General features: G+C 45.0%; 66 protein-coding genes and 1 pseudogene (2 of these 67 running past the window's edge). 59 read left to right on the forward strand and 8 right to left on the reverse strand.

Annotation, left to right across the window (positions count from 1 at the left end):
* The 3 genes from acdA to pyrG form a co-directional block, all read left to right on the forward strand.
* On the forward strand, positions 1-473 hold the 3' portion of the coding sequence (gene acdA, locus CVV77_RS10855) for an acyl-CoA dehydrogenase AcdA (RefSeq protein WP_100275388.1). It extends 667 nt beyond the left edge of the window; the window shows 473 of its 1,140 coding nt (coding positions 668-1,140); its start codon lies beyond the left edge, outside the window; the stop codon is at positions 471-473.
* Between the two features lie 182 nt (positions 474-655).
* Entirely contained in the window at positions 656-1,177 is a 522-nt protein-coding gene (gene rpoE / locus CVV77_RS10860) for a DNA-directed RNA polymerase subunit delta (protein WP_003235832.1), read from the forward strand.
* A gap of 241 nt (positions 1,178-1,418) precedes the next feature.
* The gene (pyrG, locus tag CVV77_RS10865; protein ID WP_100275389.1) at positions 1,419-3,026 is read left to right on the forward strand and encodes a glutamine hydrolyzing CTP synthase; all 1,608 of its coding nucleotides are present in this window, start codon (positions 1,419-1,421) and stop codon (positions 3,024-3,026) included.
* A gap of 82 nt (positions 3,027-3,108) precedes the next feature.
* Here pyrG and CVV77_RS10870 read toward each other — a convergent pair whose 3' ends face one another.
* Complete coding sequence (locus tag CVV77_RS10870; RefSeq protein WP_100275390.1) at positions 3,109-3,630, reverse strand: DUF2529 domain-containing protein; 522 nt, start codon at positions 3,628-3,630, stop codon at positions 3,109-3,111.
* Positions 3,631-3,795: 165 nt separating this feature from the next.
* On the opposite strand from CVV77_RS10870, the gene spo0F reads away from it, so the two are divergent.
* The 11 genes and pseudogenes from spo0F (at position 3,796) to CVV77_RS10920 (ending at position 14,340) form a co-directional block, all read left to right on the forward strand.
* A complete protein-coding gene (spo0F, locus tag CVV77_RS10875) occupies positions 3,796-4,170 on the forward strand; it encodes a sporulation initiation phosphotransferase Spo0F (RefSeq protein ID WP_003227621.1) in 375 nt (124 codons plus the stop codon).
* 179 nt (positions 4,171-4,349) lie between these two features.
* Positions 4,350-5,207, forward strand: coding sequence for a class II fructose-bisphosphate aldolase (locus tag CVV77_RS10880; protein ID WP_003243339.1), 858 nt, complete (start codon positions 4,350-4,352; stop codon positions 5,205-5,207).
* Between the two features lie 119 nt (positions 5,208-5,326).
* Positions 5,327-5,965, forward strand: a complete 639-nt coding sequence (fsa, locus tag CVV77_RS10885; RefSeq protein WP_003235823.1) for a fructose-6-phosphate aldolase — start codon at positions 5,327-5,329, stop codon at positions 5,963-5,965.
* Positions 5,966-6,343: 378 nt separating this feature from the next.
* On the forward strand, positions 6,344-7,633 hold the full coding sequence (locus tag CVV77_RS10890; protein WP_003235821.1) for a UDP-N-acetylglucosamine 1-carboxyvinyltransferase: 1,290 nt from the start codon (positions 6,344-6,346) through the stop codon (positions 7,631-7,633).
* A 30-nt stretch (positions 7,634-7,663) separates the two neighbouring features.
* On the forward strand, positions 7,664-8,629 hold the full coding sequence (gene glpX, locus CVV77_RS10895) for a class II fructose-bisphosphatase (protein ID WP_003235818.1): 966 nt from the start codon (positions 7,664-7,666) through the stop codon (positions 8,627-8,629).
* Positions 8,630-8,841: 212 nt separating this feature from the next.
* Positions 8,842-9,004, forward strand: a pseudogene (locus CVV77_RS22025) (hypothetical protein).
* Positions 9,005-9,034: 30 nt separating this feature from the next.
* Positions 9,035-10,318 carry a transcription termination factor Rho gene (gene rho / locus CVV77_RS10900; protein WP_003221939.1) on the forward strand — a complete coding sequence of 428 codons (1,284 nt, stop codon included), beginning with the start codon at positions 9,035-9,037 and terminating at the stop codon, positions 10,316-10,318.
* Between the two features lie 118 nt (positions 10,319-10,436).
* Entirely contained in the window at positions 10,437-10,637 is a 201-nt protein-coding gene (gene rpmE / locus CVV77_RS10905; RefSeq protein WP_003151132.1) for a 50S ribosomal protein L31, read from the forward strand.
* An 87-nt stretch (positions 10,638-10,724) separates the two neighbouring features.
* A complete protein-coding gene (locus CVV77_RS10910) occupies positions 10,725-11,312 on the forward strand; it encodes a thymidine kinase (RefSeq protein ID WP_100275391.1) in 588 nt (195 codons plus the stop codon).
* A 289-nt stretch (positions 11,313-11,601) separates the two neighbouring features.
* Entirely contained in the window at positions 11,602-13,299 is a 1,698-nt protein-coding gene (gene malS / locus CVV77_RS10915; RefSeq protein ID WP_181280840.1) for an oxaloacetate-decarboxylating malate dehydrogenase, read from the forward strand.
* 81 nt (positions 13,300-13,380) lie between these two features.
* Positions 13,381-14,340 (forward strand): AEC family transporter, encoded by a 960-nt coding sequence (locus CVV77_RS10920; protein WP_019259740.1) that lies wholly within the window; start codon positions 13,381-13,383, stop codon positions 14,338-14,340.
* 35 nt (positions 14,341-14,375) lie between these two features.
* On the opposite strand, the gene racA is transcribed toward CVV77_RS10920, so the two are convergent.
* A complete protein-coding gene (gene racA, locus CVV77_RS10925) occupies positions 14,376-14,930 on the reverse strand; it encodes a chromosome-anchoring protein RacA (RefSeq protein ID WP_100275393.1) in 555 nt (184 codons plus the stop codon).
* Between the two features lie 121 nt (positions 14,931-15,051).
* A complete protein-coding gene (gene gloA2 / locus CVV77_RS10930) occupies positions 15,052-15,438 on the reverse strand; it encodes an SMU1112c/YaeR family gloxylase I-like metalloprotein (protein WP_088111903.1) in 387 nt (128 codons plus the stop codon).
* Positions 15,439-15,563: 125 nt separating this feature from the next.
* Between gloA2 and prfA the strand changes: the two genes are divergently transcribed.
* The 3 genes from prfA (at position 15,564) to CVV77_RS10945 (ending at position 17,851) form a co-directional block, all read left to right on the forward strand.
* On the forward strand, positions 15,564-16,634 hold the full coding sequence (prfA, locus tag CVV77_RS10935; protein ID WP_003235802.1) for a peptide chain release factor 1: 1,071 nt from the start codon (positions 15,564-15,566) through the stop codon (positions 16,632-16,634).
* Position 16,635: 1 nt separating this feature from the next.
* Positions 16,636-17,502 (forward strand): peptide chain release factor N(5)-glutamine methyltransferase, encoded by an 867-nt coding sequence (prmC, locus tag CVV77_RS10940; protein WP_084991154.1) that lies wholly within the window; start codon positions 16,636-16,638, stop codon positions 17,500-17,502.
* Positions 17,503-17,563: 61 nt separating this feature from the next.
* Positions 17,564-17,851 carry a DUF5316 family protein gene (locus CVV77_RS10945; protein ID WP_019259736.1) on the forward strand — a complete coding sequence of 96 codons (288 nt, stop codon included), beginning with the start codon at positions 17,564-17,566 and terminating at the stop codon, positions 17,849-17,851.
* 16 nt (positions 17,852-17,867) lie between these two features.
* On the opposite strand, the gene CVV77_RS10950 is transcribed toward CVV77_RS10945, so the two are convergent.
* A complete protein-coding gene (locus CVV77_RS10950; protein ID WP_060399714.1) occupies positions 17,868-18,230 on the reverse strand; it encodes a UPF0715 family protein in 363 nt (120 codons plus the stop codon).
* Positions 18,231-18,370: 140 nt separating this feature from the next.
* Here CVV77_RS10950 and spoIIR point away from each other — a divergent pair, with 140 nt between their 5' ends.
* The 18 genes from spoIIR to CVV77_RS11040 all read left to right on the forward strand — a co-directional run bounded on the left by spoIIR (position 18,371) and on the right by CVV77_RS11040 (position 32,650).
* Entirely contained in the window at positions 18,371-19,045 is a 675-nt protein-coding gene (spoIIR, locus tag CVV77_RS10955) for a stage II sporulation protein R (protein WP_003235794.1), read from the forward strand.
* 66 nt (positions 19,046-19,111) lie between these two features.
* Entirely contained in the window at positions 19,112-19,561 is a 450-nt protein-coding gene (locus CVV77_RS10960) for a GNAT family N-acetyltransferase (RefSeq protein WP_032731818.1), read from the forward strand.
* A gap of 150 nt (positions 19,562-19,711) precedes the next feature.
* The gene (locus CVV77_RS10965; RefSeq protein ID WP_019259733.1) at positions 19,712-20,752 is read left to right on the forward strand and encodes an L-threonylcarbamoyladenylate synthase; all 1,041 of its coding nucleotides are present in this window, start codon (positions 19,712-19,714) and stop codon (positions 20,750-20,752) included.
* Between the two features lie 78 nt (positions 20,753-20,830).
* Positions 20,831-21,388, forward strand: coding sequence for a manganese efflux pump MntP (locus CVV77_RS10970; RefSeq protein WP_003235788.1), 558 nt, complete (start codon positions 20,831-20,833; stop codon positions 21,386-21,388).
* Positions 21,389-21,463: 75 nt separating this feature from the next.
* On the forward strand, positions 21,464-21,916 hold the full coding sequence (locus CVV77_RS10975) for a low molecular weight protein arginine phosphatase (protein WP_019259732.1): 453 nt from the start codon (positions 21,464-21,466) through the stop codon (positions 21,914-21,916).
* Positions 21,917-22,073: 157 nt separating this feature from the next.
* Positions 22,074-22,523 (forward strand): ribose 5-phosphate isomerase B, encoded by a 450-nt coding sequence (gene rpiB / locus CVV77_RS10980; protein ID WP_029316922.1) that lies wholly within the window; start codon positions 22,074-22,076, stop codon positions 22,521-22,523.
* Positions 22,524-22,535: 12 nt separating this feature from the next.
* Positions 22,536-23,078 (forward strand): TIGR01440 family protein, encoded by a 543-nt coding sequence (locus tag CVV77_RS10985; RefSeq protein WP_019259730.1) that lies wholly within the window; start codon positions 22,536-22,538, stop codon positions 23,076-23,078.
* A gap of 207 nt (positions 23,079-23,285) precedes the next feature.
* Positions 23,286-24,533, forward strand: a complete 1,248-nt coding sequence (gene glyA / locus CVV77_RS10990) for a serine hydroxymethyltransferase (protein WP_019259729.1) — start codon at positions 23,286-23,288, stop codon at positions 24,531-24,533.
* Between the two features lie 133 nt (positions 24,534-24,666).
* The gene (upp, locus tag CVV77_RS10995; protein ID WP_003227670.1) at positions 24,667-25,296 is read left to right on the forward strand and encodes a uracil phosphoribosyltransferase; all 630 of its coding nucleotides are present in this window, start codon (positions 24,667-24,669) and stop codon (positions 25,294-25,296) included.
* Positions 25,297-25,715: 419 nt separating this feature from the next.
* Positions 25,716-26,099 carry an ATP synthase subunit I gene (gene atpI / locus CVV77_RS11000; protein ID WP_003221899.1) on the forward strand — a complete coding sequence of 128 codons (384 nt, stop codon included), beginning with the start codon at positions 25,716-25,718 and terminating at the stop codon, positions 26,097-26,099.
* Between the two features lie 7 nt (positions 26,100-26,106).
* Positions 26,107-26,841, forward strand: a complete 735-nt coding sequence (gene atpB / locus CVV77_RS11005) for a F0F1 ATP synthase subunit A (protein ID WP_003235776.1) — start codon at positions 26,107-26,109, stop codon at positions 26,839-26,841.
* Between the two features lie 45 nt (positions 26,842-26,886).
* Entirely contained in the window at positions 26,887-27,099 is a 213-nt protein-coding gene (gene atpE, locus CVV77_RS11010; protein ID WP_003151167.1) for a F0F1 ATP synthase subunit C, read from the forward strand.
* 162 nt (positions 27,100-27,261) lie between these two features.
* The gene (gene atpF / locus CVV77_RS11015) at positions 27,262-27,774 is read left to right on the forward strand and encodes a F0F1 ATP synthase subunit B (protein WP_003235774.1); all 513 of its coding nucleotides are present in this window, start codon (positions 27,262-27,264) and stop codon (positions 27,772-27,774) included.
* Entirely contained in the window at positions 27,771-28,316 is a 546-nt protein-coding gene (locus CVV77_RS11020) for a F0F1 ATP synthase subunit delta (protein ID WP_019259728.1), read from the forward strand. Before atpF ends, CVV77_RS11020 begins: the two co-directional genes overlap by 4 nt.
* 16 nt (positions 28,317-28,332) lie before the next feature.
* Positions 28,333-29,841 (forward strand): F0F1 ATP synthase subunit alpha, encoded by a 1,509-nt coding sequence (gene atpA / locus CVV77_RS11025; RefSeq protein ID WP_003235768.1) that lies wholly within the window; start codon positions 28,333-28,335, stop codon positions 29,839-29,841.
* Positions 29,842-29,917: 76 nt separating this feature from the next.
* Entirely contained in the window at positions 29,918-30,781 is an 864-nt protein-coding gene (gene atpG / locus CVV77_RS11030) for an ATP synthase F1 subunit gamma (RefSeq protein WP_003235766.1), read from the forward strand.
* 25 nt (positions 30,782-30,806) lie between these two features.
* Positions 30,807-32,228 (forward strand): F0F1 ATP synthase subunit beta, encoded by a 1,422-nt coding sequence (atpD, locus tag CVV77_RS11035; RefSeq protein ID WP_003235764.1) that lies wholly within the window; start codon positions 30,807-30,809, stop codon positions 32,226-32,228.
* A 23-nt stretch (positions 32,229-32,251) separates the two neighbouring features.
* On the forward strand, positions 32,252-32,650 hold the full coding sequence (locus CVV77_RS11040) for a F0F1 ATP synthase subunit epsilon (RefSeq protein WP_100275394.1): 399 nt from the start codon (positions 32,252-32,254) through the stop codon (positions 32,648-32,650).
* Between the two features lie 35 nt (positions 32,651-32,685).
* Here the strand turns inward: CVV77_RS11040 and CVV77_RS11045 are convergent, their stop codons facing one another.
* Positions 32,686-33,159, reverse strand: a complete 474-nt coding sequence (locus CVV77_RS11045) for a hypothetical protein (RefSeq protein WP_100275395.1) — start codon at positions 33,157-33,159, stop codon at positions 32,686-32,688.
* A 177-nt stretch (positions 33,160-33,336) separates the two neighbouring features.
* On the opposite strand from CVV77_RS11045, the gene CVV77_RS11055 reads away from it, so the two are divergent.
* The 22 genes from CVV77_RS11055 (at position 33,337) to CVV77_RS11160 (ending at position 52,157) form a co-directional block, all read left to right on the forward strand.
* Positions 33,337-33,567 (forward strand): DUF1146 family protein, encoded by a 231-nt coding sequence (locus tag CVV77_RS11055; RefSeq protein ID WP_084991144.1) that lies wholly within the window; start codon positions 33,337-33,339, stop codon positions 33,565-33,567.
* 134 nt (positions 33,568-33,701) lie between these two features.
* A complete protein-coding gene (locus CVV77_RS11060; protein ID WP_019259725.1) occupies positions 33,702-34,442 on the forward strand; it encodes a YwmB family TATA-box binding protein in 741 nt (246 codons plus the stop codon).
* A 33-nt stretch (positions 34,443-34,475) separates the two neighbouring features.
* Positions 34,476-35,786 (forward strand): UDP-N-acetylglucosamine 1-carboxyvinyltransferase, encoded by a 1,311-nt coding sequence (murA, locus tag CVV77_RS11065; protein WP_003221875.1) that lies wholly within the window; start codon positions 34,476-34,478, stop codon positions 35,784-35,786.
* A gap of 195 nt (positions 35,787-35,981) precedes the next feature.
* Positions 35,982-37,013: a stage II sporulation protein D gene (gene spoIID / locus CVV77_RS11070; protein ID WP_019259724.1), complete on the forward strand. Its 1,032-nt coding sequence runs from the start codon at positions 35,982-35,984 to the stop codon at positions 37,011-37,013.
* A gap of 395 nt (positions 37,014-37,408) precedes the next feature.
* Positions 37,409-38,092, forward strand: a complete 684-nt coding sequence (locus CVV77_RS11075) for a vWA domain-containing protein (RefSeq protein WP_003235751.1) — start codon at positions 37,409-37,411, stop codon at positions 38,090-38,092.
* 319 nt (positions 38,093-38,411) lie between these two features.
* Positions 38,412-39,086 carry a vWA domain-containing protein gene (locus CVV77_RS11080; protein ID WP_003235748.1) on the forward strand — a complete coding sequence of 225 codons (675 nt, stop codon included), beginning with the start codon at positions 38,412-38,414 and terminating at the stop codon, positions 39,084-39,086.
* 92 nt (positions 39,087-39,178) lie between these two features.
* The gene (locus tag CVV77_RS11085) at positions 39,179-39,340 is read left to right on the forward strand and encodes a hypothetical protein (protein ID WP_032731674.1); all 162 of its coding nucleotides are present in this window, start codon (positions 39,179-39,181) and stop codon (positions 39,338-39,340) included.
* Positions 39,341-39,441: 101 nt separating this feature from the next.
* On the forward strand, positions 39,442-40,230 hold the full coding sequence (gene fdhD, locus CVV77_RS11090; protein ID WP_100275396.1) for a formate dehydrogenase accessory sulfurtransferase FdhD: 789 nt from the start codon (positions 39,442-39,444) through the stop codon (positions 40,228-40,230).
* A gap of 15 nt (positions 40,231-40,245) precedes the next feature.
* Positions 40,246-41,271, forward strand: a complete 1,026-nt coding sequence (gene moaA, locus CVV77_RS11095) for a GTP 3',8-cyclase MoaA (RefSeq protein WP_100275397.1) — start codon at positions 40,246-40,248, stop codon at positions 41,269-41,271.
* Positions 41,272-41,468: 197 nt separating this feature from the next.
* A complete protein-coding gene (gene rapB, locus CVV77_RS11100) occupies positions 41,469-42,602 on the forward strand; it encodes a response regulator aspartate phosphatase RapB (RefSeq protein WP_100275398.1) in 1,134 nt (377 codons plus the stop codon).
* Between the two features lie 174 nt (positions 42,603-42,776).
* Positions 42,777-43,256 (forward strand): hypothetical protein, encoded by a 480-nt coding sequence (locus CVV77_RS11105; protein ID WP_003235739.1) that lies wholly within the window; start codon positions 42,777-42,779, stop codon positions 43,254-43,256.
* 72 nt (positions 43,257-43,328) lie between these two features.
* Positions 43,329-43,517, forward strand: coding sequence for a stress response protein CsbD (gene csbD / locus CVV77_RS11110; RefSeq protein ID WP_003235737.1), 189 nt, complete (start codon positions 43,329-43,331; stop codon positions 43,515-43,517).
* 205 nt (positions 43,518-43,722) lie between these two features.
* Positions 43,723-44,979, forward strand: a complete 1,257-nt coding sequence (gene urtA / locus CVV77_RS11115; RefSeq protein WP_100275399.1) for an urea ABC transporter substrate-binding protein — start codon at positions 43,723-43,725, stop codon at positions 44,977-44,979.
* A gap of 32 nt (positions 44,980-45,011) precedes the next feature.
* Complete coding sequence (gene urtB, locus CVV77_RS11120) at positions 45,012-45,914, forward strand: urea ABC transporter permease subunit UrtB (RefSeq protein WP_088111912.1); 903 nt, start codon at positions 45,012-45,014, stop codon at positions 45,912-45,914.
* Positions 45,915-45,925: 11 nt separating this feature from the next.
* A complete protein-coding gene (urtC, locus tag CVV77_RS11125) occupies positions 45,926-46,996 on the forward strand; it encodes an urea ABC transporter permease subunit UrtC (RefSeq protein WP_100275400.1) in 1,071 nt (356 codons plus the stop codon).
* Positions 46,971-47,720 (forward strand): urea ABC transporter ATP-binding protein UrtD, encoded by a 750-nt coding sequence (gene urtD / locus CVV77_RS11130; protein WP_100275401.1) that lies wholly within the window; start codon positions 46,971-46,973, stop codon positions 47,718-47,720. Before urtC ends, urtD begins: the two co-directional genes overlap by 26 nt.
* The gene (gene urtE / locus CVV77_RS11135) at positions 47,717-48,418 is read left to right on the forward strand and encodes an urea ABC transporter ATP-binding subunit UrtE (protein WP_100275402.1); all 702 of its coding nucleotides are present in this window, start codon (positions 47,717-47,719) and stop codon (positions 48,416-48,418) included. Before urtD ends, urtE begins: the two co-directional genes overlap by 4 nt.
* A gap of 99 nt (positions 48,419-48,517) precedes the next feature.
* Positions 48,518-48,835: an urease subunit gamma gene (gene ureA, locus CVV77_RS11140; protein WP_100275403.1), complete on the forward strand. Its 318-nt coding sequence runs from the start codon at positions 48,518-48,520 to the stop codon at positions 48,833-48,835.
* Positions 48,832-49,206: an urease subunit beta gene (gene ureB / locus CVV77_RS11145; RefSeq protein WP_100275404.1), complete on the forward strand. Its 375-nt coding sequence runs from the start codon at positions 48,832-48,834 to the stop codon at positions 49,204-49,206. Before ureA ends, ureB begins: the two co-directional genes overlap by 4 nt.
* Complete coding sequence (ureC, locus tag CVV77_RS11150; protein ID WP_100275405.1) at positions 49,203-50,912, forward strand: urease subunit alpha; 1,710 nt, start codon at positions 49,203-49,205, stop codon at positions 50,910-50,912. Before ureB ends, ureC begins: the two co-directional genes overlap by 4 nt.
* 134 nt (positions 50,913-51,046) lie before the next feature.
* Entirely contained in the window at positions 51,047-51,448 is a 402-nt protein-coding gene (locus CVV77_RS11155; protein WP_003235720.1) for an Rrf2 family transcriptional regulator, read from the forward strand.
* Positions 51,449-51,515: 67 nt separating this feature from the next.
* Positions 51,516-52,157: an NAD(P)-dependent oxidoreductase gene (locus tag CVV77_RS11160; protein WP_100275406.1), complete on the forward strand. Its 642-nt coding sequence runs from the start codon at positions 51,516-51,518 to the stop codon at positions 52,155-52,157.
* Between the two features lie 35 nt (positions 52,158-52,192).
* Here the strand turns inward: CVV77_RS11160 and CVV77_RS11165 are convergent, their stop codons facing one another.
* On the reverse strand, positions 52,193-52,579 hold the full coding sequence (locus CVV77_RS11165; protein WP_019259711.1) for a DUF5362 family protein: 387 nt from the start codon (positions 52,577-52,579) through the stop codon (positions 52,193-52,195).
* A 145-nt stretch (positions 52,580-52,724) separates the two neighbouring features.
* Here CVV77_RS11165 and CVV77_RS11170 point away from each other — a divergent pair, with 145 nt between their 5' ends.
* Positions 52,725-53,498: a MerR family transcriptional regulator gene (locus CVV77_RS11170; RefSeq protein WP_100275407.1), complete on the forward strand. Its 774-nt coding sequence runs from the start codon at positions 52,725-52,727 to the stop codon at positions 53,496-53,498.
* Positions 53,499-53,519: 21 nt separating this feature from the next.
* Here CVV77_RS11170 and cls read toward each other — a convergent pair whose 3' ends face one another.
* Entirely contained in the window at positions 53,520-54,968 is a 1,449-nt protein-coding gene (cls, locus tag CVV77_RS11175; RefSeq protein WP_100275460.1) for a cardiolipin synthase, read from the reverse strand.
* Between the two features lie 243 nt (positions 54,969-55,211).
* Here cls and CVV77_RS11180 point away from each other — a divergent pair, with 243 nt between their 5' ends.
* Positions 55,212-55,649, forward strand: coding sequence for a DUF5392 family protein (locus CVV77_RS11180; RefSeq protein ID WP_100275408.1), 438 nt, complete (start codon positions 55,212-55,214; stop codon positions 55,647-55,649).
* Positions 55,650-55,776: 127 nt separating this feature from the next.
* Here CVV77_RS11180 and pseI read toward each other — a convergent pair whose 3' ends face one another.
* A protein-coding gene (gene pseI / locus CVV77_RS11185; RefSeq protein WP_019259708.1) for a pseudaminic acid synthase crosses the window boundary here: on the reverse strand, positions 55,777-56,473 show its 3' portion. The gene runs 353 nt beyond the window's last position; 697 of the gene's 1,050 nt are visible here — the last part of the coding sequence; the start codon falls outside the window, past its right edge; the stop codon is at positions 55,777-55,779.

Raw genomic sequence — 56,473 nt, forward strand, 5'->3', positions numbered from 1 at the left:
ACCGACTCGGAGAAGAAGGGGAAGGCTTCAAAATCGCGATGAAGACGCTGGACGGAGGCAGAAACGGCATTGCCGCTCAAGCTGTCGGAATCGCTCAGGGGGCGCTTGATGCGGCGCTGCAATACGCAAAAGAGAGAAAGCAATTCGGAAAATCGATCGCCGAGCAGCAGGGCATCGCTTTTAAACTCGCAGATATGGCTACAATGATAGAAGCTTCAAGGCTATTGACCTATCAGGCGGCGTGGCTTGAATCATCAGGCCTTCCATATGGAAAAGCTTCCGCCATGTCCAAACTGCTGGCGGGGGATACGGCGATGAAGGTGACGACCGAAGCCGTGCAGATTTTCGGCGGCTACGGTTATACAAAAGATTATCCGGTTGAACGCTATATGCGTGATGCAAAAATCACGCAAATCTATGAAGGCACTCAAGAAATTCAAAGACTTGTCATCTCCCGAATGCTCGCGGATTGATGCAAAACATCTATCAGTCGGATCACTCTTGTAAAATTATTTAAATTAACGCCGTTAAGGGTAGCATATTCTGTTTTATTTTGTTTATAATGAGAGGTATGGTTTGTATAAGAACGATACAAAATCGCTTTCATTATTGATAAAACAGATACATATATGTAATAGAAAGGGAGTGTCCGACCTTGGGTATCAAACAATATTCACAGGAAGAGCTAAAGGAAATGGCTTTAGTTGAAATCGCTCACGAATTATTTGAAGAACATAAAAAACCAGTTCCATTTCAGGAGCTTTTAAATGAAATCGCATCTTTGCTCGGCGTGACAAAAGAAGAGCTTGGAGACCGCATCGCTCAATTTTATACAGATTTAAACATTGACGGCCGCTTCCTGGCGCTTTCTGACCAGACTTGGGGGCTTCGCAGCTGGTATCCGTATGATCAGCTTGACGAAGAAACGCAGCCGACAGTCAAGGCGAAAAAGAAAAAAGCGAAGAAAGCAGTCGAAGAAGATCTTGATCTTGACGAGTTTGAAGAGATCGACGAAGACGACATTGATTTAGATGAAGTCGAGGAAGAACTTGATCTTGACACCGACGATTTTGACGATGAAGATCTCGATGAAGACGACGACGATCTTGAGATCGAAGAGGATATTATTGATGAAGATGATGAAGACTATGAAGAAGAAGAAGAGGATCTCAAATAGTAAAAGATTTCATCTTCAAAACGATCTTGACTTTCATAGTCGAACTATGTAGTATGTATTTTGGGCTCTTCAAAAACGAAGAGAGAACATAGTACGTTATGCTCCCTTTCAAGAAATTGAAAGGGAGCTTTCTTATTTTCACCCCTCATTTTTCTTATAAATCATTTAAAAGGCTAAATGATTTTTTATAAAATAGTACATTTTAAAAATGTAGCTAAGAGCGAAGAGAGGAGCAAACGAAATGACGAAATATATTTTTGTAACCGGGGGAGTTGTATCCTCACTAGGAAAGGGTATTGTAGCAGCTTCATTAGGACGTTTGCTGAAAAACCGCGGAATGAACGTGACGATTCAAAAATTCGATCCATACATCAACGTTGACCCGGGAACAATGAGCCCGTACCAGCACGGTGAAGTATTCGTAACGGATGATGGCGCTGAAACAGACTTGGACCTTGGTCACTATGAGCGTTTTATCGACATCAACCTGAATAAATTCAGCAACGTGACAACAGGTAAAATTTATTCAACAGTTCTTAAAAAAGAACGCCGCGGAGACTACCTTGGCGGAACCGTACAGGTCATCCCGCACATCACAAACGAACTGAAAGACCGTGTTTACCGCGCGGGGAAAGAAACAAACGCAGATGTTGTCATTACAGAAATCGGCGGTACTGTCGGAGACATCGAATCACTGCCATTCCTTGAAGCGATCCGCCAAATGAAGAGCGACATCGGCCGTGAAAACGTAATGTACATCCACTGTACGCTTGTTCCTTACATTAAAGCTGCGGGTGAATTAAAAACAAAACCGACACAGCACAGCGTAAAAGAATTGCGCAGCTTGGGTATTCAGCCAAACATCATCGTCGTTCGTACAGAAATGCCGATTTCTCAAGATATGAAAGATAAAATCGCGCTATTCTGCGACATCGATACAAAAGCGGTTATTGAGTGTGAAGATGCGGACAACCTTTACTCCATTCCGCTCGAGCTTCAAAAACAAGGGCTTGATAAGCTCGTTTGCGAGCACATGAAATTGGAATGCAAAGAGGCGGAAATGTCCGAGTGGAAAGAGCTTGTGAACAAAGTCAGCAACCTGTCTCAAACGATCACAATCGGCCTTGTCGGTAAATACGTTGAGCTTCCTGACGCTTATATTTCTGTCGTTGAATCACTCCGCCATGCGGGCTATGCGTTTGACACAGATGTAAAAGTAAAATGGATCAACGCAGAAGAAGTGACAGAAAGCAACATCGAAGAGCTCACAAGTGAAATTGGCGGCATCATCGTGCCGGGCGGATTCGGAGACCGCGGTGTTGAAGGTAAAATCGTCGCAACAAAATACGCGCGCGAAAACAAAATTCCGTTCTTGGGCATTTGCTTGGGCATGCAGGTTGCGTCTATTGAATACGCACGAAACGTACTGGGCTTAAAAGGCGCTCACTCAGCGGAAATTGATCCGTCAACCCAATACCCGATCATCGACCTTCTTCCTGAACAGAAGGATGTTGAAGATCTCGGCGGAACGCTTCGTCTCGGCCTTTACCCTTGTAAGCTTGAAGAAGGCACGAAAGCCTTTGAAGTGTATCAGGATGAAGTGGTGTATGAGCGTCACCGCCACCGTTATGAATTCAACAACGAATTCAGACAGCAAATGGAAGACCAAGGCTTCGTATTCTCAGGCACAAGCCCTGACGGACGCCTTGTTGAAATTATCGAGCTGAAAGACCACCCTTGGTTCGTGGCTTCTCAGTTCCACCCAGAGTTTAAGTCAAGACCGACAAGACCTCAGCCGTTATTCAAAGGCTTTATCGGAGCGTCTGTCGAAGCTGCAAATCAGAAGTAATAAAAAAAGACTTGCCGTTTGTCAAAAGCGGGCAAGTCTTTTTTATTTGTTTCCGGCAAGAGACAGCATGTACAATAAGATATTATGCATACTCTTGCAGAATTTCTTTTAATGTGAACGATAAAGCATGGTAGACATACAGTGCAGTCATTAAAGAGGGAAATCCGTAACGGGTGCCGTCTTCATCGGGCACAAGCGGCATTTTTAATTTAGAATCAATATGCACATCACAATATTGTTCAATTCCCGTACTGTCTTTAGCTGAAGGCGATACGCATACGACCCCCGCACCTTTTTCATAAAGCTCTTTCGCCAGCGCCTGCTCTTCGGCTGTGCCCGTCCCTGAGCAAAACATCAGCACCCTGTCGCTTTCGGTCACTTCCTCAGCGCTTCCTGGAAAGGCTTTGACGGATGGGAAGGGTTCTTTGCTTTCGGTGGCCTCATAAAAGACACCCTGAAGCTCATTAGCTCCATATAAATAAATGGAATGCCCGCTGATCACCGCTTGAGCAAGCAGCCGCGCCCCATCTTCAATCGCGTCAGATTCCTTATCCTGAATGCGGGAAAAAATACCTGTTAACTGCGTCGTAAATATTTTCAACATAAGTGAATCCTCCTTTATAACGTACAATATCAGTATACAACAAAAGAGAAAATGCTCAGAAAATGTCGTAAAGTAGACTATTATAATTAAAGGAAATAGGAAAATCAAACAGAATACATACACTACTGCTTACTTTTGACGAAAATCATAATATTGGGGTGTAAAATGATGAATGAAAAAATTTTAATCGTTGATGATCAATACGGTATACGTATTTTGCTTAACGAAGTGTTCAATAAAGAAGGCTACCAGACGTTTCAGGCTGCAAACGGCCTGCAGGCGCTTGACATCGTGACAAAAGAACGGCCCGACCTTGTGCTTCTGGACATGAAAATTCCCGGCATGGACGGAATTGAAATCTTAAAACGGATGAAGGTCATTGACGAAAACATCCGGGTGATCATCATGACGGCATACGGAGAGCTCGACATGATCCAGGAATCAAAGGAACTGGGCGCTTTGACGCACTTTGCGAAGCCGTTTGACATCGACGAAATCAGAGATGCCGTGAAAAAATATCTGCCCCTGAAGTCTAATTGACAAAAAGAAGAAACAAATGAATCATGTCATTGTGTTGCCGATTTGTCGAAAAGTTGGTATTCTAGTTATGGAGAAAAAGCGATCTGGTATTTACATATGACAGCAATAGATGGGTCATGCTAGGGTGGAAAGCTTTTTTCGCTAGAAGACAATCAGGCTACATAAGGAGGACATTCGACATGCCTTTAGTTTCTATGACGGAAATGTTGAATACAGCTAAAGAAAAAGGTTATGCTGTAGGACAATTTAACTTAAACAACCTTGAGTTTACTCAAGCGATTTTACAAGCAGCTGAAGAAGAAAAATCTCCAGTGATCCTTGGTGTTTCCGAAGGTGCGGGACGCTACATGGGCGGCTTCAAAACAGTCGTAGCTATGGTAAAAGCACTTATGGAAGAGTACAAAGTGACAGTTCCTGTTGCGATTCACTTAGACCACGGTTCAAGCTTTGAATCTTGTGCGAAAGCGATTCATGCAGGTTTCACATCTGTAATGATCGACGCTTCTCACCATCCATTTGAAGAAAACGTAGCAACAACTGCTAAAGTTGTTGAGCTTGCTCATTTCCACGGAGTATCTGTAGAAGCTGAGCTTGGAACAGTAGGCGGACAAGAAGATGACGTTATCGCTGAAGGCGTAATCTACGCTGATCCTAAAGAGTGCCAAGAGCTTGTTGAGCGCACTGGCATCGACTGCCTTGCACCTGCATTAGGTTCTGTTCACGGCCCTTACAAAGGTGAGCCAAACCTTGGCTTCAAAGAAATGGAAGAGATCGGAAAATCAACTGGTCTTCCGCTAGTTCTTCACGGCGGTACTGGAATTCCGACTGCTGACATCAAAAAATCAATCTCACTTGGTACAGCTAAAATCAACGTGAATACTGAAAACCAAATTTCTTCTGCAAAAGCTGTTCGCGAAACATTGGCAGCTAAGCCTGACGAGTACGATCCACGTAAATATCTTGGACCAGCTCGTGAAGCGATCAAAGAAACAGTTATCGGTAAAATGCGTGAATTTGGTTCTTCAAACCAAGCTTAATTCAATTGGAACGTTTATAGCCGCCTGACAGCTTGACAGGCGGTTTTCCGTCTATCTTTAGAAAGCGCAATCATTATTCACAGTTCAGAAAATTTCTTACTCAGGGAGGCTTTTTGAAAATGTTATTTTTTGTTGATACAGCTAATATCGATGAAATTAGAGAAGCGAATGAATTAGGAATTCTCGCCGGTGTAACGACGAATCCTAGTTTAGTAGCAAAAGAAGCTAACGTATCATTCCACGACCGTCTTCGCGAGATCACAGACGTCGTGAAAGGCTCTGTAAGTGCAGAGGTTATTTCTTTGAAAGCTGAGGAAATGATCGAGGAAGGAAAAGAACTGGCGAAAATCGCACCGAACATTACGGTGAAAATCCCGATGACGTCTGACGGTTTAAAAGCGGTAAGAGCACTTACTGACTTAGGCATCAAAACAAACGTCACATTGATCTTCAATGCAAACCAGGCGCTTCTTGCTGCCAGAGCAGGGGCAACGTATGTATCACCATTCCTGGGACGTTTAGATGACATCGGCCACAACGGACTTGACCTGATTTCAGACGTCAAGCAGATTTTTGACATTCACGGTCTTGAAACACAAATCATTGCGGCGTCAATCCGCCATCCGCAGCACGTGACAGAAGCCGCTCTAAGAGGGGCTCATATCGGCACAATGCCGCTGAAAGTCATTCATGCGCTCACTAAGCATCCGTTAACAGACAAAGGAATCGAACAATTCCTGGCAGACTGGAATAAATAATGCAAAGGGCGGCAAACAGCTTTATGCCTGTTTGCCGCGGCCTTTGTTTTTCACCGTCCTGATACAGCGGACCTTCAGATCCAAACGCCGCTTTACAGAGAAGGAATCATTGGGCTGCAGAAGCTGATATCGGAATGAAGGGTTTGCGTACTGCTTTTGCCGGATGACGACGATGTCTCTCGAGCCGGCGGGTCTCTGTGCAATTTTCGAAACCTGTGCCCCGCAAAGCTTCGCTATTTTCTTCCTGATATTTTACAATGTGTTGTATTCTTTCTCTTCGAATTGGCTAGATTTTGGACATGAGCTTTATTTGCAGAGACAGAATAAAATGACATTTTATTTAGCTCCGCAGCTATCTTCTTATGGAAGGAGACTATCATGGAAAAGTTGAATATTGCCGGCGGTGACTCGTTAAACGGTACAGTACATATCAGCGGCGCTAAAAACAGTGCTGTTGCATTAATACCTGCAACCATTTTGGCAAATTCCGAGGTGACAATTGAAGGGCTTCCAGAGATTTCAGATATTGAAACGCTGCGTGACCTGTTAAAGGAAATCGGCGGCAACGTGCATTTTGAGAATGGGGAAATGGTTGTTGACCCCACGTCGATGATCAGCATGCCGCTTCCTAACGGAAAAGTAAAAAAGCTTCGCGCGTCGTATTATTTAATGGGGGCGATGCTCGGCCGCTTCAAGCAGGCCGTCATCGGATTGCCCGGCGGCTGCCACTTGGGCCCCCGTCCGATTGACCAGCATATTAAAGGCTTTGAAGCACTCGGAGCTGAAGTAACCAATGAACAAGGCGCCATTTATTTGCGTGCTGAAAGGCTGAGAGGCGCACGCATTTATCTAGATGTCGTAAGCGTAGGGGCAACCATTAACATTATGCTTGCCGCTGTTTTGGCAGAAGGAAAAACGATCATCGAAAACGCTGCCAAGGAGCCTGAGATCATTGATGTCGCGACACTGCTTACAAGCATGGGCGCCAAAATCAAAGGTGCGGGAACCAATGTGATCCGAATCGATGGCGTGAAGGAACTGCACGGCTGCAAGCATACGATCATTCCGGACAGAATTGAGGCCGGGACATTTATGATTGCAGGGGCTGCAATGGGCAAGGAAGTCATTATCGATAATGTGATTCCCACTCATCTTGAGTCGTTAACGGCAAAGCTGAGAGAAATGGGTTATCATATCGAAACAAGCGACGACCAGCTTCTCATTGTCGGCGGGCAGAAGCACTTAAAGCCGGTTGATGTCAAAACCCTTGTATACCCGGGCTTTCCGACTGATTTGCAGCAGCCGATGACAGCACTCCTGACAAGGGCAAAAGGGACAAGCGTCGTCACGGACACCATTTACTCGGCAAGATTCAAGCACATTGATGAGCTGAGACGGATGGGTGCCAATATGAAAGTAGAAGGCAGATCTGCCATCATCACAGGTCCTGTCGAGCTTCAAGGCGCAAAAGTGAAGGCGAGTGATCTGCGTGCCGGAGCCTGTCTGGTCGTAGCCGGACTGATGGCTGACGGCGTCACGGAAATTACGGGCTTGGAGCATATTGACCGCGGATACAGCACCCTTGAGAAGAAGCTCGAGGGGCTAGGAGCAACAATCTGGCGTGAAAGAATGACTGATGAAGAAATAGAACAGCTTCAAAATTCATAATGGTTTCTTGTGAGAGGAGATCGTGTTGAAATGGAAAGAAGTTTATCAATGGAATTGGTACGTGTGACCGAAGCTGCGGCATTGGCATCTGCAAGATGGATGGGCCGGGGGAAAAAAGATGAGGCTGATGAAGCGGCAACAAGCGCAATGAGAGACGTTTTTGATACAGTTCCGATGAAAGGAACCGTTGTGATCGGTGAAGGAGAAATGGACGAGGCGCCGATGCTGTATATCGGGGAAAAACTCGGAAACGGGTACGGCCCGCGCGTCGATGTTGCAGTTGACCCTCTTGAAGGCACAAATATCCTAGCAAGCGGCGGCTGGAACGCGCTGACGGTTATCGCAGTCGCAGACCACGGCACGCTTCTGAACGCTCCTGACATGTATATGCAAAAAATCGCAGTCGGTCCGGAAGCGGTGGGCTGTATTGATATTGAAGCACCTGTCATTGATAACCTTAAAGCGGTGGCAAAGGCGAAAAATAAGGACGTTGAGGACGTCGTTGCCACAATCTTAAACCGTGAAAGACACGCAAAAATTATTTCCGAGCTTCGTGAGGCCGGCGCCAGAATCAAGTTGATCAATGATGGCGATGTCGCAGGCGCCATCAACACGGCTTTCGACCACACGGGCGTTGACATCCTGTTCGGATCAGGCGGAGCTCCTGAGGGTGTGCTTTCTGCTGTTGCGTTAAAAGCGCTGGGCGGAGAAATTATCGGTAAACTTCTTCCGCAAAGCGATGAAGAAATCACACGCTGCCACAAAATGGGCCTTGATTTAAGCAAAGTCCTCCGTATGGAAGACCTTGTGAAGGGTGATGACGCGATTTTTGCAGCTACCGGGGTAACTGACGGCGAGCTGTTAAAAGGCGTTCAATTCAAAGGCTCTGTCGGCACAACTGAAAGCTTAGTTATCCGTGCAAAATCAGGTACTGTCCGCTTCGTTGACGGCAGACACAGCCTGAAAAAGAAACCAAATCTTGTAATCCGTCCATAAAAAAAGAAAAAGCGGGTGTGAGCCCGCTTTTCTTTTGCAGAAAAGAGTCAACTCTATCAATTCCGTGTCAAAACCTTATTTCAGTTGAATAATTTTTTGAAATAAGGTAAAAATAAAGAGTGCTGCGATTTTTACTGCGTAATTCCTTCTTTTAAGCACTAGGAAAGTTTCAATTTCTACCGCATACAGACGATATAAGTATTGATCTTCTCATGTTTTTGTCCTCGCTTCCTTCAAAACTCATTAAGACAATCCTTTTAACAAAAGCGCCGATCATGGGTGGAAGTGTTACCGATAGAAGTTCCTTTATGTTAAAAAAAGAATGTGCTTTGGCGGATGTTGTGCAAAAGCAGCAGATTTACATGTGCAGAGTAAGATATTGACTATGAAAAGCGTGGTGTTTTTATGAAAGACGTATCTATTTCCTCTTTGGAAAATATGAAATTGAAAGAGCTTTATGAACTTGCAAGACATTATAAAATCTCCTACTACAGCAAACTGACAAAAAAAGAACTCATTTTCGCCATTCTGAAAGCGAATGCAGAACAGGAAGATCTGCTGTTTATGGAAGGCGTTCTTGAGATCATCCAGTCTGAAGGTTTCGGCTTCCTGAGACCGATCAACTACTCTCCAAGCTCAGAAGACATTTATATCTCAGCTTCACAAATCCGCCGTTTCGATTTGCGAAACGGAGACAAAGTTTCAGGCAAGGTTCGCCCGCCAAAAGAAAATGAGCGTTACTATGGACTTTTGCACGTTGAAGCAGTGAATGGAGATGATCCTGAATCAGCAAAAGAGCGTGTGCATTTCCCGGCGCTTACACCTCTTTATCCAGATCGTCAAATGGTGCTTGAAACAAAGCCGAACTTCTTGTCTACAAGAATTATGGACATGATGGCGCCGGTCGGATTTGGACAGCGCGGTTTGATTGTTGCGCCGCCAAAAGCCGGAAAAACGATGCTGCTGAAGGAAATTGCCAACAGCATTACAGCGAATCAGCCTGAAGCAGAGCTCATCGTGCTTTTGATCGACGAAAGACCGGAGGAAGTAACCGATATTGAGCGCTCTGTAGCTGGTGATGTCGTCAGCTCAACGTTTGATGAAGTGCCGGAAAACCATATCAAAGTGGCCGAGCTTGTGCTTGAGCGCGCAATGCGTCTCGTGGAACATAAAAAAGATGTCATCATCCTGATGGACAGCATCACACGCCTTGCCCGCGCCTACAACTTAGTGATTCCGCCGAGCGGAAGAACGCTTTCCGGAGGGATTGACCCAGCAGCGTTCCACCGTCCGAAACGCTTCTTCGGAGCAGCGAGAAATATCGAAGAAGGCGGCAGCTTAACCATCCTTGCTACGGCTCTTGTCGATACAGGGTCACGTATGGATGATGTCATTTATGAAGAATTCAAGGGAACAGGCAACATGGAGCTTCACCTTGACCGCTCTCTGGCAGAGCGCCGCATCTTCCCGGCCATCGATATCCGCCGTTCAGGAACGCGCAAGGAAGAGCTGCTTGTGCCTAAAGAGCATCTTGATCGTTTATGGTCGATCCGCAAAACGATGTCTGATTCACCTGATTTCGCAGAAAAGTTCATGAGGAAAATGAAAAAAACCAAAACAAACCAGGAATTTTTCGATATTCTCAATCAAGAATGGAAACAGGCAAATCTATCATCTGCTAGAAGATAAATTGTATTTGCAAAAGAAGTAAATCACTGATATAATTTTCTCATATGCGTTTCGGACAATGCTCCGAAATAATAACTCTGTTTCCACACGGGATTCAGGGCGGAAGGAGATGGATACAATGAAAGCAGGAATTCATCCTAATTTCAAAAAAGCAACAGTTAAATGCGCTTGCGGAAATGAATTTGAAACAGGCTCAGTAAAAGAAGAGGTACGCGTTGAGATTTGCTCTGAATGCCACCCATTCTACACTGGCCGTCAAAAATTCGCTTCTGCTGATGGTCGTGTTGATCGCTTTAACAAAAAATACGGTCTTAAGTAATAATAGATTTTTCAACAGGCAGGAAGCAGTCTTGCCTGTTTTTTATATTGTCTAAAACACAGCTGGCAGAGAGGGGGAGCGGAGCCTATGTACATAATGAAACAAAGCGGGTGGCTTGAGCTGATTTGCGGCAGCATGTTCTCGGGGAAATCTGAAGAGCTGATCAGAAGAGTGAAGAGAGCGACTTACGCCAAGCAGGAAGTCAGGGTATTTAAGCCTGTGATTGATAATCGCTACAGCGAAGATGCTGTTGTCTCCCATAATGGAACATCCATGACGAGCTATGCCATTTCTTCTGCTGCGGACATTTGGGATCACATCAGTGAGAGTACGGATGTGATTGCGGTTGATGAAGTGCAGTTTTTTGACCAGGACATTGTTGAGGTATTATCATCTCTTGCCGATAAAGGCTACCGTGTGATTGCAGCGGGTCTTGATATGGATTTTAGAGGAGAGCCGTTCGGCGTCGTCCCGGATATTATGGCGATTGCGGAAAGTGTGACGAAGCTGCAAGCCGTCTGTTCCGTCTGCGGATCACCGGCGAGCAGAACACAGCGCCTGATTGACGGCAAACCTGCTTCTTACGATGATCCGGTCATAAAGGTGGGCGCATCCGAATCGTATGAAGCAAGATGCAGACATCATCACGAAGTCCCAGGAAAATATAAAAATTAACCCAAAACATGGGTAAAAAGATAGAAAGCACCGTGTGAAAACACCGGTGTTTTTTTTATATTCTGATAACATTCAATTAAAAAATTTAATTAAGTGTATTAAAAAATTAAGTAATTTTCTTCTCTTGAATTTTGATTTTGACAGGCATAAAATAACTAACGTAATGTAAATAGTTTTGAGACATTGTTCGAATAATTGTCACAAAGTCGCATAAAGATCATGATCGGTCATATTTTAGATGGGTTATTACTTAACTTGGTTAACTATTTCAAGAAAGAAGGAGATTTGCTTGAATAACATAAAAAAAACGAAAGAAGGCCACTTAGAAACAACTCTTAGAGGAAAAGAAGTTTTATCTATTCCTACTTTAAATAAAGGCGTTGCTTTTTCAGTAGAAGAAAGACAAGAACTTGGCTTAGAAGGACTTCTGCCGCCAACTGTACTTTCTCTTGATCAACAAGCACAACGCGCATACGAGCAATTCCAAGCGCAGCCTGACCGCCTTCGTCAAAATGTTTACTTAAGTGATCTTGCAAACCGTAACGAAGTTCTTTTCTATAAATTGCTGAAAAACCATCTTCGCGAAATGCTTCCTGTTGTGTACACACCAACAGTTGGTGAAGCGATTCAGGAATACAGCCATGAATATAGAAGACCTCAAGGTATCTACTTGTCAATCGACAACATTGACGGTATTGAAAAAGCGTTTGAAAATCTTCATGCGACTGCAGGAGATATTGATCTTATCGTTGCTACTGACTCTGAAAGTATTCTCGGTATCGGTGACTGGGGTGTAGGCGGTATTAACATCGCAATCGGTAAATTGGCTGTTTACACTGCTGCAGCTGGTATTGACCCTAGCCGTGTTATCCCGGTTGTGCTTGATGTCGGTACGAACAACGAAAAACTTCTGAATGATCCTTTATATATTGGTAACAAGCATGAGCGTGTTCAAGGCGAACGCTATGAAGCTTTCATTGACGCTTATGTAAAAGCGGCATTGAAATTCTTCCCTAAAGCGCTTCTTCACTGGGAAGACCTTGGCAACAAAAATGCACGTAATATCATGAAAAAATACAATCATGAAATTCTTACATTTAATGATGATATCCAAGGTACAGGAGCGATTACACTTGCTGGTGTGCTTGCGGCGATGAAGAAAACTGGCGCTTCTATTAAAGATCAGCGTGTTGTTGTCTTCGGTGCTGGTTCTGCTGGTATCGGTATTGCTGACCAAATCCGCGACACAATGGTGCTTGCTGGATTATCTGAAGAAGAAGCTAACAAACGCTTCTACACACTTGATTACAGAGGCTTGCTGACTGAAGAAATCGAAGGCATCCTTGATTTCCAAAAACCTTACCTTCGCAGTACGAATGAAGTAAAAGACTGGAAACGCGATGAAAAAGGCCAAATTCCTTTCGATGAAGTGGTTCGCCAAGCGAAACCAACGATCTTGATTGGTACTTCAGGGGTTTCAGGTGCGTTCACAGAGGAAATTGTAAAAGAAATGGCATCTCACGTAGACCGTCCGGTTATCATGCCGATGTCTAACCCGACTCACCTTGCTGAAGCAGTTCCTGAAGATCTGTTCAAATGGACTGACGGAAAAGTGCTTATTGCAACAGGAAGCCCATTTGACAATGTAGAATACAACGGTGTTTCTTATGAAATCGGACAATCTAACAACGCATTCGCGTTCCCAGGTCTTGGACTTGGTTCAATTGTAGCTGAAGCGCGTATCATTACGCCTGCGATGTTTGCTGCAACTGCTGATGCGATTGCTGAAATGGTTGACTTCGAAACACCTGGAGCAGGATTGCTTCCAAGCATCGATAAGCTTCAAGAAGTTTCTATTCAAGTTGCGATTGCCGTTGCTGAAGCAGCAATTAAAGAAGGCGTAGCAAATCGTCAGCCTGAAGATGTAAAACAAGCTGTTCTTGATGCAATGTGGACACCTGAATACAAAAAAGTCATCGCGAAATAATTAGCGAGTAAATTTTTTCGTCCGAGGGAAAGCTTTTTGTAAAGCTAAAGTATACGGACATAGGATTTGGAGGAGAATATTTTGAGCATCTTAGATATCTTAATCCTCCTGGCACCGATCTTCTTTGTTATCGTGCTGGGTTGGTTTGCAGGACATTTTGGAAGTTATGATGCCAAGTCGGCAAAAGGGGTAAGTACGTTAGTAACGAAATACGCACTTCCAGCTCACTTTATCGCTGGTATTTTGACAACTTCCAGAAGTGAATTTTTATCACAAGTTCCATTAATGGTTTCTTTAATTATTGGGATTGTTGGTTTCTATATCATCATTCTTTTGGTTTGCAGATTTATCTTGAAGTATGATTTAACGAACTCATCTGTATTTTCTTTGAACTCTGCACAGCCAACATTCGCATTTATGGGTATTCCTGTATTGGGAAGCTTGTTCGGGGCGAATGAAGTTGCGATTCCGATCGCGGTTACAGGTATCGTGGTAAATGCGATTCTTGATCCGCTTGCGATTATTATCGCTACTGTCGGTGAGTCTTCTAAGAAAAACGAAAAGGGCGGCGACAGCTTCTGGAAGATGACAGGAAAATCAATCCTGCATGGCCTTTGTGAGCCGCTTGCAGCTGCTCCGTTAATCAGTATGATCTTAGTGCTGGTTTTCAACTTCACTCTTCCTGAGCTGGGTGTTAAAATGCTTGATCAGCTTGGAAGCACAACATCTGGTGTTGCTCTCTTTGCTGTCGGTGTTACTGTTGGTATCCGTAAAATCAAACTCAGTATGCCGGCTATCGGTATTGCGTTACTAAAAGTTGCGGTTCAGCCTGCGTTAATGTTCCTGATTGCTCTTGCAGTCGGACTTCCAGCTGACCAAATGACAAAAGCGATCCTTCTTGTGGCATTCCCTGGTTCTGCCGTAGCAGCCATGATTGCGACTCGTTTCGAGAAACAAGAAGAAGAAACTGCGACTGCGTTTGTGGTCAGTGCGATTCTGTCATTGATTTCACTTCCGATTATTATCGCGCTTACTGCGTAATCAAAAAAGCTCCCCGTAAAGGGAGCTTTTTTACTTTAGGTTTGAAATTTGAACAGTGACAGCAGCGGTTTTTTTCTTGTTTTTGTTTTTTCAGAAGAAGCAGCAGTCTCGGGGATCGGCTGGGCGGTGAATTCTTTCATTTGTGAGGTCAGTGATTGCAGGTCTGCAAGGATGTCGTCAATTTCTCTGCGGTGCTGAAGCAGCTGATAAGATACACCTTCATCGGCTTTTTGCTTCAGCTGGCGTTCCAGTTCCCCGATCCTTGCCAGCAGCTCGTTTTCGTCCTGCTTTTGCTGTAAAAGGGCGTCGAGCTTCTGTTCGAGCTGTTCGATTCTTCGTTCTGTGTCGCCATTTGTTTTTTGGACAAGGAAGCCTGTGCGCTTCTTAGTGCTTTGCGGCACATGAATATCCTGAATCGCCGTGCCTTCAGAAATTTGTTTTTGAACAGATTTTAGAACCTTTACATCTTCTGCTGTAAACGAATAGTGTCCAAGCTCATTGCGTTCGGCCGGAAGATTCAGCTGCTTCACCCACCGCTGCACCGTTTTTGCGGAGACGCCGAGTTCACTTGCTACCATATTTGTATTCATGATCCCATACCTCCTTTTTAGCTAGGTATTCGACCATAGAATGCGGTTCCCTTCCTATTAGACAAAACAAGAAAAGATTCGGCAAAGAAAGTGGGTATCTCCTTTTTTTCTTCAAAAACCGTTATTGTTCATACAGCTCTAAAGGAAGCTGGTCCGGATCAAAAAAGAAGGTGAAACGCTTGCCGGTCAGCGGATCTATTCTGATCGGCTCTGTTTCGATTCCTTTTTCATGAAGCTTCTGAACTACCTTATCCAAGCTGTTGACTGTGAAGGCAAGGTGGCGCAGGCCTGCCGCTTCAGGCCGGGTTTGGCGCGCGGGCGGATCGGGAAACGAGAACAGCTCAATGACATACGTGCCGTTAAGCGACAAATCAAGCTTATAGGAGCCGCGCTCTTCGCGGTACGTTTCTTGAATGACTTGAAAACCAAGCTTATGTACGTAGAAAGCTTTCGACTTTTCATAATCTGAACATATGATTGCAATATGATGTATGGATTTCAGCAACATCATCCCTCCTCGATTCCCAGTATAGCAGAGGAGGCTTTTCAAGCTGGGATTGAAATGCTTTTGACTGGGGTTAATCACTATACTATAATGAGAATGTTACGCACAGGAAAACAGAGGTGAAGACCGTGTTAGACCGTTTAAAGTCAATCGAAGAACGATACGAAAAATTAAATGAGCTTTTAAGCGATCCAGAAGTAGTCAACGATCCGAAAAAGCTAAGAGAATATTCAAAAGAGCAATCTGATATACAAGAAACAGTTGACGTATATAGACAATACAGAGATGCGTCAGAACAGCTGGCTGATGCAAAAGCGATGCTAGAAGAGAAGCTGGACGCTGAGATGCGCGACATGGTGAAGGAAGAGATTTCTGAACTTCAGAAGGAAACGGAAACACTGTCAGAACGCTTGAAAGTGCTCCTGATCCCGAAAGATCCTAATGACGACAAAAACGTTATCATGGAGATCCGCGGAGCTGCGGGAGGCGAGGAAGCCGCTTTATTCGCGGGCAGCCTGTACAGAATGTATTCCCGTTATGCCGAGCTTCAAGGCTGGAAAACAGAGGTCATGGAAGCGAGTGTAACCGGAACCGGCGGCTACAAAGAGATCATCTTTATGATTACGGGAAGCGGCGCATATTCTAAACTCAAATATGAAAACGGCGCCCACCGCGTACAGCGTGTTCCGGAAACAGAATCAGGCGGCCGTATCCATACATCAACTGCAACAGTAGCATGTCTTCCTGAGGCAGAAGAGGTAGAGGTTGACATTCATGAGAAGGATATCCGAGTCGATACGTTTGCATCAAGCGGACCGGGCGGACAAAGCGTTAACACAACAATGTCTGCCGTTCGTCTGACGCATTTGCCGACAGGTGTTGTTGTATCATGCCAGGATGAAAAATCTCAAATCAAGAACAAAGAAAAAGCAATGAAGGTTCTCCGTGCCAGAATCTATGATAAATTTCAGCAGGAAGCCCAAGCTGAATATGATCAAACACGGAAATCAGCAGTTGGATCAGGTGACCGCTCTGAGCGTATCCGCACATACAACTTCCCGCAAAACCGTGTGACGGATCACAGAATCGGCCTGACGATTCAAAAGCTTGATCAGATTCTTGAAGGAAAACTTGACGAAGTGGTTGAAGCGCTGATTGTTGAAGATCAGGCAAGCAAGCTTCAGCAGTCGGAAGGTTAAGATGAAGACGATATTTGAAGCCCTGAAATGGGCTTCTTCTTATTTAACCGAAGCGGGAAGAGAAGAAAATGCGGCTGAGCTTCTTTTGCTTTATGATACCGGAATGGACAGAAGCAAGCTGCTCGCCAGCTTACAGGAACCGATTGGCGAAGACGAACTGTATCGCTTTACGCGTCACGTTGAGATGCATAAAGAGGGCGTCCCGGTTCAGTACATTATCGGAAAAGAGTTTTTTTACGGACGGGAATTTATGGTGAATGATGACGTGCTGATCCCGCGGCCGGAAACAGAAGAGGTTGTCTATCATCTGCTTGAAAAATATCGGCATGTCTTTTCGGAAGACGGGCGGCTTGATGTCGTTGACGTCGGGACAGGAAGCGGCGCGATAGCCGTCACGCTTGCGCTTGAAAACAAAAACTTTTCGGTGTCGGCGGTTGATATTTCAAAAGAAGCGCTGCAAGTCGCCTCTGCCAATGCGGAAAAGCTCGGAGCGGATGTGCGCTTTTATCAGGGCGATTTGCTTGAGCCTTTTATTAAGGCAGGAAAAAAAACGGATATTGTCGTCTCAAATCCTCCTTATATTTCAGAAGAAGAAATGGCTGATCTATCAGAGATTGTCCGTTTTCATGAGCCGCTGCATGCTCTCACTGATGGCGGAGACGGGCTGAAATTTTATAAGCGGTTTATGGAAGACATCCCGCTTGTCATGAAGGAGAAAGTGTTTGTCGTTTTTGAAATCGGATGGAAACAGGGCGAAGCGGTCAAAGAGCTGATCCTCAAGGCGTTTAAACATGCGGAAGTGGAAGTGCTGAAAGATATTAACGGAAAAGACAGAACCATATGCGCTGTGATTCATAAAAATAAATAAGCAGCTTGCTGGCGAGTTGATGAATCAAGCTGTTTTAACACCAGCAAAGGGGATGTAAAGGATGAAAAAGGCCCTGACAGCAGGAATCTTGCTCATTGCGATTGAGAGCATGATTGGCACCATTTTTCCGCAGGCTCTTTCATATGAAGCGATTTTTGGCGTTGCGTCTCTCGTTTTGATTGGGCTCGCGATCATCACATCGGGTTTGGCTGTAAGCGGAAGTGATCAGCGGGCAAACTACCATTCAGAAACCAAAGAAGGCCGTACATCCCGCTTGAAAATGGCGGCTGCTTTCTTTGTCGCGGCGATACCTTCTATTCTATGTTATTTGCTGACGGTTTTGTTTTAATGAAAAAGGAAGCCTCTTAGGCTTCCTTTTTTTGCAGTAAAACAGAATCCCATATCCAATAGACAAGAGCTGTTAATACAGCGAAAAGATAGAAGGCCATATTTTGAAGCAGGGATTGTCCCGAAGGCTGCAGCACGCCGAAAATGATCGCGTTGGCAATAAAAGCTGCTACAAGATAATACAGCAGATACAAAGGGCTGAACCGTTTCGGCTTTTTATTCATCATGAATTGAAGCGGCAGAGCGAATATCAAATAAGGAAACAGAAAATAAAATGCCATCGTTATGAGAGCGGCAATGATGAATGAATGGATATAAATAATTGAATAAAGAACCGACATCGTGAAGGCTGATAACAGCACTGTATAATTATATTTCATCTTAAACCTCCTAAAACACTATCGTACCATAAATAAGATTAACAGCTTGCTAGATTTTTTTCACTCTGCACGTTTACCCCGGGCTCTCCTTGTCCATAATAGGGCTAGAAACAAAGCACGGAGAGGAACGGTGGGGACCGATGAAAAAAACAGTAATCATTTGTATATATATCTTTCTTTTATTATCCGGAGCACTTGTAGGGCTGGCAAAAGAAGAGACGGCACAGCAATCAGAAAATCAGCCGGTGGTCATACCGGATGAGGCGATTCGCCTGAGAATATTGGCAAACAGCGATAGTAATCAGGACCAGCAATTAAAGCGGCATATCAGAGACGCGGTCAATAAAGAAATCACAACATGGGTAGAGGATATCACTTCTATAGAAGAAGCGCGGCGTGTGATTCGCTCAAAGCTGCCTGAAATCAAAGAAATTGCAAAGGAAACAATGGAAGAAGAAGGAGCAAACCAATCGATATCCGTTGATTTTGACAAAATCTCATTTCCGACAAAGCTTTACGGCAATATGGTATATCCCGCTGGCGAGTATGAAGCGATTCTGATTACGCTTGGAAACGGAGACGGCGCCAACTGGTGGTGTGTGCTGTTCCCGCCGCTCTGCTTTCTCGATTTTTCCAACGGAGAAGCCGTAAAAGAACAAGAAGATCAAGAAGCCTCAAAAAAGCAGACTGAAAAAGTGCTTGAGGACGTAACCGCTAAAGCGGAAAAAGCCAAAAAAGAAGAGAAGGAAGAGAATGAAGACGGCACAGAAGTGAAATTCTTCTTAGTCGAATGGATTTCCGACCTTTTTTCCTAATCACCTGGTCTAAAAATAGATTTGCCTCATAGATTGGAAGAAAGAATGCAAAAACGGGGTGAACGGATGTTTTATCAACTGCGGGTGGCAAGGGAAAAAGACGGAGATGTGCTCGAGGAATTTCTAAAACAGGCGAAAACCAATTATGAAGGCGTGAAAGAAGGCTTCACCCAGTTTCTTATGCTGGAGGACAGCGAGAAAAACATTGCCGGATGTCTCGGAATTGAAAAAATCAGCTGTGATCAAGGGCTGCTGCGATCACTTGTGATATCGGACAAGCTTCACCAAGGCCATATTGTGACGCTCTTTCAGAGCATGGAACTGCTGTGCGAAAAGCATCAGATCAAAACAGTATACTTAATAGCGAATCAGCATTCCTCTGCTGATTTCCTGACGGCCATGGGGTTTGAACGAGCTGAAAGTGTACCGGAAGAGCTGTTTTCTTCTGATCATTTCTGTGAATCGCGGCAAACAGAAGGGGCCGTCTTGATGAAAAAAGCGTCTGGATCAGTGTGATTTATACACATACTTATCCACTTCTTCATTAGCGTTGTCCACAATTTGTGGATAACGCTTGTTTTATTACAGGACATCTTTTATACTTTCAAAAGGATTACACGCGTAAAACTATCGTTTTATTATTGTGAATAAGGAGTTTGGTCAGAAATGAAAACGAAAAGATGGTTTGTGGATGTAACTGATGAGTTATCCACAAATGATCCACAAATTGCACAAGCAGCCGCTTTGCTCCGGGAAAATGAGGTTGTTGCGTTCCCGACAGAAACGGTATACGGCCTCGGCGCAAACGCGAAAAGCACAGATGCCGTCAGAAAAATATATGAAGCGAAAGGGCGGCCGAGCGATAATCCCCTGATTGTCCACATTGCGGACATTAGCCAGCTTGATGATTTAACGGGTCCAGCGCCGGAAAAGGCGAAAACATTGATGAAACGGTTTTGGCCGGGAGCACTCACGCTCATTCTGCCTTGCAAACCTGGTGCACTCTCACCTCGTGTAACGGCAGGGCTTGAAACGGTTGCCATTCGAATGCCGGATCATCCGCTTGCCCTTGCATTGATTCGCGAGTCGGGGTTGCCGATTGCAGCACCGAGCGCCAATCTATCAGGGAAGCCAAGCCCGACAAAGGCGGAACATGTGGCCTACGACTTGGATGGCCGCATAGCCGGAATTATGGACGGAGGCGCTACCGGGATTGGGGTCGAATCAACCGTACTTTCATGTGCGGGCGACATCCCTGTTCTCCTGCGCCCGGGCGGCATTACGAAAGAACAAATTGAAGAGGAGATCGGACCAATCCTTGTGGATAAAGGGCTCAGCGATCAAAATGAGAAGCCGATTTCCCCGGGGATGAAATACACACATTACGCGCCGACAGCGCCGCTTGCCATTTGCGAAGGCAGCCCGGAGCGCATTCAGCACCTCATTCAAGAATATCAACAGGGCGGCAGACGGGTCGGTGTCCTGACGACAGAAGAAAACGCGGGCGTTTATTCCGCTGATTATGTGAAGAGCTGCGGCAGACGGGCTCAGCTTGAGACTGTTGCGGCAGGGCTGTACGATGCTTTACGCAGCTTTGATGAGAAGAAGGTGGATTTTATTATCGCGGAATCCTTTCCGGACACTGGCGTCGGACTCGCCATTATGAACAGGCTGATGAAAGCCGCCGGAGGAAGAGTGATTCGCTGAACACAGTCAGATGTTCTAACCCTTTTTGGACACGCATAGGCTAAAAAAGCGGGGCGTGTCCAAGGGGGTTATTTATGTATGTCGGATTTGTTCATAGGGGAACTGATTACATTAAGCATCATGGCGTTTGCTTTAGGGATGGATGCTTTTTCTGTCGGTCTCGGAATGGGCATGGTCAAACTCAGAAAAAAGCAGATATTCTATATTGGTTTTATCATCGGCCTCTTTCACGTTATCATGCCTCTCGGGGGGATGGCGGCCGGTAACATGCTGTCAGGGCTCCTCGGCGTGTTAGCGGTTTATATCGGGGGTTCATTGCTTTTTGTTCTTGGGGTTCAAATGCTTATGGCTTCTTTTAAACAGTCAGAAGAACGACTTATGTCGCCGGCAGGGCCGGGCTTATTGCTGTTTGCCGTCGGCGTCAGCCTTGACAGCTTCTCCGTCGGTTTGAGCTTGGGGATATACGGCTCGCATCCGCTCCTCACAATTACCCTGTTCGGGCTGTTCAGCATGATTTTGACATGGCTGGGCCTGCTGATCGGAAAACAAGTGCAGTCATGGCTTGGCACATACAGCGAAGCGCTCGGGGGCATCATATTAATCGCATTCGGCCTAAAGCTGCTTTTGCCAATTTAATATACCAATAAAAGAAACGAAGTCGCCGTTTCTTTTTTCTTCATATATAATAGAGAAAAATAAGGGGTGACTGACATGAACATTATTTTTGTCTGTACTGGAAATACGTGCCGCAGCCCAATGGCTGAGGCGCTTTTTAAATCAATTGCAGAAGCGGAAGGGCTGAATGTCAGTGTCCGCTCGGCAGGCGTGTTTGCTTCGCCTAATGGGAGAGCGACGCCTCATGCAGTCGAAGCGCTGTTTGAAAAACACATTGCTCTTAATCATGTGTCTTCTCCATTAACTGAAGAACATATGGAAGCGGCTGATTTGGTTCTGGCTATGACCCATCAGCACAAACAGATCATTGTCAGCCATTTTGGACGTTATCGTGATAAAGTATTTACGCTAAAAGAATACGTCACAGGCAGCTATGGGGATGTCATCGATCCGTTTGGCGGCTCAATTGATATCTATAAACAAACGAGAGATGAGCTTGAAGATCTTCTTCGGCAGCTGGCAAAACAGCTGAAAAAAGACAGCAGGTAAGTTGTCAGAAAATCTGCAAACAGGTCATTTGCAAATCCTGCGTGAAGGAGTAGAATATAGTGAAAAGCACATCATATGGTGTGAATCAAAGAGCGGACAGGCTGCGCGGTCAACAAAGCGGGCGGGCCGCATCACACACACTGGGGAGGAAAAGCTGATGAAAGTAGCCATAGCATCGGATCATGGCGGCGTTCACATTCGAAATGAAATCAAAGAGTTAATGGACGAATTGCAAATTGAATATATTGATATGGGCTGTGACTGCGGCAGCGGATCTGTCGATTATCCGGATTATGCTTTTCCGGTGGCCGAAAAAGTGGTTAGCGGAGAAGTTGACAGAGGCATTTTAATTTGCGGGACAGGAATCGGCATGAGCATTTCCGCTAATAAAGTCAAAGGCATCCGCTGCGCGCTGGCGCATGATACATTCAGCGCAAAGGCAACGAGAGAGCACAATGACACAAACATCCTCGCGATGGGTGAACGGGTGATCGGCCCCGGTTTGGCGCGGGAAATCGCAGAAATCTGGCTGACTACTGAGTTTACCGGCGGAAGACATCAAAAGCGCATCGGAAAAATCTCAGATTATGAAGAGAAAAACCTGTAGGGGTGCTGTTCGATGAGTGAGATCAAACAAACGTGGAAGACGATGCTGTCTGAGTTTCAGGAACAAGCAGGATTGAAACAAGATCAGCTCTTTGTCCTTGGATGCAGCACGAGTGAAGTGGCCGGCAGCCGGATCGGAACATCGGGCAGCGAAGACATCGCGGAAAGCATCTACAGCGGACTTGCTGAGCTCAAGGAAATAACGGGTATCCATCTGGCATTTCAATGCTGTGAGCATTTGAACAGAGCGCTTGTCGTTGAAGAGGAGACGGCTCAGCTGTTCAGGCTTCCGGCCGTTTCTGCTGTACCAGTTCCAAAAGCGGGCGGGGCGATGGCTGCTTATGCGTTTAAGCAGATGAAGTCTCCTGTTCTTGTCGAAACCATTCAGGCTGACGCCGGAATAGACATCGGCGATACGTTTATCGGCATGCATCTGAAGCCGGTAGCTGTCCCTGTGCGTGTGTCTCAAAACAGTCTCGGGGCAGCACATGTGACATTAGCGCGCACGCGGCCGAAACTGATCGGCGGAGTGCGGGCGGTTTATGGGTGCGAATGAAAGGACTGCGTGGCCAGTCTTTTCTTTTATTTTTAAGGCAGTAAAATAAATCCCGAACTTTAATTTAAATTTAAGTTATCAATATTCGTTTTTACCAATAAAAATTTTGATTTTTTAAAAATAATCTTTTACATCGGCCTAAAAAACCATGTACAATAGTGGTGGTAAAAACAAAGAACAGGATACGGATAGGAGAGGATCTCGCTGATGAAACATTTACCTGCGCAAGACGAACAAGTGTTTAACGCCATTAAAAATGAGCGTGAACGCCAACAGACTAAGATCGAATTGATTGCTTCTGAGAACTTTGTAAGTGAAGCGGTTATGGAAGCACAAGGATCTGTTTTGACAAATAAATACGCTGAAGGATATCCGGGCAAACGCTACTACGGCGGATGTGAGCACGTCGATGTCGTTGAAGATATCGCTCGTGACCGCGCGAAAGAGATCTTTGGAGCGGAACATGTAAACGTTCAGCCGCATTCAGGCGCACAAGCAAACATGGCAGTGTACTTCACGATTTTGGAGCAAGGCGATACTGTACTTGGGATGAACCTCTCCCACGGCGGCCATTTAACACATGGAAGTCCAGTCAACTTCAGCGGTGTTCAATATAACTTTGTTGAGTACGGCGTAGATAAAGAAACTCAATATATTGATTACGATGACGTGCGTGAAAAAGCCATTGCCCATAAGCCGAAGCTTATCGTAGCAGGAGCAAGTGCGTATCCTCGTACAATCGACTTTAAGAAATTCCGTGAAATTGCTGATGAAGTCGGCGCTTACTTCATGGTGGATATGGCGCATATCGCAGGACTTGTTGCGGCAGGCCTTCATCCAAACCCGGTTCCTTACGCTGATTTCGTTACAACAACAACACATAAAACACTTCGCGGACCTCGCGGCGGTATGATCCTTTGCCGTGAAGAGTTCGGCAAGAAAATTGATAAATCAATCTTCCCTGGAATTCAAGGCGGCCCGCTGATGCACGTTATTGCCGCAAAAGCTGTTTCATTCGGCGAAGTATTGCAGGACGATTTCAAAACATATGCACAAAACGTCATTTCAAATGCAAAACGCCTGGCTGAAGCGTTAACGAAAGAGGGCATCCAGCTCGTTTCAGGCGGAACTGACAACCACCTGATCCTTGTTGACCTTCGTTCTCTCGGACTGACAGGTAAGGTTGCAGAGCATGTGCTTGATGAAATTGGTATTACGTCTAACAAAAACGCAATTCCATACGATCCGGAAAAACCTTTCGTAACAAGCGGTATCCGTCTTGGTACAGCTGCTGTGACAAGCCGCGGTTTTGACGGAGATGCATTGGATGAAGTCGGTGCCATCATTGCGCTTGCATTGAAAAACCACGAAGATGAAGGAAAACTTGAAGAAGCAAGACAGCGTATAGCTGCTCTGACCGATAAATTTCCTTTATATAAAGAATTAGATTACTAAGATCCTAAAAACCCGCTCGGCTTTGGCCGGCGGGTTTTTTGACGATGTTCTTGAAACTCAATGTCTTTTTTTGTAGAATCAATAGAAGTGTGTAATTGTTGATGGGACAATAATAAAGGAGCTGAAACACAGTATGGGAAAGGTTTATGTATTTGATCATCCTTTAATTCAGCACAAGCTGACATATATACGGAATGAAAATACAGGTACGAAAGATTTTAGAGAGCTTGTAGACGAAGTAGCCACTCTTATGGCGTTTGAAATTACCCGCGATCTTCCTTTAGAAGAAGTGGATATCAATACACCGGTTCAGGCTGCGAAATCGAAAGTCATCTCAGGAAAAAAACTTGGAGTGGTTCCTATCCTCAGAGCGGGATTGGGAATGGTTGACGGCATTTTAAAGCTGATTCCTGCAGCAAAAGTGGGACATGTCGGCCTGTATCGTGATCCTGAAACCTTAAAGCCCGTGGAATACTATGTCAAGCTTCCTTCTGACGTGGAAGAGCGTGAATTCATCGTGGTTGATCCGATGCTGGCTACAGGCGGGTCTGCTGTAGAAGCGATTCACAGCCTCAAAAAACGCGGTGCGAAAAATATCCGTTTCATGTGCCTTGTAGCGGCGCCGGAGGGCGTGGAAGAATTGCAGAAGCATCATTCGGACGTAGATATTTACATCGCGGCTCTTGATGAAAAATTAAATGAAAAAGGTTATATCGTTCCTGGTCTCGGAGATGCAGGAGACCGTATGTTTGGAACAAAATAAAAGGAAAACTCCCGAAAGGGGTTTTCTTTTTTTATCCAGTTATTTGCTATTCGGTGAATCTGTATACAATTATAGGTGAAAATGTGAACATTCTGTGGAGACGTAAAGTATAAAAAGTTTTTTAACTTTAAACAGATTGACACATGTTAGGGGCTATTGTATGCTAAACGAGGGTATTATGAGAAGGTTTTCATAGCTTTCATTATAGTCCTCATCCTCAATGTAAATCCTCTCAGCAAACCCGTATTATGAGGATTTATTTAAGCGAATGAAACAGCATCCCTGCAAGGCTTGCGGATGAATGATTTTTTCGAACAGGCCCGTTTTGCCGGACAAAAAAGGTCTTCTACTAGGGTTAACCGCTGATTTATGCCGTATCTAAGCTATACATTATTTTTTCATCAGGAGACAGATAATTGATGGACGATCCCAAGCTTACATTTAGCAGACAACGCAAATACTTATTGTTCATTTTGGCAGTGTATGTACTGGGTTATGGTTTAACAGCGTATAAAACCGTTTTTTTAGGCCTTATTCTGGGAACTGTTTTCAGTTTGTTTAATTTTTTACTGCTCGTCAGGAGAATGAACGCCTTTGACAGAGCCGTTGAGAAAGGAAAGTCCATACGATCTCTTGGGAGCGCAGCGCGGTGGTGCAATGCGATTCTTGCTGCGGCTGTCGCCTATAAAAATCCCGAGCATTTTCATATGGCAAGTACAGTTATTGGATTAATGACAATATACCCTGTCATTATGATAGATTCCTTTATCCAGCTTAAACGTTCATCAATGGAAGAGAGGTGAAAACCCTTTGAATCATGAATACAGAACTATTGAATTTCTAGGTCTTACTTTTAATCTGACAAACATTCTGATGATTACTGTGGCGAGTGTGATTGTTTTATTGATTGCTATATTAACGACAAGAACGCTTTCGATCCGTCCCGGAAAAGCCCAGAATTTTATGGAATGGGTTGTTGATTTCGTCCGCAATATTATCGGCAGTACAATGGATTTGAAAACAGGGGCTAACTTCTTGGCACTTGGTGTCACATTGCTGATGTACATATTTGTGTCGAATATGCTGGGGCTGCCGTTCTCTATTACAATCGGACATGAGCTCTGGTGGAAATCTCCGACAGCCGATCCTGCCATTACATTAACGCTAGCCGTGATGGTTGTTGCTTTATCCCATTACTATGGTGTGAAGATGAAAGGACTCAAGGAATATTCCAAAGACTATTTAAGACCTGTTCCATTCATGCTCCCGATGAAAATCATCGAAGAGTTTGCGAATACGCTGACTCTCGGGTTGCGGCTTTATGGTAACATCTTCGCCGGTGAGATTCTTCTCGGCCTGCTTGCGGGATTGGCGACAAGCCATTATTCACAAAGCGTGGCTCTCGGTCTTGTCGGTACACTCGGCGCCATTCTGCCGATGCTGGCATGGCAGGCATTCAGTTTATTTATAGGTGCCATCCAAGCGTTTATCTTTACAATGCTGACGATGGTGTACATGTCTCATAAAATCAGTCATGATCATTAAAACATTATATCCAAACGGATAACATTTTAAAGGAGGAACTTTTTCATGAATTTAATAGCAGCTGCGATTGCAATTGGTTTAGGCGCACTTGGTGCAGGTATTGGTAACGGTTTGATTGTTTCACGTACGGTAGAGGGGATTGCCCGTCAGCCGGAAGCAGGTAAAGAACTTAGAACTCTTATGTTCATGGGTATCGCATTAGTTGAAGCCCTTCCTATTATCGCTGTCGTTATCGCATTCTTAGCGTTCTTTGGCTAAGCATAAAAGCCTTATATGAACTAAAAATGGCGAAGATCATTCCAAGAGAACCTTCGCCATTGCTTTATGTCTGATAAGCATCCCGCCTTGCCGGCTGAAAAGAGACAAGTGCGGCTGCTGGATCAGCAAAGAAAAACCTGCAGAAGGGAGTTGCCGTAGTAGATGTCTCAATTACCACTTGAACTAGGGTTTTCGTTTAACGGCGGAGATATCCTGTTCCAACTGTTAGCTATGTTAATCTTATTAGCGCTTCTGAAGAAATACGCTTTAGGGCCGCTATTAAACATAATGAAACAGCGTGAAGACCACATCGCTGGAGAAATTACGTCTGCTGAAGAAAAAAATAAAGAAGCGCAGCAGCTGATTGAAGAGCAGCGCGTTCTTTTAAAAGAAGCAAGACAGGAATCCCAAACTCTTATCGAAAACGCAAAGAAACTGGGAGATAAGCAAAAAGAAGAGATTATTCAGGCTGCACGTGCAGAATCTGAACGTCTGAAAGAAGCAGCAAGAACTGAAATCGTGAAGGAAAAAGAACAGGCGGTTTCTGCTCTCCGTGAGCAAGTAGCGTCTCTTTCTGTCATGATTGCGTCGAAAGTGATCGAAAAAGAACTGGATGAACAAGCTCAAGAGAAATTGATCCAGGACTATCTTAAAGAGGTAGGAGAAAGCCGATGAGTGGATCAGCTGTCTCAAAACGATATGCGTCAGCTCTTTTTGATATTGCCAATGAGTCCGCTCAGCTGAATCAAGTAGAAGAAGAGCTAACCGTTGTAAAACAAGTATTTCAAAATGAAAAAGCGCTTAATGATGTGTTAAACCATCCGAAGGTGCCGGCTGCGAAGAAAAAAGAGCTGATTCAGAATGCATTTGGCTCTTTGTCACAGTCCGTGCTCAATACGATTTTTCTTTTGATTGACCGCCATCGGGCAGCGATTGTGCCTGATCTCACAGATGAGTTTATTAAACTCGCAAATGAGGCTCGTCAAACAGAAGACGCAATCGTATATTCAGTGAAACCGCTGACGGATGCGGAGATTGCATCATTATCACAAGTGTTTGCAAATAAAGCCGGAGTCGCTTCACTCAGAATCAGAAATGAAGTGCAGACGGATTTAATAGGCGGCATTAAAGTCCGCATTGGAAACCGGATTTTTGACGGCAGCGTAAGCGGAAAGCTTCAGCGCATTGAACGTCAACTAGCCGGGGAAAATCGATAGAAGGGGTGAAACCTAAGTGAGCATCAAAGCTGAAGAGATTAGCACGCTGATAAAACAGCAAATACAAAATTATCAATCTGATATTGAAGTTCAAGACGTAGGTACAGTCATCCAAGTCGGTGACGGTATTGCTCGTGTGCACGGCCTTGACAACTGTATGGCCGGTGAACTTGTCGAGTTTTCAAACGGTGTTTTGGGTATGGCTCAAAACCTTGAAGAATCAAACGTAGGTATCGTCATCTTAGGACCTTTCAGTGAGATCCGTGAGGGAGACGAAGTAAAAAGAACAGGCCGCATCATGGAGGTTCCTGTCGGTGAAGAATTAATCGGCCGTATTGTGAACCCATTAGGTCAGCCGGTAGACGGACTTGGCCCGATCCTCACAAGCAAAACGCGTCCGATCGAAAGCCCTGCACCAGGCGTTATGGACCGTAAATCCGTTCATGAACCGCTTCAAACAGGTATTAAAGCGATCGATGCACTGATCCCAATCGGCCGCGGCCAGCGTGAGCTGATCATCGGTGACCGTCAAACAGGTAAAACATCTGTTGCGATCGATGCGATCCTGAACCAAAAAGACCAAGACATGATCTGCGTATACGTTGCGATCGGTCAAAAAGAATCAACAGTCCGCGGCGTAGTAGAAACATTGCGTAAGCACGGCGCGCTTGATTATACAATCGTTGTAACGGCGTCTGCGTCACAGCCGGCACCGCTTCTGTACCTGGCTCCGTATGCAGGGGTTACAATGGCAGAAGAATTTATGTACAGCGGCAAGCACGTTCTTGTGGTATACGATGATCTTTCTAAACAAGCGGCTGCTTACCGTGAGCTGTCCTTGCTTCTTCGCCGTCCGCCAGGCCGTGAAGCGTTCCCTGGGGATGTATTCTACCTTCATTCCCGTCTGCTTGAGCGTGCAGCAAAGCTTAGCGACGCGAAAGGCGCAGGATCAATTACAGCTCTGCCGTTCGTAGAAACACAAGCCGGAGATATCTCTGCTTATATTCCGACGAACGTAATTTCCATCACCGACGGACAGATCTTCCTGCAATCTGATTTGTTCTTCTCAGGCGTACGTCCAGCGATCAATGCCGGATTGTCTGTATCCCGTGTCGGCGGTTCAGCGCAAATCAAAGCGATGAAAAAAGTATCAGGTACTTTGCGTCTTGACCTTGCGTCATACCGTGAGCTGGAAGCATTCGCTCAATTCGGATCTGACCTCGACCAGGCGACTCAGGCGAAACTGAACCGCGGTGCGCGTACAGTTGAAGTGCTGAAGCAGGATCTGAACAAGCCGCTTCCGGTTGAAAAGCAAGTAGCCATTCTTTATGCGCTGACAAAAGGACATCTTGATGATATTCCTGTAGCGGATATCAGACGTTTTGAAGAAGAGTACTACATGTACCTTGACCAAAACCATAAAGAACTGCTTGACGGAATTGCGAAAACAGGAAACCTTCCTGCTGATGAAGACTTCAATGCTGCAATCGAAGGCTTCAAACGCACATTTGCACCAAGCAACTAACTCGAATGCTGATGAGAGAAAAAGGTTCTCTTTTTCTCTCTTTTTACGCAGATGAAGAGAAAAGGTGGTGAAATCTTTGGCCTCATTACGCGATATTAAGTCAAGGATCACGTCAACGAAAAAAACAAGCCAGATTACAAAAGCCATGCAGATGGTATCTGCGGCTAAGCTGAATCGTGCAGAAAACAACGCAAAATCATTTGTGCCATATATGGATAAGATCCAAGAGGTTGTGTCAAATGTCGGGAGAGTTTCCGGCAACGTAAAGCATCCGATGCTTCTCAGCAGAGAAGTGAAAAAGACGGCATACCTTGTCATTACGTCTGACCGCGGTCTTGCCGGCGCTTTTAACAGTTCGGTTTTACGAAGTGCTTATCAGGCCATGCAAGAACGTCATCAGTCTAAGGATGAGTATGCGGTGATCGTCATCGGAAGAGTAGGCCGTGATTTCTTTAAGAAACGTGAGATTCCGATCATTTCTGAGTTAACAGGACTTGGAGATGAAGTAACGTTTACAGAAATTAAGGACCTTGCCCGACAAACGATCCAAATGTTTATAGATGGTGCGTTTGATGAATTGCACCTTGTGTATAACCATTTCGTCAGCGCCATTTCTCAAGAAGTAACGGAGAAAAAACTTCTGCCGTTATCTGATTTGGGCAGCGGCGGCGGAAAGAGAACGGCGTCTTATGAATTTGAACCGTCTGAAGAGGAGGTTCTGGAGGTTTTGCTTCCTCAATATGCAGAAAGCTTAATCTTTGGTGCGCTTCTTGACAGTAAAGCAAGTGAGCACGCTGCAAGAATGACGGCGATGAAAAACGCGACAGACAACGCGAAGGAACTTATCGATTCACTTTCGCTTTCTTACAACCGCGCTCGCCAAGCAGCCATCACACAAGAAATTACGGAAATTGTCGGCGGAGCAGCCGCTTTAGAATAGAAAGATTTTGTCAGGAGGGATAGCGATGAAAAAAGGACGCGTTAGCCAGGTATTAGGACCGGTCGTCGACGTGCGTTTTGAAGACGGTCATTTGCCTGAAATTTATAATGCGATTAAAATTTCACAGCCAGCTGCAAGTGAAAATGAAGTAGGTATTGATTTAACGCTTGAGGTCGCTCTTCATTTAGGCGATGATACAGTCCGTACAATCGCAATGGCATCTACGGATGGTGTTCAGCGCGGAATGGAAGCTGTTGATACAGGAGCGCCAATCTCAGTACCAGTTGGTGATGTAACACTCGGCCGTGTATTTAACGTACTCGGAGAAAATATTGATTTGAATGAGCCAGTCCCTGCGGATGCGAAAAAGGATCCGATTCACAGACAGGCGCCTTCATTTGATCAGCTTTCAACAGAAGTTGAAATTCTTGAAACAGGTATTAAAGTTGTTGACTTGCTTGCTCCATACATCAAGGGCGGTAAGATCGGATTATTCGGCGGTGCCGGTGTAGGTAAAACCGTATTAATCCAGGAATTAATCAACAACATCGCGCAAGAGCACGGCGGTATCTCTGTATTCGCCGGTGTAGGGGAGCGTACTCGTGAAGGGAACGACCTTTTCTACGAAATGAGCGACTCTGGCGTAATCAACAAAACAGCCATGGTATTTGGACAAATGAACGAGCCGCCGGGCGCACGTATGCGTGTTGCATTGACAGGCCTTACAATGGCTGAGCACTTCCGTGATGTACAAGGACAGGACGTACTGTTCTTCATCGATAACATTTTCCGTTTCACACAAGCGGGTTCAGAGGTTTCAGCCCTTCTTGGCCGTATGCCTTCAGCGGTTGGTTATCAGCCGACGCTTGCAACTGAAATGGGTCAGCTTCAAGAGCGTATCACGTCTACTAACGTTGGATCAGTTACATCTATCCAGGCGATCTACGTGCCTGCCGATGACTACACTGACCCGGCGCCGGCAACTACGTTCGCTCACTTGGATGCGACAACAAACCTTGAGCGTAAGTTAACTGAAATGGGTATTTACCCTGCGGTTGATCCGTTGGCTTCTACATCACGCGCCCTTGCTCCTGAAATTGTCGGAGAAGAGCATTATGCGGTTGCCCGTGAAGTACAGTCAACACTTCAGCGTTACAAAGAGCTTCAAGATATCATTGCGATTCTCGGTATGGATGAATTGAGTGATGAAGACAAGCTTGTCGTTCAACGCGCACGTCGCATTCAGTTCTTCCTTTCTCAAAACTTCCACGTGGCTGAACAGTTCACTGGACAAAAAGGTTCTTACGTGCCTGTAAAAGAAACGGTTCAAGGTTTCAAAGAAATCTTAGCCGGCAAATACGACCATCTTCCTGAAGATGCGTTCCGTCTTGTAGGCCGTATCGAAGAAGTTGTTGAGAAAGCAAAAGAAATGGGTGTAGAAGTTTAATCTGGTCCTAGGAGGGTAAAAGCATGAAGACCGTTAAAGTCAATATCGTTACTCCCGACGGCCCAGTATACGATGCGGATATCGAAATGGTGAGTGTGAGAGCCGAAAGCGGCGATCTCGGTATTTTGCCAGGTCATATTCCAACCGTGGCTCCTCTTAAAATCGGCGCTGTCCGTCTGAAAAAAGACGGGCAGACTGAATTGGTTGCCGTCAGCGGCGGATTTGTAGAAGTCCGTCCTGATCAGGTTACCATCCTTGCCCAGGCTGCTGAGACAGCGGAAGGCATCGATAAAGAGCGCGCTTCAGCTGCACGTCAGCGGGCGCAGGAGCGTTTGAATTCTCAATCAGATGATACTGACATTCGTCGGGCTGAGCTTGCGTTACAGCGGGCTTTGAACAGATTGGATGTAGCAGGGAAATAAGAAAAAAATCCTTCTCATTATGAGAAGGATTTTTTTTATGATCGCACAAGAGAATCAAACAGCGACAAAAGCGGCTGACTCTCTTTTTGCCGCAAGTATAAACGATCACAGCAATTCATGGTATGCCATGATTTGCGATGTCTTCTAAAGCCCATTGTATAAGCGCCGTCTGTATACGGGTAAGGCTTTACGATCCATTCAGCATCTTCATGGTGGGCAATCACGCAATCTATAAGATAAACACTGATCATTTTCTCGAATTCTTCAATAGGAAGATTCCAATCAGCAAGCAAAAGCTCTTGTATACTTTGAAAATAAAGGTTTTCAAGCTCTTCAAGGCTTTCTCTCGTATAGGTAAGAGAAATGTTATAAAACTGACACAATTCATTCAGTTCTTCAATCTGTGACTGTCTATAATCATAATAGAATGCAATTGCTTCCCATTCCTGAGCAAAAATTGGCAGGTCCTCACCGTATTGCTTTTCAGGCTGAAAAAAAGAATGATTCACATTTGCCAGCTCCTTTCCAACAAAGTATACCATGTAAAAGAATCGCACTTTAAGCGGAGATTAGCCCTATATTTGGCTGATTATTCCATTCTGTATAAAATGTATCATCTTTATCTGTGCTTCTTATATAATAAGAAAGGGTATAAACGCGGAGAAAGGATGAAAGGAGTGGAATAGATGAGTATATTGGGACAGCAGGCTGCAATTGGCATTGTCGTTCACCTGATTTTTATAGCGGTGACTTGGTGGGCGCTGCAAGCCGTCAATATCGATCCGTTAATCAAAAAAGGCAAAGTCGTGCAGGCAAGACTCCTGATGATTTTGCTGACAATCGCCATTGGAACAACCGTTGCGAATTTCTTTTTAGATTACCTCAATTATTCACAGCAGCTTCCCTATCTATTTTAATAGGTTTTGAACATCATAATCATGGGAATGGTTGGGGAAGCGGGTTGAAGCGAATAGCTCGAGTTTTGACGAAGATTTTTACGTATGGCGCCTCTTGCCTCCGGTAAAACTGGGGATAAGGGGGAGAGATGAACATGAAGAAAAAACAAGTAAGCTACGCTATTATCATATCCGTGATGTTAAGCTTCGTCATTGCTGTTTTCCATACAATTCATGCGAGTGAGTTAACGCCGTTAGCACAAATTGCAGAGGGGATGGAACGCCAAGATGTGTCAATAGATAAGTGGACATTGCATGCAAAACAAAACATGTCGCTGACCAAGAAAGAATTTTATAAAAAAGTGCAACGTTTAAAATCAGAGTATCGTCAATATCATTGGGCGATTGCACAGGAAGATAAAATCGTAAAGGCAATTGGCACATATACTGACAAAAAAAATCGCACTTCTTTTAGACTGCAGCTTGTCACAACCCTCAAAAAACACAACCCAACTTCGTATTTATTATATGAGCAAATGAGTCTTGAGACACCGAATAGCTGGAATGATACATATGAACAGTTTGAACGGGAGACACTCGGGATATTCCAAGAAAAAGTAGTTATTTTTACTTGTCTAAATGGTCATTTAGATGATAATATGAATATTGTTTTGCAAAAAAAAGCAAATCAGTTATTAAAAGAATTTCAAGCAAGATCTGTAGAACATGTAGTTGAGCCAAATTTCGTTTCTATTTCTGCGTTTACAGATGAGTGGGAAGAGTACATCATGACCTCGAAACATAAAATGAATTTGCAAATTGCACTTAGAAGTGCAGGAATGGGCGGAAAACATACCGTTACGGTTGGCACACCAATCGTTACGACTGAATATTAATATAGAGAATTTAGGGACGCGGAGGGGAATACCTTGGAAAAAATCATCGTCCGCGGCGGTCAAAAGTTAAACGGCACAGTCAAAGTTGAAGGCGCTAAAAATGCCGTTTTACCTGTTATCGCTGCATCTTTATTAGCAAGTGAAGAAAAAAGCGTAATTTGTGATGTACCTACGCTCTCCGATGTATATACAATTAACGAAGTGTTGCGTCATTTAGGAGCAGATGTGCATTTTGAGAATAATGAAGTGACTGTAAATGCTTCATACGCTTTGCAAACTGAAGCACCTTTTGAATATGTTCGTAAAATGCGTGCATCTGTGCTTGTCATGGGGCCGCTTCTTGCGCGTACAGGTCATGCAAGAGTTGCGCTTCCGGGCGGATGTGCAATTGGTTCCAGACCGATTGATCAGCATTTAAAAGGTTTTGAAGCAATGGGCGCAGAAATCAAAGTCGGCAATGGCTTCATCGAAGCTGAAGTAAAAGGCCGTCTGCAAGGCGCAAAAATCTATCTGGACTTCCCAAGTGTAGGAGCTACAGAGAACCTGATTATGGCAGCCGCTCTAGCTGAAGGAACAACAACGCTGGAGAACGTGGCGAAAGAACCAGAAATCGTTGATTTAGCAAACTATATCAATGGCATGGGCGGAAAAATCCGCGGAGCGGGCACCGGCACCATCAAAATTGAAGGAGTCGAAAAGCTTCACGGCGTAAAACACCATATTATTCCTGACCGCATTGAAGCGGGCACATTTATGGTTGCCGCTGCAATTACTGAAGGAAACGTATTAGTTAAAGGAGCGGTTCCTGAACACCTCACCTCTTTAATTGCAAAAATGGAAGAGATGGGTGTAACGATTAAGGATGAAGGTGAAGGCCTGCGTGTCATCGGCCCGAAAGAACTTAAACCGATTGACATTAAAACAATGCCTCACCCAGGCTTCCCGACTGACATGCAGTCACAAATGATGGCGCTTCTGCTTCGTGCAAGCGGCACAAGCATGATTACAGAAACTGTTTTTGAAAACCGTTTTATGCATGCGGAAGAATTCCGCCGTATGAATGGTGATATCAAGATTGAAGGACGTTCTGTCATCATTAATGGCCCTGTACAGCTTCAGGGAGCTGAAGTTGCAGCGACTGATTTGCGTGCAGGTGCAGCGCTGATTCTTGCGGGGTTAGTGGCTGAAGGTCATACACGTGTTACAGAACTGAAGCACTTAGACCGCGGTTACGTTGATTTCCATAAGAAACTTGCAGCTATTGGCGCAGACATCGAACGTGTAAATGATGAGTCTGCTTCTGAGCAAGAGAACAAAGAAGTCGTTTCTGACTTAAACGCATAAACTTACCTAAAAATCAGTATGTCACTCTGGCATACTGATTTTTTATTTTTCGTGTATTATCATCATTATGCGCAAAATAGCAAAAAAGAATACGTAAATGACAAATAAAGTTTCTGTCCAAAACGAGAGTCATATTAGCTTGTCCCTGCCCATAGACTAGACTAGAGTCGAATCCCGAGCAGGAGGCAGCTGAATATGAAACAATTCGTAATCACACTATCCGTACTATGTGCATTGATTCTCTTGATTCCCACACTCTTGGTCATACCGTTCCAGCATAACAAAGAAGCGGGGGCCAGCGTAGAATCAGGAAAGACAGCAGTCAGCACGAAACCAGCATCAAAAGGAGCGGAAACGTTGAAAGCATCGCCTGTTTCTATTCCCGTCTATCGAACCGCAAATCAATCCGTAGAAGACATTCCGCTTGAAGAGTATGTGATTGGAGTCGTCGCCTCCGAAATGCCGGCAACCTTTGAATCTGAAGCACTGAAAGCCCAGGCGCTAGCCGCCAGAACATTTATTGTCAGACTGATGGTCTCAAATTCAGCCGTAGAGGCCCCTAAAGGCTCGCTGGTGGATGATACACAGATGTTCCAGGTGTATAAAAGCAAAGCAGAGCTGAAAAAACAGTGGGGCGCGAGCTATGAGGGAAAACTGAAGAAAATCACAGATGCGGTAGCAAGTACGCAAGGCAAAATCTTAACGTACAACAACCAGCCGATTGAAGCCTCTTTTTTCTCCACAAGCAACGGCTACACAGAAAATGCAGAAGCCTATTGGACAAGTGCCATCCCATATTTAAAAAGCGTCAAAAGCGCTTGGGATAAAAAGTCTCCGAAATATAAGGCAACGAAAACCTTTACAGCTTCAGAATTTGAGCAAAAGCTTGGCGTCAAGCTGGATGGGTCTGGCACAGTCGGGAAAATTACCGGAGAGACACCGGGCCATCAGGTCGCAACAGCCGTTATTAACGGCAAGACGCTGAAAGGAAGAGACATACGCGAAAAGCTGGGACTTAATTCAGCCGATTTTGATTGGGAGCGAAACGGAGACACGATTACAGTCACGACGAAAGGATTTGGCCACGGTGTCGGGATGAGCCAATATGGCGCGAATTTTATGGCGAAAGAAGGCAAAACGGTTGATGACATTGTGAAGTACTATTATCAAGGCACGCAAATTTCTAACGCAGATTCGTTTTTGAATAAATATATGGCGAAGAAGTAAAAAAAGACGCTCACTGAGCGTCTTTTTCTGTTCCTGAATGTCTTTTATCTAAGGGCGGTTAAAACTGTTTAGAGAAGCTCCTGACAGTCTTTAGGGTGACAAGGGAATCAATCCCTTTTTCCTGATTGCTGACTTTGAGATTGTGGTAAAGTAATCCACATTTATCGACAGACTTCGACAGACTCATATAACGAAAGCCGAAAGGCCGACAATCATCTATTTTCATCATAGCGTTAGGCGGAAATCACTAATAAAAACAAAGGTTTCTATGCAAAAGTAAACAACAGCAATGGGGAAGCCCGCCCTATTTATTTCTCTGTTTTTGTCGATTACGATTAGTTATGTTCAGCGTTGAACATCTGCACGCAGAAACAAACTTGTAAAGGGGTACGAACATGAAGAAAAGATTTTCACTGATCATGATGACAGGCTTGCTATTTGGATTAACTTCACCTGCTTTTGCGGCTGAAAAGAAAGAATCGGAGGCTGAAGCTCCGGCAAACGTGGCAGTATTGCTTGATGCCAGCGGAAGCATGGCGAAAAGAATAGACGGTGTCTCTAAATTTAATTCAGCAAAAAAAGAAATTTCTAAGTTTGCAAGCTCACTGCCGGAAGGAACTCAGGTGAAAATGAGTGTGTTTGGTTCAGAAGGAAACAATAAAAATTCCGGAAAAGTTCAATCATGTGAAGCTATCCGCAACGTATACGGCTTCCAAAGCTTTAACGAGCAAAGCTTCCTCAATTCTCTCAATGCAATTGGGCCGACTGGCTGGACGCCAATTGCCAAAGCGCTGAACGAGGCGAAATCTTCTTTTGACCAGCTTGACACTAAAGGGGAAAAAGTGGTGTATCTGCTGACAGACGGTGAGGAAACGTGCGGAGGAAATCCAATTAAAACAGCAAAAGAACTGCATAAAGACAATATCACTGTTAATGTGATCGGTTTTGATTATAAAGAGGGATATAAAGGCCAGCTGAACGCGATTGCGAAAGTAGGCGGCGGTGAATACTTCCCTGCTTATACTCAAAAAGATGTTGAGAAAATCTTCACTCAGCAATCACTGATGTTATCTAAATAAGAAAAAAGAGGCTGATGAAGGTCAGCCTCTTTTTTATGTAACAAAATTTTCAAAAGTGATGAGCTGTCTGCCTGTAGGATAGTAGCAGATTTCCGTTTTATAACATGATTACGGCGAAAAAAGAATGAAGGATGTCACAATCTGTTTATGCTTTCTAGGCGAAAATGTCTAAAAAAGATCGGCGTTTCAAGCGATTTTGTACAGGAAGTGAAAGCGGCACAAAAGGCAGCTTGCCCTATATCATTTTGCATTTTCATAATCTAGCATAAAGAAGAATCCAACTATAGTTGGAAAATATGATAAAGAAAGGAAGAAAAACATGAAAAAATTGCTGGCTGCCGGTATCATTGGATTGCTGACTGTCTCCTTTGCATCCCCGTCTTTTGCCGCTGAAAAACAGGCTGACACAAATGTAGCGGTTTTGTTTGACGGAAGCGGAAGCATGGTTCAAAAAACAGGGGGAGAGCGCAAAATAGACATTGCCAAAAAATCAGTAAAGTCTTTTGCCGAGCTGCTTCCAAAGGATACAAATCTCATGCTTCGCGTTTTCGGACATGCTGGAAACAATAAATTGTCCGGCAAAGCTCTTTCATGCAGCACGACGGAAACCATTTACGGTCTTCACCCATATGAAGGATCGCTGTTTGACAATTCATTGAGTGAAATCAAGCCGACTGGCTGGACACCGATTGCCAAAGCACTTTCAGATACAAGAAAAGAATTTGAAGCATTTGACGCTGACGGGAAAAACGTGGTGTATTTAATCACTGACGGTGAGGAAACGTGCGGCGGAGATCCAGCGGCGGAAATTGCAAAGCTTCGTGAAGCGAATGTGGATACGATTGTAAACATCATTGGCTTCAACTTTGATGTCAAAGGAAATGAAGAGATGAAACAGGCGGCTGTTGCTGGCGGCGGAGAATATATTTCAGCGAACAGCGCGGATGAGTTTGAACAGGCTTGGGAAAAAGAAGCACAAAAATTTACTGAGTAATCGTTTGAGTGAAGGCGCTCCCCCAGGCGCCTTTTTCTATTGGTTTAAAAACGATCGGTGCGGGAATGATACCCTTAAAAGGGGTTGAACAGATGAGATTATTAGGAATGATTTTTCTTATTGCCGCCGTGGCATTCATATTGCTCGGTGTTTTTCTAAAACTGGCAGCCTTCTTTTTTGTCAGTATGCTCACCTTGATCGCGGCCGTTGTGCTGTTTACGATCCTGAAAAAGAATCGGCATAATCAAACATAGAGCCCTTTATATAGAGGGCTCTTTTTATGTCTCAGAATTCGACAAAATCCGAGGAGTGTGAAAAAATATAAAGGCAGGAACATTGCGGAGGGGAAGAGACATTGAACGATAAAGTAACTGCGGTCAGGGATGTATGGCGCTATGAACAAGGGGAAATCAGCAAAATAGAAGACCGGATGGTGACGGAATACCCTTTGACAGTGATACTGAACGGTAGTGAATTTGTGACGCTCGTTTGTACGCCGGAGCATATCAAAGAGCTTGTCATCGGATTTCTCGCATCAGAGGGTGTAATACGATTTCAAAAAGAGATTAAAAGGTTTACAATAGATGAAAGTCTCGGTTTTGTTTATGTCGATCTCGTTCATCCTGAGACATTGGATCAAAAGGATTATACGAAACGGGTGATCGGCTCATGCTGCGGAAAGGGCCGCTATTTTTACTTTCAGCAGGATGTCAAAACCGCAAAAACGGCTGTCAGCCACATCAAGATATCGCCTGAAGCGTGTCTGGCGCTTATGAAAGACATGCAACAAGGGAGCGGAACGTTTCAGGATACGGGTGGCGTCCACAATGCGGCGCTTTGCGACACAGAGAAACTGCTCCTGATGCGCACAGATATCGGCCGGCACAACGCACTTGATAAATTATACGGACACTGTCTTCTGAACGGGATGTCCGTCCGCGACAAACTGATTGTGTTCAGCGGCAGAATCTCATCAGAAGTCCTGTTAAAAGCGGCAAAAATCGGTGTGTCGATTGTCATTTCCAAATCGGCCCCGACGGAGCTTGCGATTCAAATGGCGGAAGAATTAAATATTACAGCGATCGGATTTGTCAGAAACGGATCGTTTAATGTATATACACACCCTGAGAGAATCGGGGGATAGGAAGGGGCTGTAGCTATGAATACAGAATCGCGTCAGATGTTGGATAAAAGGAACAGACCGCTGAGAGACCTTCGCATTTCTGTTACAGACCGCTGCAACTTCCGATGCACGTACTGTATGCCCGCCGAATTATTCGGCCCGGATTATCCTTTTTTAAAGAAAGAGGAGCTGCTTTCATTTGAGGAGCTGGAACGGCTTGCGACGCTGTTTGTCACAAGGTTCGGTGTTGAAAAAATCCGCTTAACTGGCGGAGAGCCTCTCATGAGAAAAGATATGCCCGAATTAATCAAAAAACTGGCCCGTATTCCGGGTATCCGTGATATTGCGATGACGACAAACGGATCACTGCTGCCTGTTTATGCGGAGAGACTCAAGGAAGCCGGGCTGAAACGGGTCACAGTCAGCCTTGATTCTTTAGAGGACGAGCGATTTAAAAAGATAAACGGACGCGGGATTTCTGTCAGCAAGGTGCTGGAAGGCATTGAAGCGGCGAAGCAAGCGGGGCTCGGTGTGAAAATCAACATGGTCGTCCAAAAGGGCGTCAATGAAAAAGATATTCTGCCTATGGCGCGTTATTTTAAAGAAAAAGGGCATATCCTGAGATTCATTGAATTTATGGACGTGGGCAACACCAACCAATGGGAAAAGAAGGACGTCATGACAAAGGCGGAAATTATTGATTTGATCAATGAACAGATGCCTGTTGAGCCGACCGCGCCTAATTATAAAGGCGAAGTGGCTTCCAGATTCCGCTACTTGGACGGATCTGGAGAAATCGGCGTCATATCATCTGTATCTGATGCATTCTGCGGATCGTGCAACAGGGCTCGTCTTTCTGCGAGAGGAGAGCTGTTTACCTGCTTATTCGCTTCAAGCGGATTTGACCTCAGAGCGCCGGTTCGGCAGGGATTAAGTGATGATGAACTTTTAGAGATGATCGGCAACGTATGGAAAAATCGGATCGATCAGTATTCGGTTGATCGTACGCTATCAAAAGCATCAGGCAAAAAGAAAGTGGAAATGTCTTATATTGGCGGTTAATATGAAATGAAAGAGCTTATCGGCACTGTCCGGTAAGCTTTTTTTGATGAAAAAGCTTATGTGCAAAAAATACATACAAAAACCGAAATATATAAGGATAGGCATAAAGAAGGAATCGTTGTAAGAAAATTTTAATTCCAAAGCCATACATTATGATAAAATATAACCAATTAGAAAACAGAAAGGGTTGGAGGGGCATGGCCGCGTACGAGATCCCGTCATCTCAAGTAGGAGTGAAAATCAATAAGTGGTATAAGCACATTTTAGCATTTCAAGTGGCTGATGCCGTTGAGCTGAAGAAAGAGATTGATCAGGACATAGAACATATGGAAGAGGATCAGCTGCTGTTGCTGTATTACCAGCTGATCAGTTACCGGCACCAAATTATGCTGGATTATGTAAAGCCCGACCTGCACGAGGAATCTCAGCTTCAATATCGAGAATTGATCCAAACGCTGGAAAGCAATCAGGACAGCATCTCCGGATTATCTGAGTATTATTTTCACTTGTTCAGAGGAATGTACGAATTTGAACAGAACAATTACATCTCGGCTATATCCTTTTATCGGAAAGCTGAGAAGATGCTTGCGTTTGTAGAAGATGAAATTGAAAGAGCGGAATATCATTTTAAAGTGGCGGAAGTCTTTTATATCATGAAGCAGACGCACTTTTCCATGAATCACGCCGTACAGGCGCTTGAGACATACAAGGCTCACGATTTTTACAGAGTCAGAAGAATTCAATGCCATTTCGTCATATCAGGAAACTACATTGACTACAGAAATTATGAAAAAGCGCTGGAGCACTTGGATGACGCGTATCGTCTGGCTTTATTGGAAGGGCAGCCCCGTTTGATCGGCTCAGCCCTCTATAACATCGGGAATTGCTATGATGACAAAGGAGAGCTGGATCAAGCTGCGGAATACTTTGAAAAAGCGCTTCCTGTCTTTGAAGAGCATCAGCTGGAACAGCTTCCGAAAGCGCTATTCAGCCTGACTCGCGTTCTTTTCAAAAAACAAGATGTCCAAGCTGCGATGCGGTACTACGAAAAAGGGATTGCCATCGCCCAAAAACGAAACGACTTCTTCAGTCTGGCAAAATATAAATTTCTGCAGGCCTTATATGTGGAATCTGTCAATTTGGATATGATTCAAGAAGTATTTGACTATATGGAAGAAAAAGCCCTTTACGTATATATTGAAGAATTCGCTTTGGATGCTGCCTCCTATTTCAGTCATCGCGAACACTACAAAGAAGCGGTGTATTTTTATGAAAAAGCGGTCAGCATGAGAGAGATGATTCAAAGGAACGATTGTTTATATCAAGTGTGAGACGAAACCATCTGCTGCCAGGTGGTTTTTTTATATGCAAAAAAAGGGGAGCATCGGAACGTTTATTTCCGGGGAGAACAGGAAAAATCGCTACATATTGCTTTTGAACACAAACGTCAAAATGGCAGGGGCCAGACGGTGCCGGATTCTATGACAAGCGTGAGGGGGAATTTGATGTTTGGTTTCAATGATATGGTGAAGTTTCTGTGGTCTTTCCTCATTGTTCTGCCGCTTGTATCGATCATACATGTTTCAGGGCACAGCTTTATGGCTTTTATTTTTGGCGGAAAAGGATCATTGGATATTGGAATGGGCAAAACGCTGCTCAAGATTGGGCCGATACGGATCAGAACGATCTATTTTATGGATTCTTTTTGCCGGTATGGTGAGCTGAAAATTGACAATCGGTTCTCACATGCACTCGTATATGCCGGGGGCTGCCTGTTTAACCTGTTAACGATTTTTACGGTCAACTTGCTGATTTTACACAGTGTATTAAAGCCGAATGTGTTTTTCTATCAGTTTGTCTATTTTTCTACGTATTACGTGTTTTTCGCCCTGCTTCCGGTACGGTATTCAGAGAAAAAGTCATCAGACGGGCTGGCAATATACAAGGTGCTTCGCTATGGAGAGCGCTACGAAATCGATAAATAACATTCAAATGTTTACCGCCTGTCAAATCGGGAAGGTAACAAGTACACACCTAATTGAAGGGAGAGAATCAACATGGGTAACGATAGTGTAAAAGATAAAATGAAAGGCGGCTTAAATAAAGCCAAAGGAGAAGTGAAGGATAAAGTCGGAGATATGACCGATAAAGCGGATATGCAGGCTGAAGGCAAAAAAGATAAGGCGAAAGGCGAGATCCAAAAGGATATCGGGAAAGCAAAGGATACATTCGCAGATAAAGATTAATCATACGGAAGAGGCAGGAAACGATATGTTTCCTGTCTTTTTTGTTGATGTGAATAAATATAACAAAAAAAGCAATCGATTTGGTTAAGGTATCTAAAATTTCTAAATATTCTTTGAATCAATGAACCTCTTCTATATAATAATGACATAAGTTGTTAACTTTTATAACATCGATTAGTGAAAATCAGACAAAGGGAGGTTCTGAATGAAAAACAAAGGGGTTGGAATACAGGCTGTTTTTCTGTTGTTTCTGATCATGGTTTTGATGACGGGATGTACTGCGCCGAAGAAAGTGTCGGAAGCCAGCGGGGCTGCGAAAAAAACAGTTGATATCGACACAAGCGGAGATTCAGTGAAGGTTGGGATTCTTCACTCATTAAGCGGGACAATGGCGATCAGCGAAGTGTCTGTCCATGATGCAGAGCTAATGGCTATTAACGAAATCAATCAAAAAGGCGGAGTTCTTGGCAAAAAGCTAGAGCCCGTCGTAGAAGACGGCGCCTCAGACTGGCCTACATATGCGGAAAAAATGAGAAAGCTGCTTCAGCAGGATAAAGCGGCTGCTGTTTTTGGCGGGTGGACGTCAGCAAGCCGCAAAGCCATGCTTCCGGTTGTGGAGCAAAATAACGGGCTGCTATTCTATCCGGTACAGTACGAAGGAATGGAGTCATCACCTAATATTGTTTATACCGGAGCAACGACAAATCAGCAAATTGTGCCGGCTGTCGATTGGCTGCTGAAGAAGAAGGGGAAGACCTTCTTTCTGATTGGATCAGATTATGTGTTCCCGAGAACAGCCAACAAAATCATTAAAGCGCAAGTGAAGGCGACCGGAGGAGAAATTGCCGGTGAAGAGTATACGCCGCTCGGCCACACGAATTACAGTACGCTCGTCAGCAAAATCAAAGAAAAACAGCCCGATGTCATTTTTAATACATTAAACAGTGACAGCAACGTGGCGTTTTTCAAACAGCTGAAAGATGCGGGGATATCGGCCGACGATATGCCTGTCATGTCGGCAAGTGTCGCTGAGGAAGAAATTCGGGGGATCGGCCCTGATGTGCTAAAAGGACATTATGCGGTGTGGAATTACTTCCAGACAACCAATACGAGTGAAAATCAAACATTCGTGAAGGACTATAAAAAAATGAACGGCGATAGCCGGGTGACGAGCGATCCGATTGAAGCCGGCTATAATGCGGTCTATCTCTGGGCAGCGGCTGTTGAAAAAGCCAAGTCCTTTGATGTCGATAAGGTGAAGAAAGCGGCTGACGGGATTTCATTCAAGGCCCCGGGCGGCACAGTGAAAATTGACGGGGATACACAGCATCTTTACAAAACGGTCAGAATCGGACAGATCACGGGGGATGGACAGTTTAAAGAAGTATGGAACTCAGGTGATCCTGTAAAACCTGATCCGTACCTAAAAACGTACGACTGGGCAAAGGGGTTATCTAAATAAATCAAAGCCGTTTGCGGGGGAGGAGGCGGAACATGTCTGTCGTCGTGACTCAATTATTTAACGGGATCAGTCTCGGTTCTATTTTGATTCTCATTGCGATTGGATTGGCTGTTACATTCGGTTTGATGAACATTATTAATATGGCGCACGGTGAGCTGATTATGGCAGGAGCCTATACGACATATGTTGTTCAGCAGCTGTTTTTAAGCTATTTGCCGGCTTCTCTGTTTTCTTACTATTTTTTAATCGCTATTATCATGGCGTTTGCGGTTGCGGCGTTTATTGGGATTGTCATTGAAAAAGTGATTGTCAGTCGATTATATGACCGTCCGCTCGACAGCCTTTTGGCGACGTGGGGAGTAAGCTTGATTCTGCAGCAGGCGGCCAGATCAATTTTTGGCGCGCCGAATGTGGCCGTCAAGTCTCCTGAGTGGCTGACGGGCGGAGTAACGCTGTTTTCCGTTACTTTTCCATATAAAAGGCTGTTTATTTTGGCGCTCGTTCTTTTTACGCTGGCGCTGCTCGGATTGTATTTGTTTAAAACCTCTGCAGGGCGGCGGATGCAGGCTGTTACGCTGAACCGGAGCATGGCATCGTGTCTCGGCGTATCTGTGAGAAAAACAGATACATTGGCTTTCGCACTCGGAAGCGGACTGGCCGGTATCGCGGGGAGCTCACTCACCTTGCTTGGTTCGATCGGGCCTACTCTCGGTTCGTCATACCTTGTTGATGCCTTCATGATCGTCATATTAGGCGGAATCGGAAAATTAAAAGGAACGATTATCGGCGCGGTGACGGTCGGTTTGCTGAGCACATTCGTTGAGTATTCCACAAGCGCTACGATTGCAAAGGTAGTCGTGTTTGCATTTATTATTTTCTTTCTGCAATGGCGGCCTTCAGGTCTTGCGAGTGTCAGAACGAGATTACTTGATTAGGAGGGAACCGGATGAAGCGGTTTGCACAATTCAGTCCGTATCTTGTGATGTTTGCCCTTTTTATCTCCGCTCCGTTCTTTCTGCAGGAGTTTCGATTAGGGCTGTTGGCGAAGTTTTTATGCTTCGCGATTGTAGCGGTCGGCATTTGCCTGATTTGGGGATATACAGGCATTTTGAGTTTGGGGCATGGCGTCTTTTTCGGGTTGGGTGCTTACTGCATGGCCATGTACTTAAAGATAGTGGCTTCGCCGTCAGGCATACCTGATTTTATGGAGTGGAGCGGCGTCAATGAATTGCCGTGGATTTGGACAATGTTCAGGTATCCTTTTGTTGCGATTGCCGCAGCTGTCATTGTTCCTGTTTTTCTGGCACTTTTGCTCGGCTACTTTACTTTCCGCAACAACATAAAGGGTGTTTATTTTTCGTTGATCTCTCAGGCTGTTGTCGTGGTGGTTGTCACATTGTTCATCGGCAGCCAGGAAATCACCGGCGGAACGAATGGCCTCACAAATTTCTATACCATTTTTCAATATGCTCTGGCCGATCCTGCAATGAAGCAGATCCTGTATTTTACGACAGTCTTTTTCCTCTGTGTTTCTGTCATGTTCGCTTTGTTTCTGACGAGAAGCCGTTTTGGACGGCTATTGCAGGCGGTGCGCGACGGAGAAAACAGGGTCCGTTTTTTCGGGTATCATTCCACCAATTTTAAAGTGTTTATTTACTGTGTATCCGCTGCGATGGCGGGGATTGCCGGGATGCTGTTTGTGCTTCAGGACGGGATGATCTCACCGGAAATGATGGGCATCATCCCTTCGGTGGAAATGGTGCTGTGGGTGGCGATCGGCGGCCGGCACTCCATTTTCGGAGCGGTGCTTGGCGCGCTGTTAACGAACGGCATGAAAAGCTATTTAAGCGAATATTATCCTGACATTTGGCTGTACTTTCTCGGCGCGCTGTTTATCATCGTCGTGCTCTATATGCCAAAAGGGATTGTCGGGCTGTTCGAGAAGCTTAGAACCCAGCTTTCTTCCTCGAAAAAGAAAGGAGCGGCTGCTTATGAAACCGATACTTACCTGCCGTGACGTAAGGGTTGAGTTTGACGGGTTTTGGGCTTTGCAGGGCGCTGATATCAGCGTGCAGGAATGCGATATCCATTTTCTGATTGGGCCGAACGGCGCCGGAAAAACGACTTTGCTGGACATCATTTGCGGCAAAACAAAGCCGCATTCGGGCGAAGTTCTGTTTCAGGAAACGAATGAATTGACAAAGGCTCGGGAATATCAGATCGCCAAACTGGGGGTCGCCCGGAAGTTTCAGGCCCCGAGTGTTTTTACGCAGCTGACGGTGTTTGAAAACCTCGAGCTTGCCATGAAACAGAAAAAAACGATTATTTCACTGCTGACAGCTCGTATGACGAAACAGCAAAGTGACAGAATCATAGACATCTTGCGGCTGGTTGGGTTAGACGAAAAGCGGGATATAACAGCTGGCAGCCTGTCACACGGACAGAAGCAATGGCTTGAGATCGGGATGCAGCTCGCCATGGAGCCGAAGCTTTTGCTTCTGGATGAACCGATTGCCGGCATGACGGGAAAGGAGCGGGAAAAAACCGGAGCCCTGCTTGAAGAAATCGCGAAAACGTGCTCTGTTCTGATTGTCGAGCACGATATGGATTTTGTGCGCTCGTTTTCCAGAAAAGTCACGGTGATGCATGAAGGCAAAGTGCTTTGTGAAGGGTCGATGGATGACATTACAAGCAATGAAGAGGTGGCAGCGGTGTATTTAGGAAGGAGCGGTGTGTCATGATTGCCGTCAGCAATGTAACGTCTGGTTACGATCAATCGATGGTTTTGCACAATTTCAGCATGGAGGTTCGTCCGGGGCAAATTGTCGCTGTATTAGGCCGAAACGGAGTTGGCAAATCCACTTTGCTGAAAACAATCATAGGCCTGCTTCCTGCTAAACAGGGGGATATTTGTTTCAATCAAACGTTTGTTCAAAACGATAAGGCGGAAACACGGGCAAAAGCGGGGATTGCGTATGTTCCGCAGGGAAGAGACATCTTTTCCTCCTTAACCGTTCGTGACAACCTGCTGCTCGGGAAAGAGCCGCTTCCGCGGAAGGACCGGACGGGGCAGATCAAGGAAGAGATTTTTCAGTGGTTTCCCGTTTTGAAGGAGATGCTTGACCGCAAAGGCGGCGATTTAAGCGGAGGCCAGCAGCAGCAGCTTGCAATTGCCAGAGCGCTGATGGGACATCCAAAAATTATTTTACTTGATGAACCAATGGAAGGGATTCAACCTTCAATTGTTGAACTAATCAGACACGTTATCGTAGAAATTTCCAGAAAAAAAGACATGTCCGTTATATTAGTCGAGCACAGTCTGGAAAACGCGTTAACCTGTGCTGACTACCTTTATGTAATCGACAGGGGAACGGTTGTTGACCATGGAAAGGCCGATGAAGAAACGGCACGCCGCTTTGAAAGGCATCTTACTGTATGATCTTCATTCGGAAGAAAGGGAGGTGATGTCCCGCCTGCATGTTCCGCAAATTCGTAGTAACCGCATCCGCTTTATATGACAAAAGAAGGAGGACTACAGATGAAACTGACACCGGTTGAACAAGAGAAATTGCTCATTTTTGCAGCGGGGGAATTAGCCAAACAGCGAAAGGCGCGGGGCGTTCTGCTGAACTATCCTGAGGCTGTCGCTTATATCACCTGTTTTATCATGGAAGGCGCACGTGACGGGAAGGGAGTAGCGGAGCTGATGGAAGCCGGCCGCCATGTGTTAACGGAAAAAGATGTGATGGAGGGTGTGCCTGAGATGCTGGACAGCATTCAGGTGGAAGCCACATTTCCGGATGGAGTGAAACTTGTCACGGTACATCAGCCAATTTCTGAGGAGGTGAAGTCATGAAGCCGGGAGCATTCCAGATTGCTGAGGGAACGATTACGATTAATGAAGGCCGCAAGACACGGGAGGTAGCGGTAAAAAACACCGGATCACGCTCCATTCAAGTCGGCTCGCATTTTCATTTTGCAGAAGCCAACGGGGCATTATCATTTGACCGCGAGCAGGCGATCGGCATGCGCCTTGATGTCCCATCAGGCACGTCGGTCCGTTTTGAGCCGGGCGAGCAGAAAACGGTCACGCTTGTGGAAATCGGAGGACGAAAGACAATAAGAGGCCTGAATGCAATGGCCGACACGTTTATCGATGAACGCGGCAAAGAAAAAACGTTAGCCAACTTACATCAAGCCGGCTGGATGGAGGGTGTAATCCGATGAAAATATCACGGGAGCAATATGCGGAGCTGTTTGGCCCGACAACGGGCGATAAAATCAGATTGGGCGATACAGATTTATGGATCGAAGTCGAAAAGGATTTCACTGTATATGGTGAAGAAATGATCTTTGGCGGCGGAAAAACGATCCGGGACGGCATGGGCCAAAACGGCAGAATCACAGGGAAAGACGGCGCTTTGGATTTGGTCATCACCAATGTCGTGCTATTGGATTATACAGGCATTGTCAAAGCGGATGTCGGTGTAAAGGACGGCCGGATCGTGGGTGTCGGAAAAAGCGGCAACCCCGATATCATGGATGGAGTCGATCCGCATATGGTCATCGGTGCGGGTACAGAGGTGATTTCCGGTGAAGGAAAAATTTTAACAGCCGGAGGAGTGGACACGCACATTCATTTTATTTGTCCTCAGCAGATGGAAGTTGCGCTTTCTTCAGGTGTGACGACCCTTTTGGGAGGCGGAACAGGCCCAGCTACAGGAAGCAAAGCGACAACATGTACGTCCGGCGCGTGGTATATGGCAAGGATGCTGGAAGCGGCAGAGGAGTTTCCGATCAATGTCGGCTTCTTAGGAAAAGGGAATGCATCCGATAAAGCGCCGCTGATCGAGCAGGTGGAAGCAGGCGCCATCGGCCTTAAGCTTCATGAAGACTGGGGCACGACGCCTAGCGCCATCAAAACGTGTATGGAAGTCGTGGATGAGGCTGATATTCAAGTCGCCATCCATACCGATACGATTAACGAAGCGGGCTTCCTGGAAAACACGCTCGACGCGATCGGGGACCGGGTCATTCATACCTATCACATTGAAGGAGCCGGCGGCGGCCATGCTCCGGATATTATGAAGCTCGCCTCTTATGCTAACATTCTGCCGTCATCCACAACGCCAACCATTCCTTACACCGTTAATACGATGGATGAGCATCTTGATATGATGATGGTCTGCCACCATTTAGATGCGAAAGTGCCTGAAGATGTGGCGTTCAGCCATTCAAGAATCAGGGCTGCGACCATTGCGGCAGAGGACATTCTCCATGATATCGGCGCGATCAGCATGACATCATCGGATTCCCAAGCGATGGGGCGGGTCGGAGAAGTGATCATCCGAACGTGGCAGGTAGCTGACAAAATGAAAAAGCAGCGCGGGGCTCTTGCCGGCGAAAACGGAAATGACAATGTGCGCGCAAAACGCTACATTGCCAAATACACGATTAATCCAGCGATTACTCACGGGCTCAGCCATGAAGTCGGTTCGGTGGAAAAAGGGAAGCTTGCTGATCTCGTTCTGTGGGACCCGGTATTTTTTGGTGTAAAGCCGGAACTGGTTTTAAAGGGCGGCATGATTGCACGTGCGCAAATGGGAGATCCGAACGCATCCATCCCGACTCCGGAACCGGTGTTTATGCGGCAAATGTATGCGTCTTACGGAAAAGCCAATCGCTCAACCTCCATTACATTTATGTCTCAGGCAAGCATAGAGCGGGGTGTGGCGGAAAGCTTAGGGCTGGAAAAAAGAATTTCTCCTGTTAAGAATATCAGAAAGCTGAGCAAGCTGGATATGAAATTGAACTCAGCTTTGCCGAAGATCGAAGTTGATCCAAAAACCTATCAGGTCTTCGCTGACGGAGAGGAACTGTCTTGCCAGCCTGTCGATTATGTTCCGCTTGGACAAAGATATTTCTTATTCTGACAAGACGCGGCCGGAGTGCATCCGGCCGTACTATTGACTCAAAACGGTGCACAAGAACCCCGCATTTAGTGTATATTAGATGTTGACAAATGAATTAAATGTAACTATTATAGTTACAACGGTGGTGAAAAAACATGATTAACAGCCGTCTTGCTGTTGCCATTCATATTTTATCCCTCATTTCGATGGATGAAAAAACATCTTCAGAAATCATTGCTGACAGCGTCAACACGAATCCGGTTGTCGTGCGAAGAATGATCAGCCTGCTGAAAAAGGCGGATATTCTCACATCACGCGCCGGGGTGCCGGGTGCAAGCCTCAAAAAAGATCCGGCTGATATTTCTCTATTAGAAGTATATCGGGCTGTCCAAAAGCAAGAAGAACTCTTTGCGGTTCATGAGAATCCGAATCCGAAATGTCCGGTAGGGAAAAAAATTCAGAACGCACTGGATGAAACATTTGAAAGTGTGCAAAAAGCGATGGAAAATGAATTGGCAAGCAAGTCATTAAAAGATGTTATGAATCATCTCTTTTAATCAAAAGGGATGACTTCTCACCGCCTACATGTAACTAAAATTGTTACAAATAAGGAGGAAATGAAAAATGAAAATTGGAATTATCGGAGCAAGCGGAAAAGCAGGAAGCCAGATTTTGAAAGAAGCGAAAACAAGAGGCCATGAAGTGACTGCCATCGTTCGGTCCTCTTCAAAAGTACAGGAACAGGACATAGCGATTTTGGAGAAAGATGTGTTTGAACTGACTGCAGAAGACATCAAGCCTTTCGACGTGGTCGTAAACGCATTTGGAGCAGCACCTGGCCAGGAACATCTTCATGTTGAAGCAGGCAGAGCCCTAATCAGCATCTTGAAGGATGCAAAAAACACAAGATTGCTTGTCGTCGGCGGAGCAGGAAGCCTGTTTGTTGATGAAGCCAAAACAATCCGTTTAATGGATACGCCGGAATTCCCGAAAGAATATCTGCCGACTGCATCAAATCAAGGGGAGAACCTGAAAGACTTGCAGCAGACAGACTCCATTTCTTGGACGTTCCTCAGCCCTGCGGCATTTTTTGACCCGGCAGGAAAACGGACAGGTTCTTACCAAAAAGGAAAAGACAATGTCATCGTAAACGCAAAAAGCGACAGTTATATCAGCTATGCAGATTATGCCATTGCCGTATTGGATGAGCTTGAACATCCGGCACACAAAAATGAACGCTTCACAGTGGTAAGCGAAGCGGAATAATAAAAAAACCCGGAGTCCGCTCCGGGTTTTTCTGATTAATAGCTGTACGTATTATAATCGCTGAAAAGGCCGTCAGCAATCCCAAGCATTAAAAAGATGAAGAATGCGATAATCGCAAGAATGGATACAGCAATGCTCACGATTAAATAAATCCCTTGCATCTTTACAAACTTCGCATAATTCTCCAGCATTAAGTCTTCAGATTGTCCGCTATTGTGTTCAGCCATTTGGCCTGCTTCTTTAGCTGACCGCATCAAAAAGATTCCGGAAATAATTTGCAGTACGCCCGGCACGGCACCGATAAGAAAAAAGAACGCGCCTGACAGCGCGGTAATTGCGCCCATAATAATAAATAAAATACCTGTTGCTTTTCCCCATTTTGAAATGCTTATGAGGGTTTTGTTCATTGTTTCAGGATTCATGTACACTGGCTCCCCTTTACAAAAAAATACTCACTTTTCTTTTATACACTATTTGTGAGAAGTTTTGTATATAGAAAATAATATTTTAGGGATTGACCCTGACGCAGCGTAATTGTTTACGATAAAAAAGGAGGAGGCGACATTGATGAAATACCAAGTCAAAGAAGTGGCGGACATAGCTGGTGTCAGTATTCGGACGCTTCATCACTATGACCATATTCAGCTCCTGAATCCATCAGCGCTTACTGACGCAGGGTACCGTTTATACAGTGATGCAGATCTAGAAAGGCTCCAGCAGATTTTATTTTTCAAGGAAATCGGCTTTCGTTTGGAGGATATTAAAGAGATGCTTGATCATCCGGACTTTGACCGGAAATCGGCACTTCAGTCGCAAAAGGATATATTGATGAAGAAAAAACAAAGAATGGAAGATATGATTCAAACGATTGACAGGACGCTTCAGTCCATCGAGGGAGAGGAACGTATGAATAAGAGGGATTTATTTGCGGGATTCAGCATGAAAGACATTGAAGAACAGCAGCAGACATATGCTGATGAAGTCAGAAGGCTGTATGGAAGGGAAATTGCAGAAGAAACAGAGACAAGGACATCTGCATATACGGCAGACGATTGGCGAGTGATCATGGCTGAATTTGATTCGATTTACAGACGAATTGCGGCGCGAATGGAGCACGGGCCCGATGATGCAGAGGTCCAGGCCGCTGTGGGGGCGTTTCGCGACCATATTTGTCAATATCATTACGATTGCACACTCGACATTTTCAGAGGACTTACGGAAGTGTATATCACTGACGAACGATTTACTCATTCAATTAATCAATATGGAGAAGGCCTTGCCGCTTTTTTGCGGGAGGCGATGATTATTTACTGTGACCATCAGGAAAAACCCCGGCCGTAAAGGCCGGGGTTTTGGCGCATCTTATAAGATCGGCGACAACAGCCGCGAGACGGATTCTTTAATTCGAATCCACAAGGAGCGCTGCAGATATTCCTCATAGGTGTATTTTTTGGATACGAGCAAATCTTCTTTAAATGTAGAAACCAGTTTTTTAGCAATGGTGATATCGTAAATAAATGCATTAACCTCAAAATTCAGCCTGAAGCTTCGGACATCGATGTTTGCTGTGCCGACTGATGCAATTTCGTCATCCACTACGATGGTTTTCGCGTGAATAAAGCCATTATCGTAAATATAGACAGTGGCTCCGGCTTTCAACAGATCGCCGATGTACGAAAGTGTCGCCCAGTATACAAAGGCATGATCAGGCTTGTTCGGGATCATAATGTTGACGTCAATGCCTGACAGGCACGCGATCCTTAAAGCATCCAGCAGGCTTGCGTCCGGGATAAAATAAGGCGTTTGGATCAAAATGGAACGCTTGGCGTTCGAAATCATTTTAATGTAGCCATTCTTAATTTGTTCCCATTCGGAATCCGGTCCGCTCGTCACAATCTGCATCCCAACGTTGCCTTTTGGGCCATAATCAGGAAAGTGATTCGGAATATATGTCAGCGTATGTCGATGGGAAGCTTGGTTCCAGTCAAGGATGAAACGCGTCTGGATAGCATGCACGGCCGTTCCCTGCAGTCTGATATGCGTATCACGCCAATAACCGAATTTCGGATTAAGCCCGAGATACTCATCTCCGACGTTAAATCCGCCGACATAACCGGTCATTCCGTCTATAATGACAAGCTTTCGGTGGTTCCGGTAATTCAGCCGCAAGTTAATCGGCCTGAGCTTTGAAGGGAAAAAGACCTCCACATGCCCGCCGGCCTCGCGGAGCTCTTTAAAAAACTTCTTTCGCAGCGTTCTGGACCCGAGTTCATCATAAAGCACTCTGACCTGAACGCCTTCTTTCGCTTTTTGGATGAGAGCGTCCCGTAATTTTTTGCCTAATTCATCACCTTTATAAATATAATATTGTAAGTGGATATGATCCTTAGCCTTTGAAATGTCATTCAGCAGCCGCTGAAACTTATCCCGTCCATCTGTGATCACCTCAACTGAATTATCCTCGGTGAACACAGCATGGTTATTCATGATAAGCATATAGATTAAATCTTTGTTATCAAAGGTTGCCCGGTTGTTGAACTGAAATTGCTTGGTTTCTAAATCTTCAAGCTGATGCTTCAGCAGTCTTTCAATTCCAATCTTTTTTCGGTCCTCCCATTGAAACAAATGCTTGCGCCTGAGATTATGGCCGAATAATAAGTATAAAATAAAGCCTAAAACGGGAATAAAGAAAAGAACAAGCAGCCACGCCCAAGATGCGCTGGCATCGCGCCGTTCTTTGAAAATGACAATGATGGCCAAAAGAATATTCAAAATGAAAAAAAGTGATAAAAGGATGGAAGAAATACTCACTTTGTAACCCCGCTCATTCATATTTATCAAGAAGATTGCCATTAGTATTCCATGAATAACAGCGATCTGATTCCCATTACAAATTATAACACTCACATTTTAAAAGAATAAAGAGCGGCGAACCAGATTCTTCGTGAAAAATACGGGCAGATTTCTTTAAAACCAGCTTGCACCTGCGTTAAAATAAGCACATATGATAACGTTCGTGAAGTCTTGCAACATCAAATAAAGGGGGAGGATTACATGAACTTTTACAGAGTGGAACAAATGCCGGGGTTCATTAAAACAGAAATGCAAAAAATCCAAAAGGCCGTACAGCCTTTCATGAAAAAAACCGTCATGTACCGTTTTCTTGCTTTTCCGCTTGCTGCATTCTCTCTCTTTAATTTGGCCGCTTTTCTATTTCACGCTTCTGCTGACAGGGAGTCCCTGATCAGCGCAGGCATATTTGCGCTTCTGGCAGCGCTCGGCCTGGCATTTTTCAAAGAAGCAGGCTATCAGCATAGACAAATCCAAAAAACGGTTCACATCTATATGCTGAATAGGATCAAAAAGAGCGAAATCCTTTCAGAAGAGCGGAAAGACTCCTATACGCGCCAGATTAAGGAAGAACCGTTTGCGATGCGGAGTTTTGTGGAGTTTTTGACTGAGGAAGACAGACGCAAGAAAATGCAATTTTAAAAAAGAGCTGAACACCAGAACTGCACCCCGATTTGCTGGACAGATCAGGGTGCAGTTTTTTTATGGCCTTCTATAGTTCTTTAAAGCGGAGAGGGCGAGTAGGGTTCATAAAGAGGCGATATATAAACTATATAGAATCCCATTTCAGCGGTGTTCCTGCTGCAATATGTTTTTTAGCTGTTCTGCCGATAATGACATCATAGAATTTTGGTTCCAAACCATAACCGGGGCGTACGACCTTAATATTGTCTTTTGTGAAAATCTCTCCGGCTTTTATATCTTTTTTTGCATAAATAGAGCGGCGGAATTTAAGTGAAGCTTTTTCCTCGTCAGTGGGTCCGTACGTTATCTGTCCTAATGCTTGCCACGCCCTTTCAGTTTCAACGACAAGCTCCTTCAATTCCGAGGGTTCCAGCGAAAAGGCAGAATCTACGCCGCCATCAGCTCTTGATAAAGTGAAATGTTTCTCAATCACAGTTGCGCCTAGGGCGACACTAGCGACAGCAACTCCTGTTCCCATTGTGTGATCCGATAAGCCGACTTGGCAATTGAATAATTCTTTCATATGAGGAATCGTAGAAATATTGGTGTTTTCCGGTGATGCCGGGTAGGTGCTAGTGCATTTTAGAAGTATTAATTCTTTACAGCCGGCTTCTTTGGCGGCCCTTATTGATTCATCAATTTCTGCTACTGTAGCCATTCCGGTGGAAATGATAATAGGCTTACCAGTAGCAGCAACCTTTTTGATTAGAGGGATATCGGTATTTTCAAATGAAGCGATTTTATATATAGGAACACCCAAGTCCTCCAAAAAGTCGACAGAC

This window comes from Bacillus sp. SN1, assembly GCF_002796895.1.
In the GTDB taxonomy this organism is placed as follows: Bacteria; Bacillota; Bacilli; order Bacillales; family Bacillaceae; genus Bacillus; species Bacillus inaquosorum.

What these genes read in the sequence shown, in the direction of transcription:
- urtD (WP_100275401.1), top strand. Translation starts at nt 46,971, where the DNA reads ATGAAACCGATACTTACCTGCCGTGACGTAAGGGTTGAGTTTGACGGG.
- CVV77_RS10910 (WP_100275391.1), top strand. Translation starts at nt 10,725, where the DNA reads ATGTACATAATGAAACAAAGCGGGTGGCTTGAGCTGATTTGCGGCAGC.
- CVV77_RS11055 (WP_084991144.1), top strand. Translation starts at nt 33,337, where the DNA reads ATGAGTATATTGGGACAGCAGGCTGCAATTGGCATTGTCGTTCACCTG.
- CVV77_RS11080 (WP_003235748.1), top strand. Translation starts at nt 38,412, where the DNA reads ATGAAAAAATTGCTGGCTGCCGGTATCATTGGATTGCTGACTGTCTCC.
- spo0F (WP_003227621.1), top strand. Translation starts at nt 3,796, where the DNA reads ATGATGAATGAAAAAATTTTAATCGTTGATGATCAATACGGTATACGT.
- CVV77_RS10975 (WP_019259732.1), top strand. Translation starts at nt 21,464, where the DNA reads ATGAACATTATTTTTGTCTGTACTGGAAATACGTGCCGCAGCCCAATG.
- atpI (WP_003221899.1), top strand. Translation starts at nt 25,716, where the DNA reads ATGGACGATCCCAAGCTTACATTTAGCAGACAACGCAAATACTTATTG.
- rpiB (WP_029316922.1), top strand. Translation starts at nt 22,074, where the DNA reads ATGAAAGTAGCCATAGCATCGGATCATGGCGGCGTTCACATTCGAAAT.
- CVV77_RS10890 (WP_003235821.1), top strand. Translation starts at nt 6,344, where the DNA reads ATGGAAAAGTTGAATATTGCCGGCGGTGACTCGTTAAACGGTACAGTA.
- urtE (WP_100275402.1), top strand. Translation starts at nt 47,717, where the DNA reads ATGATTGCCGTCAGCAATGTAACGTCTGGTTACGATCAATCGATGGTT.
- rpmE (WP_003151132.1), top strand. Translation starts at nt 10,437, where the DNA reads ATGAAAGCAGGAATTCATCCTAATTTCAAAAAAGCAACAGTTAAATGC.
- gloA2 (WP_088111903.1), bottom strand. Translation starts at nt 15,438, where the DNA reads ATGTTGCTGAAATCCATACATCATATTGCAATCATATGTTCAGATTAT.
- atpF (WP_003235774.1), top strand. Translation starts at nt 27,262, where the DNA reads ATGTCTCAATTACCACTTGAACTAGGGTTTTCGTTTAACGGCGGAGAT.
- rho (WP_003221939.1), top strand. Translation starts at nt 9,035, where the DNA reads ATGAAAGACGTATCTATTTCCTCTTTGGAAAATATGAAATTGAAAGAG.
- CVV77_RS10960 (WP_032731818.1), top strand. Translation starts at nt 19,112, where the DNA reads ATGTTTTATCAACTGCGGGTGGCAAGGGAAAAAGACGGAGATGTGCTC.
- urtC (WP_100275400.1), top strand. Translation starts at nt 45,926, where the DNA reads ATGAAGCGGTTTGCACAATTCAGTCCGTATCTTGTGATGTTTGCCCTT.
- CVV77_RS11105 (WP_003235739.1), top strand. Translation starts at nt 42,777, where the DNA reads ATGTTTGGTTTCAATGATATGGTGAAGTTTCTGTGGTCTTTCCTCATT.
- CVV77_RS11180 (WP_100275408.1), top strand. Translation starts at nt 55,212, where the DNA reads ATGAACTTTTACAGAGTGGAACAAATGCCGGGGTTCATTAAAACAGAA.
- CVV77_RS11075 (WP_003235751.1), top strand. Translation starts at nt 37,409, where the DNA reads ATGAAGAAAAGATTTTCACTGATCATGATGACAGGCTTGCTATTTGGA.
- CVV77_RS11085 (WP_032731674.1), top strand. Translation starts at nt 39,179, where the DNA reads ATGAGATTATTAGGAATGATTTTTCTTATTGCCGCCGTGGCATTCATA.
- moaA (WP_100275397.1), top strand. Translation starts at nt 40,246, where the DNA reads ATGAATACAGAATCGCGTCAGATGTTGGATAAAAGGAACAGACCGCTG.
- ureC (WP_100275405.1), top strand. Translation starts at nt 49,203, where the DNA reads ATGAAAATATCACGGGAGCAATATGCGGAGCTGTTTGGCCCGACAACG.
- CVV77_RS10965 (WP_019259733.1), top strand. Translation starts at nt 19,712, where the DNA reads ATGAAAACGAAAAGATGGTTTGTGGATGTAACTGATGAGTTATCCACA.
- CVV77_RS11155 (WP_003235720.1), top strand. Translation starts at nt 51,047, where the DNA reads ATGATTAACAGCCGTCTTGCTGTTGCCATTCATATTTTATCCCTCATT.
- CVV77_RS11160 (WP_100275406.1), top strand. Translation starts at nt 51,516, where the DNA reads ATGAAAATTGGAATTATCGGAGCAAGCGGAAAAGCAGGAAGCCAGATT.
- CVV77_RS10985 (WP_019259730.1), top strand. Translation starts at nt 22,536, where the DNA reads ATGAGTGAGATCAAACAAACGTGGAAGACGATGCTGTCTGAGTTTCAG.
- CVV77_RS10880 (WP_003243339.1), top strand. Translation starts at nt 4,350, where the DNA reads ATGCCTTTAGTTTCTATGACGGAAATGTTGAATACAGCTAAAGAAAAA.
- prmC (WP_084991154.1), top strand. Translation starts at nt 16,636, where the DNA reads ATGAAGACGATATTTGAAGCCCTGAAATGGGCTTCTTCTTATTTAACC.
- pyrG (WP_100275389.1), top strand. Translation starts at nt 1,419, where the DNA reads ATGACGAAATATATTTTTGTAACCGGGGGAGTTGTATCCTCACTAGGA.
- fsa (WP_003235823.1), top strand. Translation starts at nt 5,327, where the DNA reads ATGTTATTTTTTGTTGATACAGCTAATATCGATGAAATTAGAGAAGCG.
- CVV77_RS11060 (WP_019259725.1), top strand. Translation starts at nt 33,702, where the DNA reads ATGAAGAAAAAACAAGTAAGCTACGCTATTATCATATCCGTGATGTTA.
- upp (WP_003227670.1), top strand. Translation starts at nt 24,667, where the DNA reads ATGGGAAAGGTTTATGTATTTGATCATCCTTTAATTCAGCACAAGCTG.
- ureB (WP_100275404.1), top strand. Translation starts at nt 48,832, where the DNA reads ATGAAGCCGGGAGCATTCCAGATTGCTGAGGGAACGATTACGATTAAT.
- CVV77_RS10970 (WP_003235788.1), top strand. Translation starts at nt 20,831, where the DNA reads ATGTCGGATTTGTTCATAGGGGAACTGATTACATTAAGCATCATGGCG.
- CVV77_RS10870 (WP_100275390.1), bottom strand. Translation starts at nt 3,630, where the DNA reads ATGTTGAAAATATTTACGACGCAGTTAACAGGTATTTTTTCCCGCATT.
- glpX (WP_003235818.1), top strand. Translation starts at nt 7,664, where the DNA reads ATGGAAAGAAGTTTATCAATGGAATTGGTACGTGTGACCGAAGCTGCG.
- spoIIR (WP_003235794.1), top strand. Translation starts at nt 18,371, where the DNA reads ATGAAAAAAACAGTAATCATTTGTATATATATCTTTCTTTTATTATCC.
- rapB (WP_100275398.1), top strand. Translation starts at nt 41,469, where the DNA reads ATGGCCGCGTACGAGATCCCGTCATCTCAAGTAGGAGTGAAAATCAAT.
- CVV77_RS11020 (WP_019259728.1), top strand. Translation starts at nt 27,771, where the DNA reads ATGAGTGGATCAGCTGTCTCAAAACGATATGCGTCAGCTCTTTTTGAT.
- urtB (WP_088111912.1), top strand. Translation starts at nt 45,012, where the DNA reads ATGTCTGTCGTCGTGACTCAATTATTTAACGGGATCAGTCTCGGTTCT.
- racA (WP_100275393.1), bottom strand. Translation starts at nt 14,930, where the DNA reads ATGAATACAAATATGGTAGCAAGTGAACTCGGCGTCTCCGCAAAAACG.
- CVV77_RS11170 (WP_100275407.1), top strand. Translation starts at nt 52,725, where the DNA reads ATGAAATACCAAGTCAAAGAAGTGGCGGACATAGCTGGTGTCAGTATT.
- CVV77_RS10945 (WP_019259736.1), top strand. Translation starts at nt 17,564, where the DNA reads ATGAAAAAGGCCCTGACAGCAGGAATCTTGCTCATTGCGATTGAGAGC.
- atpD (WP_003235764.1), top strand. Translation starts at nt 30,807, where the DNA reads ATGAAAAAAGGACGCGTTAGCCAGGTATTAGGACCGGTCGTCGACGTG.
- spoIID (WP_019259724.1), top strand. Translation starts at nt 35,982, where the DNA reads ATGAAACAATTCGTAATCACACTATCCGTACTATGTGCATTGATTCTC.
- urtA (WP_100275399.1), top strand. Translation starts at nt 43,723, where the DNA reads ATGAAAAACAAAGGGGTTGGAATACAGGCTGTTTTTCTGTTGTTTCTG.
- ureA (WP_100275403.1), top strand. Translation starts at nt 48,518, where the DNA reads ATGAAACTGACACCGGTTGAACAAGAGAAATTGCTCATTTTTGCAGCG.
- CVV77_RS11040 (WP_100275394.1), top strand. Translation starts at nt 32,252, where the DNA reads ATGAAGACCGTTAAAGTCAATATCGTTACTCCCGACGGCCCAGTATAC.
- glyA (WP_019259729.1), top strand. Translation starts at nt 23,286, where the DNA reads ATGAAACATTTACCTGCGCAAGACGAACAAGTGTTTAACGCCATTAAA.
- csbD (WP_003235737.1), top strand. Translation starts at nt 43,329, where the DNA reads ATGGGTAACGATAGTGTAAAAGATAAAATGAAAGGCGGCTTAAATAAA.
- CVV77_RS11165 (WP_019259711.1), bottom strand. Translation starts at nt 52,579, where the DNA reads ATGAATCCTGAAACAATGAACAAAACCCTCATAAGCATTTCAAAATGG.
- CVV77_RS10950 (WP_060399714.1), bottom strand. Translation starts at nt 18,230, where the DNA reads ATGAAATATAATTATACAGTGCTGTTATCAGCCTTCACGATGTCGGTT.
- atpE (WP_003151167.1), top strand. Translation starts at nt 26,887, where the DNA reads ATGAATTTAATAGCAGCTGCGATTGCAATTGGTTTAGGCGCACTTGGT.